Raw genomic sequence first — 57671 nt, 5'->3', positions numbered from 1 at the left:
GCCTGCCGCGTCAACGTCTCCGCCGGCTGCGGCGGCCGGGGCGCCGCCATCGCGGTCTGCCACCCGCCAAGCAGGATCCATGTGCAGGCGGCGTAGCGGACAAGGCGGCGAAGGGTCGGCATGGCGAACTCCAGCGGGGTCGGGCTTTCCAGCCAGTGTAGGAGTCGGTCGGAAGGGGCGATAGGCTGCGGCAAGTCATTCGACGGACAAATATCGATGCGAATTTCTTCCGCTATCTGATTCGTCCAGAGCATGACGGACGCACCGCCTGGTGTCTTGGAGCGTTCACGCCGCGAGCGTGCATGCCGCTCCGTACGCTCTAGAATGACGCGGCCGCGCACGCAGATGCGCTCCCCCTTGCCTCCCGACACGAACCGATCGCGCGCCTCCCCATGCATATCCGTTGGCTCGAAGACTTTGTATGCCTGGCCGAGGCCGGCAGCCTCGCCCGCGCCGCCGAACTGCGCAATGTCACCCCGCCGGCGTTCGGCCGCCGCATGCAGGCGGTGGAAGTGTGGGCCGGCGCGCCGCTGATCGATCGCAGCGTGTTCCCGGTCCGGCTGACCGCAGAGGGCCGCCAGTTTCTCGAGGCGGCGCAGTCCGCGCTGCATACCTTGGAGGAAACGCGGCTCGCGCTGCGCGCCGCCCATCGTGTCGACGCCAGCACCGTGGTGATCGCCACCGGCAAGACGCTGTCGCGCTCGCTGGTGCCGGCCTGGCTTGCCGGGCTGCGGCAGGCGCTGCGGCATGACCCGGTGGCCGCAGGCTTTCGTACCCGGCTGTCGACCTTCGCCATGCACGACGCGATGGCGATGTTCATCGAAGGCGATGCCGATTTCCTGCTGTGCTATAGCCCGCCCGACCTGCCCGTGCGGCTCGACGAGGCACGCTATCAGTTTCATCCGGTCGGGATCGAGCGGCTGGTCTGCGTCGCCGCTGCCGATGCCGCCGGGGGGCCGTGCTTCCGCCTGCCGGGGCGCGGCAAGAGCGCACCCGTGCCGGCCATCGCCTATGCCGAGACCCTGACGATGGGCCGCATGGTCAATCAGGAGATCGCGCGGCGCAAACTGGCCAGCCGCCTGGACGTGGTGGCCGTCTGCGACTTCGCGGAATCGGTGCACGAGATGGTGCGCCAGCGCATGGGCCTGGCCTGGCTGCCGGCACGGCTGATCGCGGACGATCTGCACGCGGGCCGGCTGGTGCGCGCCGATATCGGTGGCGCGGCGGACGGGGGGCCGGAGGGCGGCCAACACGGCGGCAATCGCGATCTGGTGCTGCAGATCCGGCTCTATCGTCCGCGCGCACCGATGCGTCCGCTGGCCGAAGCATTCTGGCGGGCCGCGACGGCGTGATGTGGCTGGCCGCGGGTACGATGCCGCGCCGCCGTGCGCCACCACCTCGCCGTCACCTCCCGCCAAGCCTTGCCAATCCGGCAATCGCCATTGCCAAACCCGCATGCGCGGACCCGGCGCCGCTCCCTAACATCGCGCCATACCACATCGATAACACATAGACACGGGAGCGTTGCCATGAAGATCTCGCTGCGGACTGCCACCGCCGCCACCTTGCTGTTCTCGGCCATCTCGGCCATGTCGCTGTTGCCTGCCGGCGCGGCGCGTGCCAGCGAATGGCCCGCCAAGCCGATCACGCTGGTAGTCGGCTACACGGCCGGCGGCAGCGTCGACCTGGTCGCCCGCACCATCGCGCCCGAGCTAGGCAAACGGCTGGGCCAGAGCGTGGTGATCGAGAACCTCGGCGGCGCCGGCGGCACCATCGGCGCGTCGCGGGTGGTCAAGGCCGAGGCCGATGGCTACACGCTGCTGATGGGATCGGGCAGCGAAGTGTCGATCGCGCGCCTGACCAACCCGGCGGTCCGCTACGACGGCGAGAAGGATCTGACGCCGATCACCTTTGTCGGCACGCAGCCGATGGTGCTGGTCGGCAAGCCGACGCTGTCGGCACGCAATGCCAGCGAGCTGATCGCGCTGGCCAAGGCGCAGCCGGACAAGCTGGCCTACGCCTCGTCCGGCGTCGGCACGCCGCTGAACCTGGCCGGCGAACTGATCAAGCAGCAGGGCAAGGTCGGCATCACGCACGTGCCGTACAAGGGCGCCTCCGCGATGGCGACCGACCTGCTGGGCGGCCAGATCGATCTGGCGGTGATGGTGCTGTCCTCCGCGCTGCCGCATATCCAGGCCGGACGGGTCAAGGCCTATGGCGTGACCGAGGCCAAACGCGCTGCGGTGGCGCCCGACGTGCCGGCGCTGGCCGAGACGCCGGCGCTGAAGGGCGTCGACATGGGCGTCTGGTTCGGACTGATGGCGCCGAAGGCCACGCCGCGCACGGTGGTGGATCGGCTCAACACCGAGATGCAGGCGGTGCTCGCGATGCCGGAGGTCCGCAAGAAGCTGGCCGAGGCAGGCGTCGAGGTCGCGCCCGCCAATCCGGCGCAGTTCGCCGCCTTCGTCAAGCGCGAGACCGCCAAGTACCGCACCATCGTGCAGGCGGCCGGCATCCAGCAATAACGAGGACCCCATGAACACCATGACCACGCTCGACGCCTATCCGGTCGAAGTCGCGTTTCCCGATATCCGGCCGTATGCCGACGGCAATACCGGCATCGGCTACGTGCACCACTTCGACAGCGGCGTGCCGGGTCCGCACGTGATGGTCAACGCGCTGACGCACGGCAACGAGGTCTGCGGCGCGATCGTCGTCAAGGAGCTGCTGGACCTCGGGCTCAAGCCGCGCCGCGGCCAGCTGACGCTGGCGTTCGCCAACGTCGACGCCTATCACCGCTTCGATCCCGCCAGGCCCGACGCTTCCCGCTTTGTCGACCAGGACTTCAACCGCGTCTGGACCGCCGCGGTGCTCGACGATGCGTCGCGCGACTCGTCGGAATTGCGGCGCGCGCGCGAGATGCGCCCGCTGATCGACCGCGTCGATCTGCTGCTGGACCTGCATTCGATGCACGAAAAAAGCCTGCCGCTGATCGTGTCGGGCCCGCTCGACAAGGGCGTGGCGCTGGCGCGCGCGCTGGGCGCCCCCGCGCACGTGATCGTCGACGAAGGGCATCCGGAAGGCCGGCGCATGCGCGATTACGCCGGCTTCGGCGATCCGGCCAGCCCGAAGAATGCGCTGCTGATCGAGTGCGGCCAGCATTGGGAGGCATCGTCGGTGGCGGTGGCGCGCGACAGCACGGCGCGCTTCCTGTTGACGGCCGGCATCGTCGACAGCAGCGACCTGCCGGCCGGCTGGCTGTCGGCAGAGGCCGCGCCGCAGCGTGTGGTGCGCGTGACGGAGCCTGTGGTGGCAACCAGCATGAACTTCCGCTTCGCCGGTCCCTATACCGGGCTGGAAACCTTCGCCGAAGCGGGCACCGTGATCGGCTGGAACGACGGCGTGCCAGTGGTGACGCCGTATCCGGATTGCGTGATGGTGATGCCGTCGCTGCGCCAGCTGCGCCCGGGCGTGACGGTGGTGCGGCTGGGACAGTTGATGGCTTGATCCTCCGCGGCAAAGGTGCCCACCAAGAGCATCGCCGCGGCCCTTATCGTTTGCGGAAAACCGCTTCGAGCGAATCGGCCGTCAGCAGCCTCCCGCTCCATCGATGGATATCCCCGGGGCGCGCCGCATTGAGCTTGGCGACAACGTCGGCGGGGAGAGGCCCGAACCGGCGTGCCAGCAGTTGCTGCAGGACTCTGGCCGCGCCTTCCTGCCGGCCTTTCGCAAGGCCCCGCTTCTCGCCCTTCTTCTCTCCCTTCTCCTCGTGTCGGGCCGCCCACTCGTCCATACGTTGTGCCAGTGACATTTCCAATTCCTCCAGATCGCGAACCCGTGGCAGCGCGAGCTTGCCTTTGCGCTGCCTCAACAATACGCCACGCATCCACATCGCCAAAGTCCGCTTGAGTTCCTTGCGTCCGTCGATCCAGCAACGGACCTCACGAATCACGCGAACCAGACTCCGCTCGTTCTTCAATCGGTTGAAACGCATCACTGCCGCCACCAGATTGCGCCGCCGAGCGAGCTGTGCTTCGGAGTACCGGCTCTCGTCGATCAGGTGATATCGGAAACGCGGAACCGGCAAGTCCGCATCGTGAGCGATCAGACTTTCGACATCCACCGGCGCCTTCCATTTCGTTTCGCCGTTGTACAGCACGATCGGCAACACGGGCGGCAGCAGACGGCCCGGTAAACACTCCTTGCGCCGGATCAGGTCCTGATACAGAAGCATCAGGTAGCTCAGCACGCGCACGGCCATGAAGGTGTCGACGGTACTCTGGAACTCGATCAGGATGTACAGGTACATCCACTGCTGTCCTGTTCGCACGCGCCAAACCACGTCATCGGCGCGCTGGCGGAAGTCGTCGGTCACGTAGCTGCACGGCATGCGTTCCAGGGTGGAGAAATCCACCTTGCGCCACCATTGCCGCGGCACAAAGCTCTTCAGCAGATCCCTGACGAATTCGGGGCAGGTATACAGAAACTTGTACGAGACGTCGTCGTGCTTGGCCATTGTGCCGATCATGCGGGAGGCGCATCGCGCCGAAACCGCCAGCATGCCGACTCGTCGGCTATGAAGCTTTCGTAATAGTTGCCGCGCTATGAGTTACTGATTTGTTGCGTCATGGGGATCGAACCGACTCAAGGCCTATGGAAATCGGTGAACACCCTCATCAAGCGCAGCGCGTCCTTAGCCGTAAACCTCTCCATGACGACGTGACGGAGATCATGCGTCCGCCGTGCGCCATGTGGTGCCGGCAACTTCCCTTTTGCAGGAAACGGACGTGCGCCCCCTTGCCCCCGCCCCCCTTGCTTCGTCGGCTGCCGGCCTTGCCGGCGCTCTGTCTCCTTCTCCCACCGAACCATCGTCCGTCGGCAAGCCGTCGCGCCGCTGGCGCCTTGGCGCCGCGCGGATCGGCACGCGGCTGGCGCTGATCGTGCTGGCCGTTCAGGTGCTGGTGTTCGGGCTGTTCGCGTGGGTGTTGTCGGACAGCAGCATGCGCCAGCTCGAGGCGCAACAGCGCGCGGCGATGAGCGCGCAGAACGAGACGCTGCGCGATCTGCTCGGCCAGTTCGACGACACCATGCTGCAGGAGGCCGACCGCTTCCTGCTGAGCTTTGCCGCGCTGGTGCCCGGCCCGTATGTGGTCGATCCCGAGCAGACCATCGAGGTCGCCGGCCAGCCGACACCGCAGTTCAGCAGCGGCGAGGTCGTGCTGAACAACAACTTCGCGGTGCCGGACCGCTTCTTCTCGACCACCGGCGGCACCATCGCCACGGTGTTCGCGCGCCGCGGCGATGACTTCGTGCGCGTGACCACCTCGCTGAAGAAACAGAACGGCGAGCGCGCGGTCGGTACGCTGCTCGATCGCGCCGGCGGCGCCTACGCCGCAGTGCAGGCCGGCCGCTCGTATCGCGCGCTGACGTGGCTGTTCGGCAAGCCTTACATGAGCAAGTACGAGCCGGTGCGCGATGCCGCCGGCAAGATCGTCGGCGCACTCTACGTCGGCGTCGATGTCAGCGCCGAGCTCGCTATGCTGAAAAACCGCATCCGCCGCAAATCGATCGGCGCGGACGGCCATTTCCTGGTGGTCGATGCCAAGCCGGGCCCCGACCAGGGCAAGCTGCTGGTCGGCCGCCGCCAGGAAGGCACCGTGCAGCTCGATGCGCGCGACGAGGACGGCAAGACGTGGCTGCGCGACATGATGACCGCGCGCCAGGGCAGCCTGACGCATCGGATCGCGTTCGACGGCGGTGCCCCTGCGTTGCGCCTGACGGCGTTCGAGACCTACCCCGAATGGCAATGGCTGATCGTCGGCTCCGTGCCGGTCGACAGTCTGCGCGCGGAACTGATCGCCAACCGCAACCGCTTCCTCGTTGCGGGCCTGGCGCTGGCGCTGCTGGTGTCGGCGGGATTCTGGTGGATGCTGCGCCGGATGGTGAGCGCACCGCTGGCCGATGCGGCTGCCGCGGCGAACAGTCTGGCCGCCGGCGACCTGACCGCGCGCCTCGACAGCGCGCGCCGCGACGAGATCGGCGAGCTGATGCGCGCAATCGACGGCGTCGGTCAGGGGCTGTCGGGCATCGTCGGCACCGTGCGCGCCAGCGCCGACGCGATCGTCGCCAGCACCGGCGAGATCGCCAGCGGCAACGCCGATCTGTCGGCCCGCACCGCGAGCCAGGCCAGCAGCCTGGAGCGCACGGTCGCCAGCATCGAGCAGTTGAGCGCGACGGTGCGGCAGAACGCCGATGCCGCCGTGGACGCCGACGCCACCGTGCGCAGCGCCGCCGATGCGGCCCGGCACGGCGGCAGCACGGTAGAACGCGTGGTCCAGACCATGGATGGCGTACACCGCAACGCGCAGCAGGTGGTCGACATCATCGGCATGATCGACGGCATCGCCTTCCAGACCAACATCCTGGCGCTGAATGCAGCGGTCGAAGCGGCACGGGCTGGCGAGCACGGCCGCGGTTTTGCGGTGGTGGCCGGCGAAGTGCGCAGCCTCGCGCAGCGCAGTGCCACCGCGGCGGGCGAGATCAAGGCGCTGATCGAGCGGACCGTCTCCGATCTGCGCGACGGCCACGCAGCGGTACAGCAGGCCGGCAGCGCGATGGAGGACATCGTGCGCCAGGTCGAAGGCATCGCCACGCGCATGGCCGAGATCAGCGCGGCCTCGCGCGAGCAGTCGCAGGGCATCGCACAGGTCAGCGGCGCGCTGGCCGAGATGGACGGCGTCACGCAACAGAACGCCGCGCTGGTCGAGGAGGCCGCGGCGGCCGCCGAGAGCCTCGATCAGCGCGCCCAGCAGCTGCGCGAGGCGGTGCAGGCGTTCAGGCTGGCGTAGCGGCGGCGCTGCCGCCCGTCCCGCCGTTCGGATCGGACAGCGGGGCGTTGCGATCGCGCGCCTCCGGATGCGGCAGGCGGCCCGGGAACAGCTGGTCGACCAGCTCGTCGATCTTCTGCTGCGGGTCGATCAGATGACTCAGATTGACGCCGCCCTGGCTGCGCCGCGCATCGTAGACCGCCTTGCCGACGCGTTCGCCGCGACGATAGACGGTGATGTCGGCCGTCGCCAGAAAGGTCCGCCAATACGACTGCGAGGTGGCGGCGTAGGTCGCCGTCAGCGTGCAAGCCGCGACCGACGATCCCGGCGGCAACAGTCGCGCCTCGAAACCGCGGCGCTGCAACGAATGCAGCAGGGTCGCCGCGAACGGCGCGCGGCCAGCGGGGCTGTCGATCACGCAGAACGGCGCCCCGAGATCGGGATCGATGCGGACCATCGCCGCGATCGGGTCGGCCGGCGGCGCCGACTCGGCGGGGCTGACCGACTGGTAGGTGGCACAACCCGCGGTCAGCGTCGTCAGCGCGGTCAGCGCAGACACCATCAGCAGGCCCGCACGGGCGGACGGAATCGGAAACGCGGCGCGGCCGCGGCGTGGCAGGGCGGAAGTCATGACGGTCCCTCGGGTCCGGTTGGTTCGATGGCGCGATAGCAGCTCTTCTCCCGCCGCATCGCAGCGCGCGCATGGCGGGGTCTCTGCCGGTTAACGGCAGACAGGCGCGGCATCTGTAGGGCCGAATGGGTCCGCGATCGATGCGGCATCGGTCCGCCACGGTCATCGATTTCGAGCCGCGATTCTGCACAGTGGAATTCCGGGGCGGGCGATTATCGCCAACGTCTTGCTGCACGCCCTTGTCGCGCGCGTCCCTCGCCATGTAGATTCTGCTTTGCAGAATCACATGCCGAAAGACAATGCGCCCCGTTTCCACGGCGGCGACATCCAGAGGGGACACTTGTGAAGAAGCTGTTGATCGCCAATCGCGGCGAGATCGCCCTGCGCGTGCAACGCGCGGCGCGCGATCTGGGCATCGCCACCGTCGCCGTCTACGCGCGCGACGACGCCAATAGCCGCCACCGCCTGCTGGCCGACGAGGCGGTCGCGCTCGACGGCGAAGGCCCCGCCGCCTATCTCGACATCCCCGCCATCCTTGCCGCCGCACGCCGCACCGGTTGCGACGCGATCCATCCCGGCTACGGCTTTCTCAGCGAACGCGCCGACTTCGCGCAGGCCTGCGCCGAGGCCGACCTGCTCTTCGTCGGTCCCGCGGTCGATCAGCTCGCGCTGTTCGGCGACAAGGGCCGGGCGCTGGCGCTGGCGCGCGACTGCGGCGTGCCGGTGATGCCGGCCACCGAGGGCGGCGCCACGCTGGAAGCGGTGACCGCCTTCTTCGACGCACAGCAAGGCGCGGGCATCGTGCTGAAGGCAGTCGGCGGCGGCGGCGGACGCGGCATGCGCGTGGTGCGCGAACGCGAGGCGCTGGCCGAAGCCTACGCGCGCTGCCGGTCGGAGGCGCGCTCGGCCTTCGGGATCGACGCCGTCTATGCAGAACGGCTGGTCGCCCGTGCCCGCCATATCGAGGTGCAGATCGCCGGCGATGGCCGCGACGTGATCGCGCTCGGCGAGCGCGACTGCACGCTGCAGCGGCGCTTTCAGAAGCTGGTCGAGATCGCGCCCAGCCCGGCGCTGGACCCGGCGCTGCGCGAGCGCATCGTCGAGGCCGCCGGCACGCTGGCACGCCGCGCCGGCTACCGCAGCCTGGGCACCTTCGAATTCCTGGTGGAGGAAGCCGAGCCCGGCACCGCGGCGGCCCGCGATGGCGCGCGCCAGTCCTTCGTCTTCATCGAAGCCAACCCGCGCCTGCAGGTCGAACACACCATCACCGAGCAGGTCACCGGCGTCGATCTGGTGGCGCTGCAACTCGGCTTGGCGCAAGACAGGACGCTGCGCGAACTGGGCCTCGATCCGCAGCAGCCGCCGGCAACACGGGGCTATGCGATCCAGGTCCGCATCAACGCCGAATCGATCGATGCGCAGGGGCTCGGCCGCCCGGCGCAGGGGCGGCTGGAGCGCTTCGATCCCCCCACGGGCCCGGATGTTCGCGTCGACACGCACGGCTATACCGGCTACGCACCCTCGCCGCATTACGACACGCTGCTGGCCAAGCTGATCGTCTCCTCCGGCAGCGCGCGCTTCGCCGACGCGGTGCGGCGGCTGCAGCGGGCGCTGGGCGAATTCACCATCCGCGGCATCGCCACCAATCTCGACCTGTTGCGCGCACTGGCCGAGCGCGAGGACTTCGCCACGCAGCAGATCCATACGCGGCATGTCGAGGCGGTGCTGCCCGAACTGCTGAGTCGCGCCGCGCAACTCGAAGCGCAGAGCCAGGCGCGGCAGGCGGTGCAGGACAACGCCGGCGGCATTGCAGTTGCCGCGGTCGCGGCAACGCCGATCGGCGCCAGCAGTTTCGACGAGCAGCTCGGCGAAGGCCTGCACGCCGTGCGCGCGCCGATGGCCGGCCGCCTCGTCGAGGTCAGCGTCGCGGTCGACCAGCTGGTGCAGGCGGGCCAGACCGTCGCGGTACTGGACGCGATGAAGATGGAACATGCGATCGTCGCCGAGCAGCCGGGCCGCGTGATCGACCTGCGCGCCGAGGCCGGCGAGCAGGCCGCCGAAGGCCAGGTGCTGCTGGTGCTCGAACCGGCCGACGCCGGCGCGCACACCGGCGGCGACGCCGAGCAGGCCGATCCGGATGCGATCCGCGCGGACCTGCAGCGCGTGATCGATCGCCATGCCTTTCTGTACGACGAGGCGCGCCCCGACGCGGTCGCCAAGCGCCGCGCGCGCGGTCAGCGCACCGCGCGCGAAAACGTGGCCGATCTGTGCGATGCCGGCACCTTCGTCGAATACGGCGCGCTCGCAGTGGCCGCGCAGGCCAGCCGGCGCAGCGAGGCCGACCTGATCGCCAATACGCCGGCCGACGGCCTGATCACCGGCATCGGCAGCGTCAACGGCGCGCTGTTCCCGACCGAGCGCTCGCGCTGCGCGGTGCTCGCCTACGACGCGACCGTGCTGGCCGGCACGCAGGGCAAGCGCAACCACATCAAGACCGATCGCATCCTGCAGGTCGCGCTGCAGAACCGGTTGCCGACGGTGATCTTTGCCGAGGGCGGAGGCGGACGGCCCGGCGACGTCGACTTCCCCACCGTGGCGGGTCTCTACCAGCCCTCGTTCGCGGCGTTCGCCGCGCTCAGCGGCGAAGTGCCGGTGATCGGCATCGCCTCGGGCCGCTGCTTCGCCGGCAACGCGGCGCTGCTCGGCTGCTGCGACCTGATCGTCGCCACGCGCAACGCGAATATCGGCATGGCCGGCCCCGCGATGATCGAAGGAGGCGGGCTTGGCGTGTTCCGTCCCGAGGACATCGGGCCGGCGTCGGTGCAGCACCACAACGGCGTGGTCGATCTGCTGGTCGACGACGAGGCCGCCGCGGTGGCCGCGGCCAGGCACTATCTGTCGATGTTCCAAGGTCCGGTCTCCGACTGGCAAGCACCGGATCCGCGCGAGCTGCGGCGCGTGGTGCCGGAGAACCGGCTGCGCGTCTACGACACGCGTGCGGCGATCGCCGGCATCGCCGACGTCGGCAGCGTGCTGGAATTGCGCAGCGGCTTCGGCACCGGCATCCATACCGCGCTGGCCCGCATCGAGGGCCGCCCGGTCGGCATCCTGGCCAACAACCCACGGCACCTGGGCGGCGCCATCGATGCCGACGCCGCCGACAAGGCCGCGCGTTTCATGCAGATCTGCAATGCGCACGGCCTCCCGATCGTCTCGCTGATCGACACGCCGGGCTTCATGGTCGGCCCCGAGGTCGAGGCGCGCGCGCAGGTGCGCCACGTGTCGCGCCTGTTCGTGATCGGCGCCAAGCTGCGCGTGCCCTTCCTCGCGGTAGTGCTGCGCAAGGGCTATGGCCTCGGCGCGATGGCGATGGCCGCGGGGGGCTTTCGCGCGCCCACCTTCACGCTGTCGTGGCCGACCGGCGAGTTCGGCGGCATGGGCCTTGAAGGCGCGGTGCGGCTGGGCTTTCGCAAGGAGCTCGAGGCGCTGCCCGAAGGCCCCGAGCGCGATGCGCTCTACCAGAAGCTGGTCGCGCAGATGTACGAGCGCGGCCATGCGATCAACGCCGCCGCGGCGCTGGAGCTCGATGCGGTGATCGATCCCGCCGAAACGCGGCAGTGGCTGGTGACGGGGCTCGATGCCGGCGCATCCAATCCGCATCGGCCGGTGCGGCAGTACGTCGACGCCTGGTAGCAGACACCGCGCCGGCGCATCGCCGAGCATGTCACCCCGTCCCTTCCATCGACCCGAACAAGAACGAACAGGAGACAGCAGATGGACCGCGAGCAGTCGAACCCAACGGCATCGCATGACGCAGCATCCGAGGCGCAGTTCTTCGCGGACCTGGAAGCGCGCCACCGCAGGATCTGGCCCGCCGGCCTGCCCACCGCGCCGGTGTATCCGCACGGCGAGGTCGCGCTGGGGGAATACCTGCGTGCCTGGGCACGCCTTCGCCCCACGCATCCGGCGCTGATCTACTACGGCACCGAAGTCAGCTATGCCGAACTCGACGACCTCAGCGAGCGCTGCGCCGCGCTGCTGGCCTCGCATGGCATCGGCGCCGGCGACCGCGTCGCGGTGATGATCGGCAATTGCCCGCAGTTCCACGTGGTGTTCTACGGCATTCTGAAGCTCGGTGCCGTCTACGTGCCCGTCAATCCGCTGTTCAAGGAAGAAGAGCTGCGCTACGAGTTGAACGACTCCGGCGCCACCGCGATCGTCGTGCTCGATCAGCTGGCCGGCATGCTGATGGCGGTCAAGAACCAGACGCGGATCCGCACCGTGTTCACTACCAGCCAGGGCGAGATGCTGCCTGCGCAGCCGACCGTGCCGTTGCCCGCAGGACTCGATGCACCGCCCCAGCGAATCGAAGGCGCCACCGACTTGATGCCCGCGATCCGCGCCACGGGGCCGATCGCGCTGCCGCCCGTCGACCTCGACGCGCTGGCCGCGCTGAACTACACCGGCGGCACCACCGGCATGCCCAAGGGCTGCATGCACACGCAGCGCGACATGGTCTACACCGCAGCTGCCTCATATGCGTTGACCGGCGGTGTCGACTCCGCCCGCATGGCCGAAGGCTCCAACGACGTGATGCTGAACTTCCTGCCGATGTTCTGGATTGCCGGCGAGAACCTCGGGCTGATCTATCCGATCTTCAGCGGCGCCACCGTCGTCGTGCTGGCGCGCTGGGACCCGGTCGCGGTGATGGCCGCGATCGACCGCTATCGCGTCAACCGCACCTTCGTCGTGGTCGACAACGCGGTCGAGCTGATGAACCACCCCGATCTGCCGCGCTACAACCTTCGCTCGTTGCGGCATACGCGCGCGGCCTCGTTCATCCGCAAGATCACGCCGGACATCCGGCGGCGCTGGTTCGAGCTGACCGGCAGCGTGCTGGCCGAGGGCGCCTGGGGCATGACCGAGACACACACCAGCGACACCTTCACCACCGGCATGCAGGACGACGACATGGACCTGCGCGGCCGGCCGGTGTTCGTCGGCCTGCCGGTGCCGGGCACGCGCATCAAGATCTGCGACTTCGACACCGGCGCGCTGCTGCCGATCGGCGCGGAGGGCGAGATCGTCGTCAGCACGCCGTCGCTGTTCAAGGGCTACTGGGGGCGGCCGGACGTCGACGCCGAGGTGTTTCGCGACGGCTGGTTCCGCACCGGCGATATCGGTGCCTACGACCAGGACGGGTATCTGCATTTCCTCGGCCGCCGCAAGGAAATGCTGAAGGTGCGCGGCATGAGCGTGTTCCCGTCGGAGCTGGAGGTGCTGCTGTCGCGCCATCCCGCGGTGCTGGGCTCGGCCGTGGTAGGCCGGCCCGACCGCGACAAGGGACAGATGCCGGTCGCCTTCATCCGGCTGCGGCCCGAACACGCCGCCACGGTGGACGCCGACGCGCTGCACGCCTGGTGCCGCGAACAGATGGCGGTCTACAAGGTGCCCGAGATCCGCATCGTCGACGAACTGCCGCTGACCGCGACCGGCAAGGTGCGCAAGGTCGAACTGCAGGCGCAGCTGGAGGCCGAGCAGGGGCAATGAAGGCGTAATGAGGACGTAGTGAAGGCAGTGAGCGCGACCGACACCGCTTCATGGCCTCGGTCGCACATCCATCGCAAGGGCGCCGCACGAGTGCCCCATGACATCAGGAGACAAACCATGAATCCGTCCCGCCGCAGACTGCTGCAGACGTCGGCCGCGCTCGCCGGCAGCCTCGCGCTGCCGCGCCTTGCCGGCGCGCAGGCGCCAGGCGCCGCCGCCATCGACGGCCCGATCCGCATCGTGCTGCCCTACCCGCCCGGCGGCTCCACCGATGCGATCACGCGCTTTATCGCCGACCGGCTCGGCGCGGCGGTCAAGCAGACCGTGATCGTCGAGAATCGCCCCGGCGCGGCCGGCATGATTGGCGCCGCACAGGTAGCCAAGTCGCCGGCCGACGGCCGCACGCTGCTGTTCACCAATACCGCGCTGATCCAGAGCCCGCTGATCCAGCCCAAGCCGCTCTACGACTCGATGACGGATTTCGACCCGCTGTCGCTGGTCGCCGACGCCGCGCAAGTCTTTGTCGCCAATGCCGATCTGCCGGTCAAGACGCTGCGCGACTACGCCGCCTACGCCAAGGCGAATCCGGGCTCGGCTTACGGCAGCCTCGGCGTCGGCTCGACCGGCCATCTGTATGGCGAGCTGTTCAAGCGGCGCGCCCAGGTCGAGATCGTGCACGCCGCCTACAAGGGCGATGCACCGGCGATCGCCGATCTGCTGGCCAAGCAGCTGCCGGCAGGCTTCGTCTCGACCGTGGTGGCGCGCACCTATGGGGAAGCGGGCCGCATCAAGGTGCTGGCGACGCTGGGAACCAGCCGCGTGCCGTCGATGCCGGATGTGCCGACCTTCGCGGAATCGGGGTACCAGGGCTTCGAGGCGATCGGCTGGATCGGCATGCTGGCGCCGCATGGCTGCGCCCGTCCCGTGATCGACCGGCTGTCGACTGAAATCGCACGCATCGTGCGCTCGCCCGATGGCTCGCGCATGCTGACGGAGGCCGGTATGCTGCCACGCGGCACCAGCGCCGACGAATTCGCGGCCCTGCTCAAGCGCGACCAGAAGGTGTGGCAGTCGCTGGTGCAGCAGACCGGCATCCGGGTCGGTTGAACCCACTCTGCCGGCGGGCCCGCCGGCAGCCAACAGGAGTCCATTCGCCATGCGCGACAGCTCGACCTCGAGCCGGCCTGAACCGAAGGAAGACCGGCATTTCATCACGGCGCTCGCGCGCGGGCTCGAAGTGCTGGCGTGCTTCCGTTCCAGCGACCGTGCGCTCGGCAACCAGGAGATTGCGCAGCGCTGCCGTCTGCCGAAGTCCACCGTGTCGCGCCTGACCGCGACGCTGACCAGGCTCGGCTACCTGACGCAATACGAAGGCACCAACAAGTACTCGCTCGGCACCGCCTGCCTCGGCCTGGGCAGCGCGATGCTGTCGCGGCTCGATATTCGCAAGGTGGCGCGGCCGCTGATGCAGGAACTGGCCGACTTCTCCGGCGGCACCGTGTCGCTCGGCGCGCGCGACCGCTTGTCGATGATCTATGTCGAGCATTGCCGCAGTTCGGCCGCGATCTCGCTGACGCTCGATATCGGCTCGCGCATTCCGGTCTCGACGTCGGCGATCGGACGAGCGTGGCTCGCCGTGGCGGCCGACGCCGAACGCGAGGCGCTGCTCGAGCAGATACGCGAACTCGACGACGTGGCGTGGCCGCGCATCCGCAAGGGCATCGAGCAAGGGCTGGAGGACCATCGCGCGCTCGGCGTGGCTTGCTCGTTCGGCGACTGGCAGAAGGACGTCAACGGCATCGCACGCGGCTTCGATCCAGGCAACGGCATGGCCGCGATGGCGCTGAACGTCGGCGGCCCCTCGTACAACCTGTCGCCCGAGTTCCTGCTCAACGAAGTCCGGCCGCGTCTGCTGGAGGTGGTGCAGCAACTGGAAACGACCTTCCCCAGGTAAGGCATACCCAGCGCAGGCGAAAAAAAGCCAGCCCGTAGGGCTGGCCAAGAACCAAGGAGACACACAAACGCGCATAAACGTCGCGCGCAAAACGGAACAAGCACTACAAGGTACTGCGGAACGCTCTGCTGACTTGCGTCGATGGCACCTGCGGTTTCGCAAACCGGATCGGCTCGGCGTCAACCGACGAAGGCCTGGCGGCAACGCAGCGCCATCACCTGCGCCTCGAAGGCGCGTGCCGCGAGTTCGGCAAGCTGGGCGGTGCGGCGGCACCGCGAAGGGGTGTCGGACTGGGCGGCCTTCGCGGCCTTCGTGTTCTTCGTGCTTTTCGTGGTCCTGCTGGTTTCCGCGTCTTCATGCAAGCGCCAGGCGGCGCGGGTCACGGACAGAATCCGGGCAAATGCCCGGGCATGCTCCACAGGCATGCTGACAAGGGCCGGGGCCATGATTGCTTACCTCTGAGTTGTTCGGTACGGAGTGACAAATCAATGTCAACCGTAACTGAACGATACACAGGGGCCCGGCGGGTCCTTATCAAGCGCGCGCCGAAAGCAATGTGGGCGTAGTCCTACAAAAAACGCTGACCGCGGACCGGCATGGAATCCGGCGCGGAATCAGCTCGTGCTCGGGCTCCAGAAGGCCTGCCGCACGACCGGCAACGCGGCCAGCCGCTGCACCAGGCGGTCCAGCGCATCGCCGTCGAAGGAGGTGCCCGCCAGCGTCGCCTCGATCTCGACCTCGTCCTGCCCGAACGGCCGAATGTCGAGGTCGTGCACCGGATAACCGCCGCGCTCCAGCGCCTCCTCGAGCTGCGCCATCACCGCCTTCTGCTGGCCGCGCTCCGCGATCACGTGCACGGTACCGGTGACCTCGACCGATTCGACATCGAGCGGCTTGCGGTTGATGGCATCGACAATGGGCCGCAGCAGCGTGTTGGCCGCCAGCACGAACACCGTCGCCAGCATCGCCTCGAGAATCAGATCGGCGCCGGCCGCCGCACCGACACCCGCGGAGCCCCACAGGGTCGCCGCGGTATTGAGCCCGCGCACATTGCCTTCCTCCCGCATGATCACGCCCGCGCCGAGAAACCCGACACCGGACACGACGTAGGCAATCACATGCACCGCGCCATCGTGGCCATGCAGGCGATTGGCGAGATCGACGAACACCGCCGCGCCGACGGCGACCAGCACATTGGTGCGCAGGCCCGCGGTCCGCTGCCGATACTGCCGCTCGACGCCGATCGCGCCGCCCAGCACAAAGGCGGCGGTCATGCTGACCAGGGAGTCGAGCAGGGAGGGAAGGTTGATGTTCTGCAAGGCTTCCATGCGGGTTCCTTGAGTTTCATCGCGACTTGCCTTGGGCGGCGGATCAGTACAGGGCGGCCTGCACTGTTAACCGACAGGAAATCGAAGTCTTACCGCAGGCAGAAAGGCGTTTCAGGCACATTTCAGCGCGGCCTTTGGTTCAACGAACCGCGCTACGCCTCGACATGAGCCAAAAAAAAACGCTACAAAAACAGGTACTTGGGAAACTTTGGCGCACCGTTGCCGTTCTCCCTTGGCTCAACTGTGTCAGATAGGCAAGCCTTTGCGCCAAGTCAGGGAAGGCGATAGCGCGTTGCGCTCCTTACTCCGTCCTGCCGAAGCCTGCCTTCGCGGACCAACTGTTCAAGACCGCGCCGCAACCGCGAGCGCGAGATCTCCAAGCCGATTCGCTGGTGAATTTCACTGATTTTGCTTCCGGGATAGCGCTCCAGATCCTCTACGACCAAAGCCAGCAACCGATGCGGTTCTATGCGTTTGAGCGTAGTCACCGCCGAGAAGTCCAGATTGCGTAGCAACTCCGGATCGACAAAGTAGCGGGTTGCCTGAGTTCTTCCCGCGCTTAGTACCAAGCGCCACTGTAGCGGGCGCTTTAGCCACGGTTGCAATGCATCAACCGACGAAAGCTCGAGGGCGTTCACCAACTCCCGGGCAGTGAGGGCGTCGTGCTGCGCCAGAAGGCTCAACGCAATACGCTCACGTTGCGTCAGTTGGTAGGTCTGATCCGCCTTGGCGATGAAGTCGATGACTTCCGGTTTGAGAATGCGGCGGCGTACCGTCACCTGAACGCGGTCATGCGTTTCAATCAAATCGGGCGCAGGCCGCCCTTGCGAAAGAAGGACCTCGAACATCTTGTCGAATCCGCTCCCCTCTCTCTCCATCAGCTTGAGGTCGTGAAACAGGCGGGCAAGATGTTCGTTGCGACGGACGGTGGTGTGCAGAACATTTCGCGGTGTGACGCCAAGCGGGAGCAGACCGGGATTGACCACTTCCAGCCGATCCGGATACAGCGACAGAAAAATGTCTCCGCGTTGCGTATAGGGCCGATGTACGAGTGCGTTGACAAGCAATTCGCGAATCACGACCTCGTCGAATGCAGGTACGTTCTGACGATACAAGCCATCTGGCAGCTCGTAGTGCTCGCGAAAATCGGGGACCTCCTGCCAGACTGCTTCGACCATTTCGGTCGGTCCAAGCGTGTGATCGTCCCACACAAGCTTGTTTACCTTCTGTCCTTGCTCGTCATACTTGATGAACTGAATGACCGGGGAAGTGGGTAACTGAGCGCGTTGGGACTGCTGCCCCACGAAAAGAATCCCCAAGTGCGTGAGGTAATCCCCGCGCGAAAGCTGATAGTGCTCCAACAGTTCGTCATCGCTCTTCTCCTTGACGGAGCTCTTGACACGATCGGATGCACGTAGCGCTTCAATCAGCTTGCGCAATTTCAGGGGATCGGCATCCGCTCGGGCGATATGAAGTCCCGTCTGCGTCTCCCATGGGAGAGCACTACGCTCGGTCGCCAAGCGCATTACCTCGTCCCCTGTTATCGGGCTGCATTTGTCGGCGATACGAATGAAGTAGCGTCCATCCGTGGTCGAAGCCACGGCCATGGAACGCGGAATCGCCAGTTCGATGTACTGACCACCATTAGCAGCGGTCACGATATCTGGCAAGACAGCAACATTGACGGTCAGCTCGGCCATCCTGCGCCTGATCCTGTCGGGGAGATCGTCAGCAACGCGCTGGTCCTCCGGAGGCTGCCCCGCGTCATCTTCGATGCCGATCAACAACCGGCCGCCCGTGGCATTGGCAAAGGCGACACAGTCTTTTGCGAGTTCGTTCCAATCGGCGGTCTTGCCGACTACCGAGCGCAATGACTTTTTGTCCAGCAGTTGTCCTTCCTGGCTCACGACCCGCTGACCTCTCTTTGGTGACCAATCCGACTACAGCGACAGACTCGACGACGACATGGCGGCGGCAATTGTATCGTTCGATATGGTGATGGTCGAACATGGCATCGCACCGAATGGGGCGGACATCTCGCGCATTGCGACATTCACGAGCACCGCAGTGCCAACGACGGAAGACGCGATATGGGGCGGCGCAAATGCGTGCACCGCGTGTACTAAGCGGAGCCGGCACGATCGGCCTCTCCGAGAATCCACTCGCGAAACGACGTGATCTTCGCGCGCGCATGGGTTTCCTCGGGGTAGACCAGGTAATACGCGAAGGCATCGAGCAGCGTGACATCGGCGAGCCGGACCAGCGAGCCGTCGGCCAGTTCGCGCGCCACCATTGCCGCCGGCAGCAGGCCAGCCCCCTGCCCCGCCATCACCGCCTTCCATAGCAGGCTCGAATCGTCGAACGAGGGTCCACGCGGGCGTTCGATCTCGTCGATGCCCTGCGCCTGGAACCACAGATGCCAGCCCTTGCGTTCGGTGTCGTGGACCTGCGGCCAGCGCAGCAGATCGCCAGGCGTCGTCGGCATGCCGAGCCGCTCGACCAGCGTCGGCGCGGCGACCGGCACGATCTCCACCGCGAGGATGCGCTCGCTGTGCAATCCGGGATATTGCCCGAGGCCATGCCGGATCGCGACGTGGACGCCGTCGCGCGTGAAGTCGGCCAGCGCGGTGGTGGTGATCACATGGAGGTCGATGTCCGGATGCGCCTGCTGAAACGACTGCAGGCGCGGTACCAGCCAGGCCGCCGCGAAGAAGGGCGTGACACTGACGTTCAGCAGGCCGGTGTCGGCCGGCGCGGCGATGCGGCCGGTTGCCTCCTTGATCTGCCGGAAGGCATTGCGCACCGGCGGCAGATAGGCCCGCCCCGCTTCGGTCAGATAGATGCCGCGGTTCACCCGCTGGAACAGCTTGACGCCCAGATGCGACTCCAGCGTCTTCACCAACTGGCTGACCGCGCCGGCCGTCACGCACAACTCCTCGGCGGCGTGCTTCACCGACAGATGCCTCGCAGCGGCCTCGAAGGCCCGCAAGGCATTGAGCGGCGGCAGCTTGTGGTTGGGCATTAGATTTTCTAAGGCGAAAGACGCACGAAATCTGGTTTGCGGGATTGCATACCGGACGGTAACTTTGGGATGTTGCTTGACCATCTCGGCGCAGCATCGGGTACGGTCCGGCGCGAGGCCGATTCAATTCTACTTAACCTTGGTGTTCCGCGAGAAAACGATGTCCGCCGACTGGCATTACCTTCCCATCACCGAGCTCGCCGTGCGAATCCGGCGGCGCGAGGTCTCGCCCACCACCGTGGTGCAGGTCCAACTGGATCGCATCGCCGCGCTCGACGGCGCGCTGCACAGCTACGCGCTGGTGCTGGCCGACGCGGCGATGGCGCAGGCGGAAACCGCCGAGGCCGACATCGCCGCGGACCGATATCGCGGCCCGCTGCACGGCGTGCCGATCGCCATCAAGGACCTGTGCTGGACGGATGGGGTGCCGACCGCGGCAGGCATGGCGATCCACCGGGACTTCCGTCCCGACCGGGATGCCACCGTGGTCCACCGGCTCAAGCATGCGGGCGCGGTGCTGCTCGGCAAGCTGCAACTGACCGAAGGCGCGTATTCCGACCACCACCCTTCCGTGACTGCGCCGGTGAACCCGTGGCATGCGGACTACTGGCCCGGGATCTCGTCCAGCGGTGCCGGTGTGGCGACGGCGGCCGGGCTCTGTCACGGGGCCATCGCCTCGGATACCGGCGGCTCGATCCGCTGGCCGGCGGCGGCCAATGGCGTGACTGGGCTGAAGCCGACGTGGGGGCGGGTCAGCCGGCATGGCGTGTTTGCGCTGGCACCATCGCTGGACCATGTCGGGACGATGGCGCGCAGCGCGGCGGATGCCGGTCTGCTGCTGCGGGCCATCGCCGGCGCGGACACCGAAGACCCGACTGCGCTGCACGATCCGGTGCCGGACGACCTTGGCGCGGTCGCGACGAACTTGAACGGCGTACGGATCGGCATCGACCCGGAATGGAACGGCGACGGCGTCGATCCCGATGTGCAGGCCGTCGTCTTCGCGGCCGGCGAGGTATTGCGAACGCTGGGCGCGACCTTCGTGGAGGTCCGCGTTCCCGATGCGCTGCGTGCGGGCAGCGGACTGACCGACGATTGGGCCGCCAACTGCGCGGTCGAGGCGGCGGTCGCGCATGCCGCCACCTATCCCGCGCGCCGGGACGAGTACGGCCCGGTGCTCGCCGCGGTCATCGAGTCGGGGCGCGCACTGTCCGGCATGGACTATCAACGGATCCTGCTGCGCCGCGCCGAATTGCGTGGCCGCATGGTCGCGCTGCTGCAAACCGTCGACCTGCTGCTGACGCCGGTGCATCCGTATGCGCCGCTGTCGCTGGCCGCGGTGCGCACGCTCGGCGAACAGCCCGCGCTGATCGCGGGGCTGCAACGGTACACTTGTCCCTTCAACCTGACCGGCCATCCGACCATCACGCTGCCAGGCGGTTTGTCGCAGCAAGGGCTGCCGATCGGCATTCAACTCGTCGCCCCGCATCTGGGCGAAGCGATGCTGGTGCGCGCGGGCACCGCCTTCCAGGGCGCCACCGACTGGCATCGCCAACATCCGGTGAACTGACATGACGACACTGGTGTTCAAGCAGCGCGTGTTCTACGGCTGGTGGGTCGTGGCCGCGGCCTTCGCGGTGACCTTCGTCGGCTTCGGCAGCGCCTATACCTTCAGCGCGTTCATCGAGCCGTTGCAGCGCGAGTTCGGCGCGTCGCGCGGCGCGGTGTCGCTGGTGTTCTCGCTGGCGGGCTTTCTGTATTTCGCGCTCGGCATCGTCAGCGGGCCGCTGGCGGACCGCTGGGGCGCGCGCCGACTCTGTATCGCCGGCATGCTGCTGGTCGGCGCGGGGCTCGCGCTGGCGAGCGTCGCGCGCAATATCGTCGAGGTCTACGCGGCCTACGGGCTCGGCGTGGGCCTGGGCGTCGGTTTGGCTTATGTGCCGGCGGTGGGCGCGGTGCAGCGCTGGTTCGTCAAGCGCCGCGGCCTCGCTTCGGGGCTCGCGGTCAGCGGCATCGGCGTCGGCACGCTGGCGATGCCGCCGCTGGCCGCGCTGCTGATCGACGGCGTGGGCTGGCGCGACGCCTACCTGACGCTGGGCGTACTGGCCGCGGTGCTGGGCGTCGGTGCATCGCTATTGCTGGAGAACGATCCCCGCGAGCGCGGCCTGGCGCCGGATGGCGAGCCGCTGCCGGCCCATGCCCACACCGCGCCGCCGGCGGCCGATGTGTCGATGCGCGACGCCATACGGACGCGCCAGTTCATCAGCCTCTATGCGGCCTGTCTGATCGCCTCGTTCGGTGTCTTCGTGCCCTTCGTCCATCTGGTGCCGCATGCGCAGGACCTCGGCATCGCGCAAGGCTCGGCGGTGCTGCTGCTTGGCGTGATCGGCATCGGCAGCACGGCAGGGCGCTTCTTCCTGGGCAGCCTGGCGGACCGGATGGGGCGGCAGCGCTTCCTGCTGGTGACCGTGATCGCGCTGGCCTTCAGTCTGCTGATCTGGGCGGCCGCGACCGGCTTCTGGATGCTGGCGCTGTTCGCCTTCCTGTTCGGCGCCTGCTACGGCGGCTGGGTCGCCGTGCTGCCCGCGGTGGTGATGGACCTGTTCGGCGGCCGCAATGTCGGCGGCATCATCGGCGTGCTGTACACCAGCGTGGCGTTCGGCACGCTGATTGGGCCGAGCGCGGCCGGTTTTGCGTTCGATGCGAGCCGCAGCTATACGTTGCCGATTCTGGCGGCGGTGGCGGCGAATCTGATCGCGGCGGGAATCTTGCTCGCGGCGGCGCGTGGAGCGAAGCGGGCCTCGACGCAGGGTTGACCGCAAACCGCCAACCTCGGCGTTCCAGCACGCTGGCCTACTTCCCGATGCAGAACCGCGTGAAGATCGTGCCGAGCAGATCGTCGCTGGTGAATTCGCCGGTAATGCTGTTCAGATGTTCCTGCGCCAGCCGCAATTCCTCGGCGAACAGGTCCAGCGCCTTGTCCTGCTGATCGGCGCGTTCGGCGGCGAGGTCCAGATGCGATTGGGCGCTGCGCAGCGCGTTCAGATGGCGCTCGCGTGCGAGGAAGGCGCCCTCGTTGCCGGCCTGCCAGCCGATCACGCGCAGCAGCTCATGGCGCAGCAGATCGATACCGGCGCCGGTGCGGGCGGAGATCCAGATCTCGGTCGGATTCGGGCCATTGGCCACCACCACATGCGGACGGTTGCCGCCGAACGTGATGGCGCCAACCGCGGGCGCCAGGTCGATCTTGTTGACCACGCGCAGGATCGGCGCGCCCGGCGGCAGATGGCCCGACAGGCGGTCGTCGATCGCGTCATCGACCTCCGACAGGCCATGCTGCAGATAATCGGAGGCGTCGATCAGATGCAGCACCATGTCCGCGCGGCCGATCGCCTCCCACGTGCGTTCGATGCCGATGCGTTCGACCTCGTCGACCGCGTCCTCGCGCAGGCCCGCGGTGTCGATGATATGCAGCGGGATCCCTTCGATCTGGATGGTCTCGCGCACGCGGTCGCGCGTCGTGCCGGCGATCGGCGTGACGATGGCGAGTTCCGCCCCGGCCAGCGCATTGAGCAGCGAGGACTTGCCGACGTTGGGCTGGCCGGCCAGCACCACCGACAGCCCTTCCCGCAACAGCGATCCCTGTCGCGCCTGTGCGAGCACGCCACCGAGCGCGGTACGGATGGTATCGAGCTGGCCGCGCGCATCGGAGGCCTCGAGGAAGTCGATCTCTTCCTCGGGGAAGTCCAGCGTGGCCTCGACCAGCATGCGCAGATGGATCACCTGTTCGACCAGCGCGTGAATCGCCTGCGAGAAGGCACCCTCCATCGAGCGCGCCGCCGAGCGCGCGGCGGCCTCGGTGCTGGCCTCGATCAGGTCGGCGACGGCTTCGGCCTGCGCCAGATCGAGCTTGTCGTTCAGGAAGGCGCGGCGCGTGAATTCGCCCGGTTCGGCCAGGCGCAGACCGACTTCGTGGCCGGCCTGCAGGCAACGCGTCAGCAGCATCTGCATCACCACCGGACCGCCGTGTCCCTGCAGCTCGAGCACGTCCTCGCCGGTGTACGAATGCGGGCCAGGGAAGAACAGAGCGATGCCGTGGTCGATGACCTCGCCCTTGCCGTCGAGGAAGGGCAGATAGGTGGCGCGGCGCGGCGTCAGGGACTGGCCGCAGATCGCGCGCGCGATGGTGCCGGCTTCGGGTCCGGACACGCGGACCACGCCGATGCCGCCCCGTCCGGGCGCAGTGGCGATGGCGGCGATCGTGTCGATGCTGGGCTGGGCGGTCATGGGCGGTATTGTCGCAGATCAACGCGGCGCCGGCGCCACAAGATGGCTCGTCACCGGCCGGGACGACGGTTGCGTCAGCGCCGTTTCGGCCATCTCGGCCGTCTTGAGCTGCTCGATTGGATTCTCGGCTTGCTGGCCGGACAGCAGCGCGGTCAGCAAGTCCCGGGCGCTGGCGGCATCGGTCTGCGCGCCCAGTCGTGCCTGCCGCGCAACCAGCTTGCGATGGACGCGACCGGTATAGCGCCCTGGCAGCACGGGGCCGACGGCCTCGATCGCATAGCGCAGCCGCTTGCCGGCGACGCGCAGCGCGTGCAACACCTCGGCGGCCGGCAGCTGCATGCTGTCGGCTTCCGCGCCGAGTTCGCGCCAACGCGCCTTCAGCGCCCGCACGCTGCGCCGGGCCTTGCGCACGCGCCGGCGCGCCAGCCGGGCCAACGGCGCATTGGCGGCCTTGCCCGGGATGCCGTCGACCGCGCGATGCCGCAACGCGGCCAGATCGTCGCTCAGCACCGGCAAGGTCTGGCTGCGCTGGGCATGCAGCACCGACAGCAGCGTGGCGCGCGCCGCCTCGCGCCTCGACTGGGCGTCGTCGAGCAGCGTCAGCAGCACCGGATCGCCCGATTGGCGCGACAGCGCGGGCTGCAATGTGTCGGCGATTAAGACGTCCCAGTCGCGCACCGGGCCGGTGGCCCGCATCAGATCGCGCAGCACGATCCGCCAGCGGGCCGCCACCGCCCCCGGCAGGGCAGGCGCGAAGACCCAGCGCACCGCGCGCAGATGGCGGATCGCCACACGCAAGGCATGCAGGTCGTCGGGCCGGTCGCGCCGGTCCAGCGCACGCAGCGCGTTGGCGATGCGCTCCAGATCGGCGGCGGCCAACGCGGCAAAGGCGTCGAGCGCGCGCATCCGGCGTTTCAGTGTGAGATTGCCCATGTCGCCATGTCGGGGTGGCGGCTCGCGCCGGCCCGCTGAGAACCATGCTGGCTACAGTGTAGGAAACGGGCTGGCTCGATGCGGCGCATGGTCGTCTTGGTCCGACGATCGCCCAAAGAAAAAAAGCCCGACGCGTTCGCGTCGGGCCTTCTCGTACTGCGCGGCGCCGAAAAGGCTCAGCCCTTGGCAGGCGCCGGGGTCTTGCCCTTGCCCAGCATCCGGTTGATCTGCCATTGCTGCGCGATCGACAGGATGTTGTTGACCACCCAGTACAGCACCAGGCCGGCCGGGAAGAAGAAGAACATCACCGAGAACACCAGCGGCATGATCATCATCACCTTGGCCTGGATCGGGTCCGGCGGCGTCGGGTTCAGCTTGGTCTGCACGAACATCGACACGGCCATCACGATCGGCAGGATGTAGAACGGGTCGGGCACCGACAGGTCCTTGATCCAGCCCAGCCACGGCGCGCCGCGCATCTCGACCGACGACAGGAGCACCCAGTACAGCGCGATGAACACCGGGATCTGGATCAGGATCGGCAGGCAGCCGCCGAGCGGATTGACCTTCTCGGTGCGATACAGGCCCATCATCTCCTGGTTCATCTTCTGCGGGTCGTTCTTGTAACGCTCGCGGATCGCCGTCATGCGCGGCTGCAGGTCCTTCATCTTGCCCATCGACTTGTAGCTCGCCGCGGACAGCGGGAAGAACACCAGCTTGATCAGCACGGTCAGCGCGATGATCGACCAGCCCCAGTTGCCCAGGATGCCGTGCAGCTTCTCCAGCAGCCAGAACAGCGGCTTGGCGAGGATGGTCAGCCAGCCATAGTCCTTGACCAGCTCCAGGCCCGGCGCGATCTGCTCGAGCATGTGCTCTTCCTGTGGACCGGCGAACAGGCGGGCGTCGGTCGACACCGTCGCGCCCGGCGCGATCTCGCCCAGCGGCTGCTGCACGCCGACGCGATACAGGTTCGGATCGATCTGCTCGACGTAGAAGGTGTGCTGCTTGCCGGTCTGCGGCAGCCAGGCCGAGGCGAAGTAATGCTGCACCATCGCGACCCAGCCGTTGTCCGAGGCGCCGGGCACGGTGGCCTTGCCCTTGGCGATGTCCTCGAAGCTGATCTTGTGGTACTTGTCCGCGTCGGTGTAGACGGCCGGGCCGGTGAACGTGCTGTAGAACTGCGACTGTTCGACATGGCTGCCGTCGCGCGCCAGTTCCATGTACAGCGTCGGCGATACCGGCTGGGCGCGGTTGTTGGTTACGTCAAAGCGCGTGCCGACCACGTAGCTGCCCTTCTGGAAGCGGTAGGTCTTGGCGAAACGCACGCCGTCCTTTTCCGCGGTCAGCACGACGTCGAGCGAACCGGCATTGCCCAGGTCGCGCGGACCCGGCGCGGCGGTGAACACCGTCGTGTGGTTCGGCAGGTCGCCGTTGATCAGGCCCGAGCGCGCCATATAGGTATGCGCGGCGCTGCGCTGGAACAGCACGACCGGATTGCCGGCCTCGTCCTTGTGGCGCAGCAGTTCGAGACGAGACAGGATGCCGCCCGCGGTATCGATCTCGGCACGGACCACGTCGGTCGTGATGACGATCTTCTCGCCGGCCGGTGCAGGCGCCTGCGGCGCGGCTGCCGGAGCGCCCGTCGGGGACGCGCCGCCCACCGCCTTCGGCACGTCGCTGCGCGCCTGCGGGGCGCTGGCCGGCGTGCCGGTCGCGGCGGGTTGCGAGGCGCTCGGGAAGAACATCGAGGCGTGGCCGTTGGCGCGCTGCCAATTGTCGTAGAGCAGCACGAGGGACATCGAGAAGATGACCCAGAGGATGGTGCGTTTGATATCCATGTCTCGCTGTATCTGGGAATTCAGGGTCTGGGCAGCCGGACGCTGACCGTCGGGCGGCCGGCGTCGCGCGAGGGCGGCACCGGATCATACCCGCCTTGCGCGAAGGGGTGGCAACGGCACAGCCGGCGGGCGGCCAGCCAGCTGCCGCGCGCGGCGCCATGACTGACGATGGCTTCGCGGGCGTAGTCCGAGCAGGTCGGCAGGAAGCGGCACTGCGAGCCCAGGTAGGGACTGAGCGCGATCTTGTAGAAGCGCAGCAGGGCAAGCAGGATAGGCTTCATGTCGGTGCCCTCGATCAGCCGCCGGAAGGCGAGGTGAGCGCAGGGGGCGGAGCGGACGGCAGGGGCCGGGCGGCGACTTCCATCAGCTCGGCCAGTTCGGCCTGGCAGGCCAGCCGGACTGCACGGCGGCTGGGGAATTCGGTGCGCGGAAACTTGGCCTGCAATCGCAGCAACACGTCGCGGCCGACCAATTGGTCCTGCCGCTGGCGGAACAGTTCCCGCACCATGCGCTTCACCAGATTACGCTCGGCGGCGCGCGGCGCAAACTTCTTGCCGACCACGATGCCGAGCCGAGCCTGCGGCTGGCCGTTGGCGCGGACATAAAGCACGAAATGGGCGCTGCGGCGCCGCGGGCGCAAAGCAAAAACGGATGAAAACTCATCCGTCTTTGTGAGCCTCGCGGCTTTGGGGAAGGCATGGGTCGGCACGCTGGTCAGACTGGGCTGGCACGCGTTGCCGGGCCGTCCTGAGAGCAAGGCAAGAGGGGACAACGGCAAGGGCGGCGGCCGGAACACGACCGCGCCGGGCGCCACCATCATGCGCCGGCGCTTGCCGGCTGCACCGATGCGGCCCGCCGTCCCGTCACCCAGCCCTTAGACTGCCAGGCGCTTGCGGCCCTTGGCGCGACGCGCGTTGATCACGGCGCGGCCGCCACGGGTCTTCATGCGCACGCGGAAGCCATGGGTACGCTTGCGGCGGGTAACGGAAGGTTGGTAGGTACGTTTCATGTTGCACTCTCTGGTTGATCTGGGCGCGCCCGGCCGCGTAGGGGCCGTGGCTGCCGCGTATGGTTCGCATGGGGGCCGCCGCGGATGCGGTACTGCCGACGCTTGTGATTGTCCTGAAGCTGACCTGACGCCGGCCTTGGGTGTCGCGATACAGGTCTCGCGACGCAGGCTGGGCGGGATGACCGCGCGGCTGGCGCGGGCGACCCGAGCTCAGGCCCGCCGCCGCTTATGAAGCGGGTCAGACCCGGCGATGCGCATACGTGATCCCCTGCCGCATCGCAGAACCCGCCATTTAACGGATTTTCGGCGCGCCTGTCAAGGCTGCTGTGTTGGGAGGCCGTTGCGGGCGTGCGCGTATCGGCCATTGGGCGGCTTTTCTTGTCCACAGTGGTGCGATGCACATTTTAGGGTGACCTAACCGACGCATTTTTCGCGTGATGCGAAGGACAATCCCCTTTCAAATCAAGCGATTGGCCTCTATAAGTGCCGACTGCGGCGCTGCCAGCTTGCAGGTTGTGCACAGTCATCCACCGAATTTTCACAAGTTGTCCACAGACTTATCCTTTGTGGATAACTTGGGGCGGGGGGTACAATCCCGGTCCAAACACAACACGGCCTGCGTGGCGCACGCACAACCCGAGGTGTGCAGGACATGACGGTTAGGCGGCTTGGCGGGCGGGGGACCCGACAGGCCGGCTGCGGTAGCCGCCATGCCGGCACTCGGGAGACAGCGGCGCCCTTTTTTATTGGGACTCGAAAGACTGCTGACGTGACGACAGGCAGCCGTGGCACTACCCAACAACAACCGATGCAAGATTTCTGGCAGGCGGCAGCCGCGCAGCTCGAGCGCGAACTGACGCCTCAACAGTTCAAAACCTGGATCAAGCCGCTCGCGCCGGTGGCGTTCGACGAGGACGCCCTGTCGCTGCGCATCGCCGCGCCCAACCGCTTCAAGCTCGACTGGGTCAAGAGCCAGTTCTCGGGGCGCATCACCGCGCTCGCCTGCGAGTACTGGGAAGCGCAGGTAAGCGTCCACTTCGTCCTTGACCCTACCGCGTCGGGACGTGCGGCGGCGAACGGCTATCACGCCGCCGGCAATCCGGCCGGCCAGTACGGCCCTGCCCAGGATCCGGCCGCCCCCGGCGGCGCGGGTCCGGCCGCCCATCTGGCGCCGGCTTACGGCGCCGGCCAGGCGATGGGCCAGCCGCCGGCGCACGGCGGCCAGGCGCCTGGTCCGGGCGCGCTGATGTATGGCGCGCCGGAGCAGCCCGGTGCCGGCGTGGCCGCGCCGGCCGCGTATGGCGGCATCCACGGCGGGCTGCACGGCGGTATCGGCGGCGGCATGGGCAATCCTTCGGCTGCGCCCTACTCCGGCGGCAGCCAGGCGATCGGCGCCGACGTCGTCGATGTCGATGTGCCGCAACTGGACCCGGCCGAAGCGGCGGCCCGCTCGTATCGGGTCGCGCAGCAGCCGATGCCCGGCCAGCAGCCGGCCGACACGGTGCATGAGCGCTCGCGGCTCAATCCGATCCTGACCTTCGACAATTTCGTCACCGGCAAGGCAAACCAGCTCGCGCGCGCGGCGGCGATCCAGGTGGCCAACAATCCCGGCAAGTCCTACAACCCGCTCTATCTGTATGGCGGCGTCGGCCTGGGCAAAACTCACCTGATCCACGCAATCGGCAACTTCATGCTGATGGAGAACCCGCGCGCCCGGATCCGCTATATCCATGCCGAGCAGTACGTCTCCGATGTGGTCAAGGCGTATCAGCGCAAGGCCTTCGACGAGTTCAAGCGCTACTACCACTCGCTCGACCTGTTGCTGATCGACGACATCCAGTTCTTCTCCGGCAAGAACCGGACGCAGGAAGAATTCTTCTATGCGTTCGAGGCGCTGATCGCCAATCGCGCCCAGGTCATCATCACCAGCGATACCTATCCGAAGGAAATCACCGGCATCGACGACCGGCTGATCTCGCGTTTCGATTCGGGGCTGACCGTCGCCATCGAGCCGCCCGAACTGGAAATGCGCGTCGCGATCCTGATGAAGAAGGCCGCGGCGGAAAATGTTTCGGTGCCCGAGGAAGTGGCTTTCTTCGTCGCCAAGCATCTGCGCTCGAACGTACGCGAGCTCGAAGGCGCGCTGCGCAAGATCCTCGCGTTCTCGAACTTCCACGGCAAGGACATCACGATCGAGGTCACGCGCGAAGCGCTGAAGGACCTGTTGACCGTACAAAACCGGCAGATTTCGGTAGAAAACATTCAGAAGACCTGCGCCGACTTCTACAACATCAAGGTCGCCGATATGTATTCCAAAAAGCGGCCTGCCAATATCGCGCGGCCGCGGCAGATCGCCATGTATCTGGCCAAGGAATTGACGCAGAAGAGCCTGCCCGAGATCGGCGAGCTGTTCGGGGGACGCGACCACACCACCGTGCTGCACGCGGTGCGCAAGATCGCCGACGAGCGCAGCAAGGACGCCCAGCTCAATCACGAACTGCACGTTCTGGAACAGACCCTGAAGGGTTGAAAACCCGGCGCCGGGGATTTTGCGGGACCGCTGCGGCGGGCTGGCATACTGTGGTCTGCGCGCCGCGCGCTGCCGCGGGACGCCAGAATGCCCGGCGGCAGCCCGCAAACCCGCGCGGGACAAGGCTTTGCGGGCGATCGGCAATGGTTGGGGGATCGTGGCTTTTGATGCACAATATGCGCACGAGCAAACACATCGTCCGGCTTTGCCGAGCCGCCCGATCCGAGGTAAAATGCGACATTAACTCCTTGATTCCTAAGTGATTTTGGAGTTGCGCAAGACACCCGGCGGACGCTGACTATAAACGACGAAGGACATATTCAATGCAATTGGTCAAAACCTCGCGAGACAATCTGCTGCGTCCGCTGCAAATCGTGAGCGGCATCGTGGAGCGCCGCCACACCCTCCCGATCCTGGCCAACCTGCTGATCCGCAAGTCCGGCGCCAACGTCTCCTTCCTGTCCACCGATATCGAAATCCAGATCACCACGCACGCCGAATGCGGCGTCGGCAACGACGACGTGGCCACCACCGTGGCCGCGCGCAAGCTGCTCGATATCCTGCGTGCGATGCCCGACGGCGATGTCGCGCTGTCGCTGTCGGACAAGCGGATGACGGTGCAATCGGGCAAGAGCCGCTTCGCGCTGCAGACGCTGGCCGCGGAGGAATTCCCGACGGTCGCGGAAGCCACCGAATTCAACGCCAGCGTCACGCTGCCGCAGAAGACCTTCAAGCATCTGCTGGCGATGGTGCATTTCGCGATGGCGCAGCAGGACATCCGCTACTACCTGAACGGCATGCTGCTGGTGGTCGACGGCAAGAAGCTCATGGCGGTCGCCACCGACGGTCACCGCCTCGCCTACTGCGCGGTCGAGCTCGAACAGGAAGCGGCGGGCGCCGGCGCACGGCAGGAAGTCATCATCCCGCGCAAGACCATCCTGGAACTGCAACGCCTGCTCGAGGACAACGACGATCCGGTGCAGGTGCAGCTGGCCGCGAACCAGATCAAGTTCACCTTCGCCAATGTCGAGCTGATCTCGAAGCTGGTCGAAGGCAAGTTCCCCGATTTCCAGCGCGTGATTCCGAAGGGCTACAAGAACGCCTTCGCGATCGATCGCATCAAGCTGCAGCAGGCGCTGCAACGCACCGCGATCCTGACCACCGACAAGTTCAAGGGCGTGCGCTGCATTCTCGATACGCACACCCTGAAAATCAGCTCGACCAACGCCGATCAGGAAGAGGCGCAGGAAGAGCTCGAACTCGATTATTCGGGCGATGCGCTCGATATCGGTTTCAACGTGACCTATCTGCTCGACGTGCTGGGCAACCTCAAGAGCGAGCAGGTCCAGGTCAGCCTCGGCGACTCGAATTCGAGCGCGCTGATCACCGTGCCGGAAGACGACAACTTCAAGTACGTCGTCATGCCGATGCGCATCTGATGTTCCGGTAAAGGATCGCAAGATACGCAGAATCCGGAGCATCGAACGGCAGGCTACGGCTCTCGCAGCGGGCAAACAGCCCCTGCGACCGACCCGCAGTAGCAGGGGCAGGATCATGGCGATCCGCCCCTTTGCCGTTTTTATGTAACCGCCATGCGGAGGGCCGATGGCCGCGTCGTGACCCGGCGCGCCGCGCTCCCCGTATTTGCCGTGAGTAGGAAAACATGACCCAAGAGCAGAACCCGCAACAGGAAAACAGCTACGGCGCCTCCTCGATCCAGATCCTGGAAGGCCTGGAGGCGGTACGCAAGCGGCCGGGCATGTATATCGGCGACACCTCGGACGGCACCGGCCTGCATCACCTCGTGTTCGAGGTGCTGGACAACTCCATCGACGAAGCGCTGGCCGGCTACTGCACGGAAATCCAGGTCACGATCCACACCGACAACTCGATCTCGATCATCGACAACGGCCGCGGCATTCCGTCCGGCATCAAGTTCGACGACAAGCACGAACCCAAGCGCAGCGCCGCGGAAATCGCGATGACCGAGCTGCACGCGGGCGGCAAGTTCAACCAGAACAGCTACAAGGTCTCCGGTGGCCTGCACGGCGTCGGCGTGTCCTGCGTCAACGCGCTGTCCAAGTGGCTGCGCCTGACGGTGCGCCGCGACGGCCAGGCGCATTACATCGAGTTCGCCCAGGGCGCGGTGCAGAACCGCATCGTCGAGACCGTCACCGGTCCGGACGGCCAGCCGGTCGAAGTCTCGCCGATGAAGGTCCTCGGCCCGACCGACAAGCGCGGCACCGAGGTGCACTTCCTCGCCGACGAGGCCATCTTCACCAACGTCGAGTTCCACTACGAGGTGCTGTCCAAGCGCATCCGCGAACTGTCGTTCCTCAATAACGGCGTGCATATTCGCCTGACCGACCAGCGCAACGGCAAGGAAGAGGATTTCGCCTTTTCCGGGGGCGTGAAGGGTTTCGTCGAATACATCAATCGCGCCAAGTCGGTGCTGCATCCGAACATCTTCTACGCCAATGCCGAGAAGGAAGGCATCGTCGTCGAAGTGGCGATGCAGTGGAACGACGGCTTCAACGAGCAGGTGCTCTGCTTCACCAACAATATTCCGCAGCGCGATGGCGGCACCCACCTGACCGGCCTGCGCGCGGCGATGACGCGCGTCATCAACAAGTACATCGAAGAGAACGAGATCGCCAAGAAGGCCAAGGTCGAAACCACCGGCGACGACATGCGCGAAGGCCTGTCCTGCGTGCTGTCGGTCAAGGTGCCCGAGCCCAAGTTCAGCTCGCAGACCAAGGACAAGCTGGTGTCGTCGGAAGTGCGGCTGCCGGTGGAGGAACTGGTATCGAAGGCACTGTCCGACTTCCTGCTGGAGACGCCGAACGACGCCAAGATCATCTGCGGCAAGATCGTCGACGCCGCACGCGCGCGTGAAGCCGCGCGCAAGGCCCGCGAAATGACCCGCCGCAAGGGCGCGTTCGACGGCATGGGCCTGCCCGGCAAGCTCGCCGACTGCCAGGAGCGCGATCCGGCGCTGTCCGAACTATTCCTGGTCGAGGGCGACTCCGCAGGCGGCTCGGCCAAACAGGGCCGCGACCGCAAGTTCCAGGCGATCCTGCCGCTGAAGGGCAAGATCCTGAACGTCGAGCGCGCGCGCTTCGACAAGATGCTGTCGAGCCAGGAAGTGCTGACGCTGATCACCGCGCTGGGCACCGGCATCGGCAAGGACGACTACAACCTCGACAAGCTGCGCTATCACCGCATCATCATCATGACCGATGCGGACGTCGACGGCTCGCACATCCGCACGCTGCTGCTGACCTTCTTCTACCGGCAGATGCCCGACATCATCGAGCGCGGCTACGTCTATATCGCGCAGCCGCCGCTGTACAAGGTCAAGCACGGCAAGGACGAGCGCTATATCAAGGACGACAACGAGCTGAACGCGTACATGCTGCGCCTGGCGATGGAAAAGGCCAGCCTGCTGCGCCCGGACGGCAGCGAAATCGCCGGCGAAGCGCTGACCGAACTGGCGCGCCAGTACCAGCTCGCCGAAGCGGTGATCGGCCGCCTGTCGCGCGTGGTCGACAGCGACGCGCTGCGCGCGATCGCCGACGGCGTCGAACTGAACCTCGACTCGGCCGAAGCCGCCGAAGCCTCGGCCCGCGCGCTGAAGGCCAAGCTGTCGGAGATGCACGCCAAGCGCCTGAACGGCGCCGCGGTCAATGACGACGGCACCGCCGACGTCTACGCGCAGTTCGACGAGAAGAACGAGAAGCACCGCCTGATGGTGGCCCGCCGTCACCACGGCAACGTGCGCCTGTCGCACATCGATTCCGACTTCGTCCATGGCGCCGACTACGCCGCGCTGGCGCTCGCCGCCAAGACCTTCCAGGGCCTGATCCCGGTCGGCACCAAGGTCCGCCGCGGCGAAGGCGAGAAGCTGCGCGAGCAGACCGTCAACGACTTCCACGGCGCGATGCAGTGGTTGCTGTCGGAAGCCGAGCGCGGCGTTTCGCGTCAGCGCTACAAGGGCCTGGGCGAGATGAACCCCGAGCAGCTGTTCGAAACGACGCTGGACGTCACGCAGCGCCGCCTGCTGAAGGTACAGATCGAGGATGCGATTGCAGCCGATCAGATCTTCACGACGCTGATGGGCGACGAGGTGGAGCCGCGACGCAACTTCATCGAGTCGAATGCGTTGGTGGCGCGGAATATCGATGTTTGATTCGATGTCAGATTGAGCGCCGCCGCAGCAAGGCGGCGTCTTCCAAAGACGCGAGACGCCCGACCGTTCACCGGTCGGGCTTTTTTTTATGGCCCGCTCAGGCCATCGAAGACACCACGCGATAAGTCGACTGCACCAGCCCGGAAGGAAAACTGCGGCTCGATACCAGTGCGAGATCGATGTCGTGCGGCAGCGCCCCGAACAACGGCCTTCCCGACCCGATCAGAACGGGAACGGTGGTGATCACCATGTCCGCGATCAGGCCATCGCGCAGGAACGACTGCACCAGCTGCCCGCCGTCGACATAAACCCGACGTACGTTCTCGCGCGCCAATTCCTCCATCGCGTCCTTCGGCGTCCGATTGGAGAAGCGGACCTTTCCCTCCAGCGCCGCGGGCACCGGTGTGCCCGCCAACCGTGCGGACAGCACGAGGACAGGCCGGTCATACGGCCATGCGTCGAACGTCAGCACCTTTTCATAGCTGCCGCGCCCCATCACGATCAGATCCTTGTCCGCAATGAAATCCGTGTAGCCATGGTCTTCGTCGGGATCGTCTCGCTGCAGGAGCCAGCCGATATCGCCATCGGGGCGTGCGATGAAGCCGTCCAGGCTGGTGGCGATGAAAACGTGAGCGGTAGTCATGAGATTGCCTTGATTGGTACGCCGCGTATTCTTGTCGCCAATGGGACCGGCGCAAGCGCCGACCATCACGGGCGATATCGCTCCACGGCGTCGAGGCTGCTGTTGCTGGAACCGCCAACCATCAGAACGCTACCGTCCAGAAGCAACGTCGCGGCGCCCGCACTGCGTGCCACCGACATGGATGCCGCCACGGTCCACACATTGGCGTCGGGGTTGTAGATTTCGGCGCTGGCCAGCCGGACGGAGTTGCCTCCACCGGCGACCAACACCCTGCCGTCCGCCAACCGCGTCATCGTGGCCAGTGCACGCGCTGCATTCATGGCACTGGAGGTCCATGTCGAGGTGACGGGGTCGTAGAGCCATGCCGTGCTTCCCATGCCAGTGACGAGCACCTTGCCGTTGCTCAACAGCTCCGACGACGCGATGACGCTCGCCCCGCCCGGGAATGGCACGGGCGCACTCGTGCCGGTATCGTTCACGGGAAACAGCTCGGCTGCGGGCAGCGATCCGATCGGTCCGATGCCGCCGACGACCAGCATCGTGGTGCCTCCCGGCAGCAGCGTCGCCGCGTGCTGGCCGCGGGGATAGGCCAGACTGGTTGTGAACTGCGTCCAGGTATTGGTCGCGGGATCGTACCGTTCGGCGGTCGAAACCACGCCGGTCCCGCCTGTGGTGCCACCGATGACCAGCACCTTGCCATCCGGCAGCAGCGTCGCCGTATGCCTGGTGCGCCCCTGCGCGAGGCTCGCGGCCGCCTGCCACGTGCCGGTGGCGGGATCGTAGATTTCCGCCGAGGGGCTATCCGAGCCGCCGACCACCAGCACTCTGCCGTCTTTGAGCCGGGTAGCCGTCGCTTCATAGCGGGCATTGGCCATGTTGGCCGTGGCGGCCCAGAGATTCGTAGCGGGGTCATACAGGAATGCCGCTCCGGTCGGTCCCGATGTCCCGTGGCCGCTGGCCACCAATACCTTGCCATTGAGGAGGGTCGTCGCCGTCAGGTAATGGAGGGCTGTCGGCATGGAGCTCGCCGCCACCCAGCTTCCGCGCCCGGTCACGGCGATTCGCACTTGCGCATCCGTGCTGCCTGCCCGATTGGAGGCGGTAATGGTGTAGACCGCTTCCGACTGGATCGTCGTTGGGGTTCCGGCGATCACGCCGCTTTGCGCATTCAGGCTCAGGCCCGTCGGCAACGCCGGACTGACCGTAAAGCTCGCGGCCGCACCGCCTGCGACGATCGGCGCGTTGGGGACGATGGCCTCGCCGGCGACGTACAGCACGGCCGGTGAGCTGTATGCCAGGCTGGAAGGCGCCACGATGGCCGCTTCCACGGCAATGCGCAACGTCACGGTCGTCTGGCCGCCCGCATTGCGGCCGGTGACGGTATAGCTCGCCTCGGCGGCCGCGGCGGTCGGCGTTCCGTTGATGACGCCGGTCCGGGTATCGAACAGCAGCCCCGCCGGCAGCGCCGGAGTAATGGCGTAGGCATCGATCGGCCCGCCACCGTTGCTGGGTCCGTTCGCGACAATGGGCTCGCCCACCGTGTAGACGACGGCGGGCTCCCGGTAAGCCAGCTGGCTTGGCGCCACCGCAGTCTTGCGCACTTCGATCTGTACTCTGGCCGTCGCGCTTCCGGCGCCGTTCTCGGCCGTGACGACATGGACGGTCGAGGGAGCGACTGCCGTGGGCGTGCCCGAAATGACCCCGGTGACCGCATCGAGCACCAGGCCGGCGGGCAACGCCGGTGCGATGCTGTAGCGCTCGACCGCACCGCCGCTCGCACTGGGACGATTTGGCACGATGGGCTTGTCGACTTCGTAGACGACCGAAGACATGCCGTAGCTGATGCCGGCGGGCGCCTGCTGGGTCGGGATTGGGGTCGTCGCCTGCTTATCGTCGTCATCGTCGCCGCCGCACGCGGACAGCAGTGACAGAAAGCACAGGGACAGCAACAGCAGCCATTGGCCCGGCCGCGGCAGTTGTCGCCGCGGGGGGATCGCGGCATGGCCCAAGAGATTTGTCATTTTTTCCGGATCCAAATGCGTTGATTTACGGCGCGTTCCCGAATGACAACGGTATTGCCTTGCAAGCCGACACGCAGCCGTTGCGGCAATCGCATTCGATATGGGCGGAATTGCTAATCAACCCAGCAAATTGGCGATGGTCCGGGAATCGGCGCAATATACACCAGTTAATGCAGGGGTCGATTTGCGCCAATACCATTGAATTGGCCATGGTTTGACCAAGGCATCGTTTTTTCCGGCCGTGTTGGATGACGTAATGGAATATTTGGGAATGCGGAGCGTCGACGCTATCAGGGCAGTGGCTCGTCCAGCAGGAAATCGCCAAACGCCAGCGACGTCGCCCCCGGCTTCGGCAACCAGTCCGTTGCATGCCCGCCCAATGGCCCCCACCAGTGCGCCGCATCGGCAAGCACCGAACGGAAGTCCACTGCATCAGACTCCACCACGCCGCACCGCGGGTTCGACAGGACCCACCGCATCCCGGCCACCAGGCTCGACGCCACCTGCAGGCTGGTCGCCGAGTTGTATGGCGCGAGCGAGCGCGCTCGCTGGATACCCAGTTGCGAGCCGTACCAGATGCCGCCATATCGCCCGCTGAGCAGCAGCACGCCGAGCTCGTCCTCGCCGCCGACGATCTCGTCGCGCAGGATGCGAACCCTGCGCACGCGTGGGGCGGCGCGGGCGTCCAGCCATTGCATCGAGGCCAGCGTGGCGTCGGTGGGGCGGTAGGCGTAGTAGACGGTGGGCCGGTAGAGCGGCTGGCCGGCCGCATCGTCGGTCAGGTACGCGGCGATCGAGATCGATTCGTTGTGCGTGATCAGGTAGGCGTCGAAGGCGCCGTGCAATGGCGACCACGAACGCACCCGTGTCCGATGTCCGGGCCGGTCGATTCCGATCGCCGCGCCGCAGCCGAAGTTGTGGCGATAGCCGCCGGATGGCAGCGCGGGTTCGTGCGTGCCCCATCCCAGTTCGGCATCCTGCAGACATTCGGTGATGAAGCCCTCCGCCGACCAGGTACTGGCGAATTCGCCGTCGCGCGGAAAGCCGGGGACTTGCTGGCTATCGTATTCGCTGATCTGGATCACACGGACATCGAGACTGCGCGCGAGCGCCGCCCAACCCGCGCGATCCTGGAACGCGGCTTGTTTCAGCCCGGCGCGGCCGGCCAGCTCCATCAACGCAGCCTTGGCCAACACCGACACCATGCCTGGATTGGCACCATGGGCCACCAGCGCCGTCGGCTGCGTCTGGCGGCCCCGGGCGAACGCCAGCATTGCTTCGCGCAACGCGTAATTGCTCAGCTGCGAGGCGTGCGCGTCGTCGGCATAGTCCCAGGGTTCGACCCCGGCATCGACATAGAAGGCGCCGCGAGACTGCGCCAGCGCGATCAAATCGCGGCTGCAGACAGCGGGCGCGACGCTCAGCAAAAAAGCGCCAGGGCGCAGCAACGGGGCGAGCACCGTCTGGAAATTGTCCGCGGTAATGCGGGCCTGCACCGCGCGCAGCCCGTGCGCCACGACCAGCTCGCGACGGCGATCGTCCAGCAGCCGATCGACCACGGTAATGGCAGCCCGTGGCCATGCGCGCTCCAGCAGCGGCAACACGGCCTGCCCGATACAGCCAAAGCCGACGATGACGATTTGGTCGATCACGCGAAAATCTTCAGCCCCGCAACGGCGGTCTCTCGTTCCCTCCGTTCAGATTAGCCAAATTGGCGAAAGACGTGATATTGACGTGCGCGGGGCGCCTGCGTAGTAACGGGGGAAGGCAAGCCGTATTCGATTTCCCTCGTCGGACGCCGTGTGAGCATGCCAAGCCGTTGCGCACGGGAGAACTTCGTCGGCTGCTCGATGGCATCACCGAGAAAATGCTGACCCAGCAATTGCGCGAGATGGAGGCGGACGGCATCGTGCGCCGCGAGGTGTTTCACGAGGTACCGCCGCGTGTGGAATACTCGCTGACGCCGGCCGGTCGGGAATTGAATCGGGCGCTGGGGCCGGTCGCCGAATGGGGACAAAAATATGCGTCATCCCGACGATCCACGTGAATGGCAAAACGCCGAATTGGTGGCGCAGTTGCGCACGCTCGGCGTACCTGCCGGCGCCGTGCTGCTGGTTCACGCTTCGTTCCGCCAGGTCAGGCCCGTGGACGGCGGCCCGCAAGGATTGGTCGACGCGCTGCGCGCCGCAATCGGCCCCACCGGCACGCTCGTGATGCCGTCCTGGGGCGACGATGACGATGCCCCGTTCGATCCCGCCTCCACACCAGCTTCCGCGGACCTCGGCATCGTCGCCGACACCTTCTGGCGCGGGCCCGGTGTCATCCGCAGCGACCATCCATTTGCCTTCGCCGCGGCGGGGCCGCAGACACATCGCATCACCGCGGATCCCTTGCCGCTGCCGCCCCATATCGCGGCCAGCCCCGTGGGCCGTGTGCACGAGCTCGATGGGCTGGTGCTGCTGCTCGGCGTGGGCCACGACGCGAATACCACGATTCACCTGGCAGAACTGATGGCCGGCGTGCCTTACGGCGTGCCGCATCACTGCACGGTGCTGCGCAACGGCAGGCCGGCTCGCATCGACTATCTGGAAAACGACCACTGTTGCGAGCGCTTTGCCCTGGCAGACGATTGGCTAAAAGAAAAGGGCCTTCAACGTGAAGGCCCTGTCGGCCACGCCAGCGGGCGCCTGTTTCGCGCACGCGATATCGTCGATGTCGTGCTACGGCAATTGGCGCGCGATCTGCTGATCTTCCTGCATCCGCCGGAGGCGGGCTGCGAGGAATGCGACGCCGCGCGCCGGTCGATCAGGCCCGCGTAGCGGCCCGTTCAACCACCGCTCAACCGCCGATACCCAGCAGTTCCACCTCGAAGTTCAGCGTCGCATTCGGCGGAATCGTGCCCGGTACGCCGCGCGAGCCATAGGCAGTGTTGCCGGGGCATACCAGTTTGGCCTTGCCGCCGACCTGCATCTTCTGCACGCCCTCCGTCCAGCACGGGATCACCCTGTTGAGCGGGAACGAGATCGGCTGTCCGCGCTTGTACGAGCTGTCGAACTCGGTGCCGTCGGTCAGCGTGCCGCGGTAGTGCACCTTGACGGTATCGGTGGCCTTTGGCGATGCGCCATTGCCCTTGGTCAGGTGCTGGATCGAGACGCCGGAGGGCAGCGTCTGGGCCGGGTCGGCGGCCTGCGCGGCAAACGACAGCGCGCCGAGCGAAATGAGCGAAGCAAGCAGGGAGAGACGGGTCATCGCGAATATCCGTTGAGTCAGCGAAGGCACAAGGATAAACCGATTGCGCCCCGACTCTACCCGCTCCATCAAACCGACTCGCGCAGCCGCTCGCGCAACTGGTACTTCATCACCTTGCCCGTCGGCGTGCGTGGCATCGCCTCGACGACGCGCACCTGCCGCGGCACCTTGTACTTCGCCAGCCGTTCCGAACAGTAGGCCTGGATGTCGTCGATATCCACGCTGCTGTCGGCCTTCGGCACCACCACCGCCGCCACGCTCTCGCCCCACTCCGGATGCGGCATGCCGACCACCGCCACCTCCGAGATCGCCGGATGGCCCGCCAGCACGTCCTCGACCTCCTTGGAATAGACGTTCTCGCCGCCGGTGACGATCATGTCCTTGACCCGGTCGACGATGAACAGATAACCGTCCTCGTCGATCCGTACCAGGTCGCCGGTGCGATACCAGCCGTCGTGGAACGCCGCGGCGGTGGCGGCGGGATCGCGGTAATAGCCCTGCATCATCGACTGGCAGCGCATCCAGATTTCGCCGACTTCGCCGGGACCGGCTTCCTGTTGTTCGTCGCGCATGACCTGGATGGTGCAGCCGCTGACGGCGTGCCGGCCGATCGAGCCCGCCTTGACGACCTGCTCGTCGGGCAACAGCGCGGTACCGGTGGGGCCGGTCTCGGTCATGCCGAAGACCTGATAGAAGCGCTCGGAGCGGTAGCGGTCGGCGAGCATGCGCGCCGTGCCGGCGTCGATCGGGCCGCCGCCATACAGCCACGCGCGCACGCTCGACAGATCGTAGTTGGCAAAGTCCGGTGCCATCTTCAGCGCCATCAGGTAGGCGATCGGCGCGCCGAAGAACAAGGTGCATCGTTCCTGCTGCACCGTCTCCAGAAACCGCACCGGGTGATATTCGGGCAGGAGCACCACGGTGGCGCCGACGAACAGGCTGCCGACCAGCAGATTGTTCAGCGGAAAGCTGTGCCAGATCGGCATCGCCAGCAGTACGCGGTCGGCGGGGCCGAGGCCATAGACGAGGCTCGAGCCGGTGCCGGCGAGAATCACGTTGGCATGCGAATGCATGCAGCCCTTCGGCCGTCCGGTGGTGCCGGAGGTGTACAGCAGCTCGGCAAGATCGTCGTCGTCGACGTCGACCGGTCTATAGGCGTGCTGCTCGCTTTCCGGCGCAATGACAGCTAGCCCCGCTTCATTGCCGGCAGCGGACAAGGCGAACGCCGGCGGCGCACCGTCCAGCTGGCGATGCAGATCGGCATCGACCAGCCACAGCCGGCTTTCGCTGTGCTCGAGGATATAGGCGGTCTCAGGCGCGGCGAGCTTGTGGTTCACCGGTACGGCAACGGCGCCGATATCGAGGATCGCGTAGTAGGCGATCACCCAGGCGGCCGAATTGCGACCCTGCAGCGCAATCTTGTCGCCCTTGCCGATGCCCTGCGCCTGCAGCCACGCAGCGGTGTGTTTGACGCGTCGTCGCAGCTCGTCGTAGCGAATTCGCTGCGCGCCATCGACGATGGCGATATCCGCCTTGCGCTGGCGGGCGACGCTGTCGAGCGCCTCATTGATCGTCCACATGCTGTCTCCTCCTTGGGCCTTGAGGCCGGTTCTTCGTCCGGCCGTTTGCCGTTTGTCTACGGCGTTGGTCTACTGGCTGTCTTGCAACATCCTCCCCGGTGATTCGATCCGGCACGACGCCATCATGCGTTCGGCCGCGCGGTTCCCATCGCCAGCGCATCGACGGCGGCGGCGATATCGGTGCCAGTGGTGGCCGGCACCAGTCCGTCCGCGCAAAACAGTTCGGCCGCGGCCAGCCCTGCCGCATCGCGCTTGACCCGCAGGCGCCATTCGGCGGCCTCGGCCAGCAGCGCGGCCTGATACGTGCGTGCCATGCCCCATGCCAGGCGGCGGCCCTGCGCTTCGTCCGGCGCGTTGATCATCGGGATCAGCGTGTCGAGCGCGCTCTCGATGCGCTGGCGCAGCCCCCGCGTCGCATCGAGCGACAGTCCACGCAGCCGGCGCACGACGTCCTCGATCCACGCTTCCCCGTGTTCCGGCGAGCGCAATGCGCGCAGCACGTCGTGGGCCAGCACGGAGGTCGTGCCCTCCCAGATGCAGTGCACATGCAGATTGCGGAACAGCCGCGGCAGGCCGGTGTCCTCGATATAGCCCGCGCCGCCGAAGCTCTCGAGCAGCTCGCTGCCGGCCCAGACTGCCTGGCGTGCGCAGGCGAGCTTGGTCAGCGGCGCCATCAAGCGCGACAGCGTGCCATCGGCGCCGTGCTCGGCCGCGCCGATCAGCGCCGCGGTCTGGAAGTTGAGTGCGAGCATCGCCTCGTATTCCGCGGCGATGCGCGCCAGCCAGGCGCGATGCATCGGCTGCTGCCCCAGCGGCTTGCCAAAGACCTCGCGCTTGCCTGCGTAGTCGCGCGCCAGATCGAGCAGATGCCCGACTCCGGCCGGACCGCCCCACGAGGCCCACAAGCGCGCGATGTTGAGCAGGCCCGCCATCTTGCCGACGCCCTGTCCGATTTCGCCGACGGGCACCGCAATGGCGTCCTTCAAGTCCAGTTCGGCGGTCGGCAGCGCGCGCGTGCCCAGCTTGTCCTTCAGGCGCCGGACTTCGATGCCGTTCCAGCTGCCATCCGGTCGGCGCAGCTCGATCAGGAACAGCGACAGGCCACGGCTTCCCGCTTGCGCGCCCTCGGGCCGCGCGAGCGCCAGGGCCATCTGCCCGGTGGTGGCGGAGGTGAACCACTTGGTGCCGGTCAGCGCCCAGGTGCCGTCGCCCAGCCGGCGCGCGATGGTCGAACTGCGACCCACGTCCGAGCCGCCCTCCTTCTCGGTCATCCATTGGCCCGAGGTCCACGCATCGTGCCGGGCGGTCAGCTTCGGCACATAGCGCTGCGCCAGCTGCGGATCGTGCTGCAGCAGCAGGCGCGCGGCGCCGTCGGTCATCACCAGCGGACAGTCGGCCACCGCGCAGGCAGGGTCGTACAGATTGACCAGCCCGGCCTGTACGACGCGCGAATGCTCGCCGTAGGGCGTTTCGTAAGGCAGGGCGACTAGCCCTTCCTCCTGGCCAATCTGCACCAGCCGCAGCCAGGCAGGATCGACGCGCAGTTCGTCGACGCGCCGGCCCCATGGGTCGTAGGGCACATGCTGCGGCGGATTGCGTTCGGCCTGATCGGCCAGCGGCTGCAGTTCGGTGATGGCACGCTCGCCCAGGCGATCGAGCGACGGGCTTGCCTCGGCAAACACCTCCGCGGGAAGCAGCCGCTCCAGCGTCAGCCGCAGCGTCGGATCGGTACGAAAGCGATTGCTGGATTTCGGTGCGGCTTGATGGAAGTCACTCATGCCGTCTCCTCCTCGACGGGTTGGCAGCTGCGGGCTGCGGTCCAAGGGATTGCACGCAGAAGGCGACAAGGCTGGCGACCAGATCGGCGTCCTCCTCGTCTGGATGCGGCGCGCTGAGCGGCCCCACCAGCGTTTCCGCGATGGCGCCGACGATGGCGGTGCCGACGATATGCGGATGCTGCGGCGCGATCTCGCCGGCTTCGATGCCTTGTCGCACCAAGGTGGCAAAGATCGCGCGATACGGCTCGCGAAACTGCATCCGCGCCGCATCGATCGGCGGATCGACGGGCTCGGCCAGCAGCGCCCAGGCCAGTTGCCGGCCGCGCAAGGCACGTCGCGCAAAGGTCTCGACGACACGGGCCAGCCGCTCGCGCACGCTGCCCTCGGTCTCCAGGGCGGCGGCGCAGGCGTCGATCTCGGTCTGCGCGGCGCGCTTGAACACCTCGTTGAACAGGTCGGCCTTGGTGGCGAAGTAGCGGTAGATCAGGCCGGCCGAGATATCGACCTCCGCGGCGATGGCCGGAATGTTGGCGGCGGTGTAGCCGCCACGCGCGACCAGCTTGAGCGCGGCCTTGACGATGCGCTCGCGGGTTTCCGCCAGACGAGCTTCAACTTTGGGGGTTCGACGGTAGGGCATGAAAGAAGTATCTATGCTTTCATTTCTTCGTGCAAGGTTGAGTTTCTGGTTGTAGACTCGGACAAAATTCGACGGAAAGGAGACGCGCAATGGACAGGCTGCCACTTCGCCCCTATGCGTACGGTTGGTTCCAGGTCGAGTACGGCGATGCGCTCAAGCGCGGCGATGTGCGCCCGGTGCGGGCCTTCGGGCAGGAGTTCGTGCTGTGGCGAGATCAAGATGGCGCAGCCCATCTGATGGATGCCTACTGCCGCCACCTGGGCGCGCATCTGGGCCATGGCGGCCGCGTCGTCGGCAACGAAATCCAATGTCCTTTCCACGGCTGGCGCTATGACGGGCGCGGCGAATGCACGCGCATTCCGTACAGCCCGGACGCCTCGCTGCAATCGCGCGGCATGCGGCGCTGGCCCACGGTCGAATGCAATGGCCTGATCCTGGCCTGGTGGCATCCGCACGACCGGCCGCCGACCTACGAATTTCCGCGGCTGCCGGAATACGGCCACGGCGAATGGTCGCGCTATCACCGCCATGCGTGGCAGGTGCGGACGGTCTGGCAGGAGATCCAGGAGAACATCGTCGACAGCACGCATTTCCACTACCTGCATGGCGTGGAAAGCCTGGCGGTGGTCGATCGCTTCGAGCCACGCGGCCCGATCCTCGACGTCAATATCGTCCACCAGTTCAAGACGCCGCGCGGCGTGCAGCGCGGCTACATCCAAACCACGCTATATGGGCCCTATCTGGCGACGGTGCGCTTTCGGATCGGCGATCTGGCGGAGATCCTGTTCGTCGACGCCATCACGCCGCGCGAAGCGAACGAGGTGGAATTGCGCTTCAGCCTGATGGCGCGGCTGTCGGGGATCGAGGCACCGGACATGAGCCTGGAGCTGGTCAACGAGGCGATCCGGCAGGTCAGCCAGGACGTGCCGATCTGGAACCACAAGGCGCACCGCCCTCGCCCGAGCCTGGCGCGCGGCGATGGGCCGGTGATGAAGTTCCGCGAGTGGGCACGGCAGTTCGCGGTCGAAACCGTACCGATTAGGGAGGTGGCCTGTGGACTCGCAGACTAGGCCAAGCGTATTCGCCTACGTCGGCAACAGCATCCTGCCGTCGACGCTCGCGCGCGGGCCGTGGAGTCCGGATGCGCAGCACGGCGGCGCGCCGGCCGGTCTGCTGGCCGCGATAGCCGAACGTGCGATGGCGGACGAAGCCGGATGGTCGATGGTGCGGCTGACGCTGGAATTGCTGCGTCCGGTACCGATCGCGCCGCTGCAGGTCACGCACGAGATCCAGCCGGGCGGCTCGGTACGGCGCGTGGCCTTGAGCCTGATGCATGACGACAAGCCGGTCGTGCGCGGCGTCGCGGTGTTCATGCGCGAGCGTGCGGTGGACCTGATCCCCGCGGCGGCTGCATGCCCGCTGCCGCTGCCGGACCAATGCAGCGAACCGATCCGCATCCCCGGCATGGTCGAGCAGACTTCGTTTCACTACACGGCAATGGAAAGCCGCGTGGCGGCGGGCAGCGTCGCCGAGCCCGGCCCCGCCGCTGCATGGTTCCGCTTCGCGGTACCGCTGATCGACGGCTGGCCCACGCCAGCCAGCGCCCGCGCGGCGGCCGCCGCCGACTTCGGCAACGGCATCAGCTGGGCGCTGCCGCTCGATCGCTTCGTCTTCGCGAATGCGGACCTGACCGTCTCGCTGCACCGGCAGCCGCAGGGGGAATGGGTCGGTGTGGATTCGCTCACCATCGCTCAGGCCAGCGGTATCGGACTGACGACCTCGACGCTTTACGACGAAGCTGGCGCGATCGGCATGGCGCAGCAGAGTCTGGTGATCAAGGCGCGATAGGCGCCAACGGATGAACGGAGCGGTCTGCCTTCAGCCCATCCGCTCCGGCATGCCGACGCCAAACTTCTGCAACCACGGTTCCAGCTGCGGCACGATGCCGGGATTCAGCGCGACGCCCTCTTCGAGCTGCTTCGCCTTTCTCTCGAGCGCGGCCCAGCCCGGCAGCCTGACCTGATCGACGCCAGGGCGTGGCGGGTTTTCCGCGCAGGCATCGGCGATCCATCCCATCTGGTGTTCGAATGCGTCTTCGCCGGCGAAGGCCTTCGGGTCGAGAATCTGCAGGAACACGGTATTGCCCCAGCGCTGACCCGGGTCGTCGCGTCCGTGTCCGGCCAGACCGGCGGTCAGCGCCTCGACCATCAGCGACAGCGCATAGCCCTTGTGGCCAACGTCGAGCCCGCCGAGCGGCAGGATCGAGCCCTTGTGCGGCGCCTGCAGGACGGCCGGATCGTCGCTGGGCTCGCCGTTCTCGTCGATCAGCCACGGGTGCGGCAGGCGCTTGCCCTCGCGATAGAGGCGCGTGGTCAGGCCTACCGTGGTGATCGACGTGGAGACGTCGATCAGCGCGGGACCGCGCGATGTCGGGAAACCCGCCGCCATCGGGCTCGGCGAGAACAGCGGGCGTGTGCCGCCGAACGGCGCGACCATCATCGCCGCCGGCGCCGACGAGTACAGCAGCATCATCAGGCCCTGCGAGGTCGCGCGCTCGAGATAGGCGGCCAGCGCGGCGATATGGTGGCTGCGACGAATGGTGACGGTACCGGTGCCGTACGCCTTCGCCTTTTCAATCGCGACATCGAGCGCGCGCAGCGTCAGCCACGGCCCCGGCAAGCGCTTGCCGTCCCAGGTGGCAACGGCCGCGCGGTCGGAGATCACGGCGTAGTCTTCGGCGACCTGCATGCTGCCGCTCTCGATCTCCGTCAGATAGACCGGCAGCAATTGCAGGCCGTGCGTGTCGTGCCCCATCAGATCGCCTTCGATCAGGATGTCGGCCACATCGTCGGCGCGATCGGCCGGCATGCCCGCGCGGGTCAGCACGGCGTCGGCCATGTCCCGCAGTGCAGCGGCGTGATAGCGCGGGCGAGAGGAAGAAGATGCGTTCGTCATTGGGTTCCCTCGTATCGGTCGTCGATCCCTCGTTGTCCGCGCCGGGCTACGGCAGCCGCATCGCGGGCGTGATCTGGCGCGGGTCGGTACGCAGCTCGAGCACCGCCGGCCGGCCAGCGGCCAGCGCGCGCTCGAAGGCGGCGGCAAACGCTGCGCTACTGTCGATCCGCTCGGCCCATGCGCCGCATGCCTGCGCCATCGCGACAAAGTCCGGATTGGCGATGGCGGTGCCGCTGACGCGCCCCGGATAGCGCTTCTCCTGATGCATCCGGATCGTGCCATACATGCCATTGTTGACCAGCACGACGATCACGTTGGCGCCGGCCGCGGCGGCGGTGGCCAGTTCCTGCGGATACATCAGGAAGCAGCCGTCGCCGGCGAAACAGATCACGGTACGCTCTGGCGCTCGCAGCTTGGCAGCAATCGCGGCCGGCAGGCCGTAGCCCATCGCGCCGCAGGTCGGCGCCAGTTGCGTGCGCGGGCGGCGATACGCGAAGAACCGATGCAGCCAGACCGTGTAGTTGCCGGCGCCGTTGCTGAGGACCGCATCGTCGGGCAACACGCGATCCAGATGGGCCATCACGGCGCCCATGTCGACGCCTTCGGCTTGCGGATGCGGGGCCGGCGGCGTGGCGAAGGCCACGTGTTCCGCACGCGCGGCAGCGGTCCAGTCGGACCACCGTGGCGACGCCGGCGCGGGCATGGCGGCCAGCATCGCCGCGCCCTGGTCGATGCCGGACAGCACCGCGAGGTCCGGCTGATAGACGCGGCCGATTTCCGCGCTGTCGGCATGCAGATGGATCAGCCGCTGCCGGGGCCGCGGCGGCTCGAGCAGTGTATAGCCGTCGGTGACGATGTCGCCGAGCCGGGTGCCGAAGGCGAGGATCAGGTCGGCCTCGCGCACACGCGTCGCCAGTGCGGGGCTGACACCCAGGCTCAAGTGGCCGATGTAGCGCGGGTCGCGATTGTCCAGCACATCCTGGCGGCGGAAGGCACAGGCAACCGGTAGGTCCCACGCATCGACGAAAGCGGCGAAGTCCGCCACCGCCGCCTCGCTCCAGTTGCTGCCCCCGGCGATCACCAGCGGGCGCTGCGCCTGGGACAGCAGTTCGGCGACGGCCTGCGCGTCGCCGGGACGCGGCGACGCCGATACGGGGCGATAGCGCGACGCGTCGCCGCATTGGCACTGGCCGTCCAGCACGTCCTCCGGCAGCGACAGCACCACGGGGCCGGGACGCCCCGAAGTCGCGATCTGGAACGCGCGCGCCACCAGCTCGGGGATCCGCGCGGGATCGTCGATCTCGGCCACCCATTTGGCGATGCCGCCGAACATCGCGCCGTAGTCCACTTCCTGGAAAGCTTCGCGCCCCTTGTGGCCGCGCGCGATCTGGCCGACGAACAGGATCATCGGCGTCGAGTCCTGCGCGGCGATATGCACGCCGATGCTGGCGTGGGTCGCGCCCGGCCCGCGCGTGACAAAACAGATGCCGGGCCGGCCGGTCAGCTTGCCGTCCGCCTCGGCCATATTGGCCGCCGCACCCTCGTGCTTGCAAACCACCAGGTCGATGGCCGGCTGGTCATGCAGGGCATCAAGTACGTCGAGAAAGCTCTCGCCGGGCACGCAGAAGACGCGCTCGACGCCGTGGATCCGCAGGGCGTCGACCAGCACGCGGCCGCCCGAGCGGACAGCCAGCGCTGCGGCGGCGGCGGGTGCGGCAGCCGCTGCGGTCACCGCCGGTTCGGTCAAGGCGGCGAGGGAAAGGGGGAATTGGTCACTCATGGTCCGTTCGATGGATGGCGCGACAAGAGATAGGGCGGAAAACGTAGACGCATGTTGCGACGGCGACGCCACGTTGCCCCGGCAGGGCATGCATTTCTGTTATGCATCTGATGCAAACCTTGCGACGCGGCCTGCATGTAGATTGCATGCCAGGCCACCGCTGTCTCGTCGGGTTCATGGTCCGCGGCAGTCGGATGGCGCCCCCATAACGACGACAGGAGACAACCCCATGCCGAACCTCTACCCGCCTTCACGGCAGTCCCGGCAGTTACCGCAGCGCCCCCCGCTGCGGCCGCGGATCGCGCCCTGGGTCGATCGCCTGCCCGCCATGCGGCGGTTCCTCGCCGCGCTGTGCGTGCCCGCATCCCTAGCGGCTGGGCCTGCCGCCGCGCAGGGTCCCGCCGACAACTGGCCGAGCAAACCGATCACCTATGTGGTGCCGTTCGCCGCGGGCGGCACGACCGATGTGCTGGGCCGGCTGATCGGCCAGCGGCTGTCGTCGACGCTTGGGCAATCGGTGGTAGTCGAGAACCGCGCCGGCGCGGGCGGCAATATCGGCAGCGACTATGTCGCCAAGGCGGCGCCGGATGGCTACACGCTGCTCGGGGGCACCATCAGCTCGCACGCGATCAACGTCAGCCTGTACCCGAAGATGCCGTACGACCCGGTCAAGCATTTCCAGCCGGTGACGCTGATCGGCACGTTGCCCAACGTGCTGGTCGTCAACGCCGACAGCCCGTGGAAGAGCGTCGCCGACGTGATCGCCGCGGCCAAGGCGAAGCCGGGCAGCGTCAGCTTCGGCTCGTCCGGCAACGGCACCTCGCAGCATCTGGCGGGCGAGTTGTTCGCCTCGATGTCCGGCATCAAGCTGCTGCATGTTCCTTACAAGGGCAGCAGCCCTGCGGTGCAGGCGCTGCTCGGCAAGCAAGTCGATCTGGTGTTCGAGAACAGCGTGGCGGCGATGCCGCTGATCCAGTCGGGCAAGTTCCGTCCGCTGGCGACCACCGGTCCGCGCCGTGCCGCCGAACTGCCCGAGGTGCCGACGATGGCCGAGAGCGGGCTGAAGGGCTACGAGATCGTCTCGTGGCAGGCGATCTTCGCGCCGGCCGGCACGCCGATGCCGATCGTCAACCGGCTGGCCGCCGAGATCGGCAAGATCATCCAGGAGCCGGAGATGCGCTCGCGGCTGATGGGGATGGGAATCGAGCCGTCGGGCGCCGGTCCGGCCGAGCTGGGTGCGTTCCAGAAGTCGGAGGTGGCCAAATGGGCGAACCTGGTCAAGACGGCCAACATCAAGCTGGAATGAGCGTGCCGTCTCGTTCCGTACCATCGCCGTACCAACCGCGTACCACCTTCCGAATCCATGACCGAACATCACATCGCCCCCGACGCCCTGCATCGATGGATCGTCGACCTGTGGCGCGCCGCCGGCTCGGATGAGCGCGAGGCGCGGCTGACCGCCGACCATCTGGTGATGGCGAACCTGACCGGCCACGATTCGCACGGCGTCGGCATGGTGCCGAAGTACGTGCAGTCGTGGCTCGGCGATCAGCTGCAGCTGAACCAGCGCATCGGCGTGCTGCAGGATAGCGGCAGCGTGCTGAGCCTGGACGGCAATCGCGGCATGGGGCCCGCGGTGGCCGAGGAGGCGATGGCGCTCGCCATCGGGCGAGCCCGGCAGCACGGCGTGGCGGTGATGGGGCTGCGGCAGTCGCATCATCTGGGACGCGTCGGCCATTGGGCCGAGCAGGCCTGCGCGGCCGGCATGATATCGATCCACTTCGTCAACGTGCTGTCCAAGCCGATCGTCGCGCCGCACGGCGGCTATCAGGCGCGCTATGGCACCAACCCCTTCACCATCGGCGTGCCCGTCACCGGCAAGCCGCCCCTGGTGCTGGACTTCGCCACCAGCGCGATCGCGCTTGGCAAGGTTCGCGTCGCCCACAACAAGGGCGTGACCGTACCCGCCGGCTGCCTGCTCGATGCCGATGGCGCGCCGACCGAGCGGGCATCGGCGATGTATCCGCAGAACGGCGAACCGCAAGGCGCGCTGCGGCCCTTCGCCGAGCACAAGGGCTATGCGCTGGCGGTGATGTGCGAGCTGCTGGGCGCCGCGGTGACCGGCGGCCATACGGTACGGCCCGAGACCCTGACGCATCCGCATGCGATCTGGAACAACATGCTGACGATCGTGTTCGACCCGGAGCGGCTTGCCGGCAGCACCAGCTTCGGCGTCGAGCTGGATGCCTTCGTCGCTGGCTGAAGTCTTCGCATTTGCAGCCGGGGCACGACGCCATCCGCATGCCGGGCGACCCGGAACGCGAACGCTGCCGCGCGCGTGCCGACGCGATACCGGTCGACGGCGGCACGTTGGCTCAGCTCGACGATGCCGCGGCGCAGGTCCAGGCCCGGCGCGGCGAATCGCCGGGGCCGCTGTCGCGGCTGACGACGGATCCGGCTTGAGCCTTGAGTCTTTGGCCTGGCCGCCGGCCATGGCGGCGCGGCAACGCCGACAGAGCGTATGCTGGCGCTGGTGCCGGCCGCGCCAGCCACGATGCTGGGCGGGCCGGCGATTCCCGATCGATCGATGAGGCAGACAGATGAGCAATATCGGATTCATCGGCCTGGGCGTGATGGGCGCCCCGATGGCCCAGCATCTACTCGAAGGCGGACATACGCTGTACGTCCATAGCCGCAGCGGCGCACCGCAGGCGCTGCTCGATGCCGGTGCGCGCGCCTGCGCGAACGCCGCCGAGGTCGCGCGCCAGGCGGACATCATCATCCTGATGCTGCCCGACACGCCCGATGTCGAGCGCGTGCTGTTCGGCGACAACGGCGTCGCGGCAGGGCTGTCCGGCGGCAAGGTGGTGGTCGACATGAGCTCGATCTCGCCGATCGAGACGCGCGAATTCGCCGGATGCATCGAGGCCCTCGGCTGCGACTATGTCGATGCGCCGGTCTCCGGCGGCGAGGTCGGCGCCAAGGCCGGCACGCTGTCGATCATGGCGGGCGGCAAGCAGGACGTGTTCGACCGCGTGTTGCCGCTGCTGCAGCTGATGGGCAAGAACATCACGCTGGTCGGCGGCGTCGGCGATGGACAGATCGCCAAGGTCGCGAACCAGGTCATCGTCGCGCTGACGATCGAGGCGGTCGGCGAGGCGCTGGTGCTCGCCGCAAAGGCCGGCGCCGATCCGGCGCGCGTGCGGCAGGCGCTGATGGGCGGCTTTGCCAGCTCGCGCATTCTCGAAGTGCATGGCGAACGGATGATCCGCCGCACCTTCGACCCCGGCTTCCGGATTGCGCTGCATCAGAAGGACCTGAATCTGGCGTTGTCGACCGCCCGCAAGCTGGGACTGAGCCTGCCCGGCACCGCGTCGTGCCAGCAGCTGTTCAATGTCTGCGAGGCGCTCGGCGGCGAGGCCTGGGACCATTCGGGGCTGGTCCGCGCGCTCGAACACATGGCCGATTTCGCGATCGGCGATACGCCGGCTTCCGCGAGCGCCGACAGCGCCGGGCGCGGCGCATGAGGGGCGCATGAGCGGCAACAACGCACCGACGCCGAACTCCGACGACCTCGCCTGCTTCGTCTGCGTGGCAAACACGCAGAGCATCTCGCGCGCCGCGCTGGAGCTGGGCGCGGACCAGTCCACCGTCAGCCGGCAGATCGCACGGCTCGAAGCGGCGCTCGACACGCGGCTGTTTCACCGCAGCGGGCGCGGCGTGGTGTTGACCGAGGCGGGCCATACGTTGCTCGGCTACGCGCGCCAGGTCGCCTCGACGCTGGCCGAGGCCCGCGAGGCGATCCGCGCGTCGACGGCGCAGGGACCGGCGCAATTGGTGATCGCCGCGCAGCCGACCATCGCCAATACCGCGTTCGCCAGCATCGGCACCGCGCTGAAGCAACGCTTCCCGGCCACCAGGCTGCGCTTCGTCGAGGGGCTGGCCAGTCCGCTGCTCGGCTGGCTCGCCGCCGGCGAAGTCGATGTCGCGCTGCTCTATCTGCCGGAGCAGCACGGCGCGCTGAAGGTCGACGTGCTGCTCGAGGAAGACCTGACGCTGGTCACGCCGACCTCGTGGACGCATATCGGTCCCACCTTCCCGGTGCGCAGGCTCGGCGAAGTGCCGCTGATCCTGCCGAGCACCGAGCACGGCCTGCGCGTGCTGGCCGAGGGGCTGGCGGCGCGCGCCGGCACCTCGCTGACGCTGGCGCTCGAATGCGATGCATCGAACACCGTGTCGATGCGGCTGGTCGAGGAAGGCTGCGGCGCGACGCTGCTGCCATTCGCCGCGGTCGCCGACCGCGTCGCGCAGGGACGGCTGTTGTCGACGCGACTCGCCGATCCCGTCGTCACGCGGCAGATCGCGCTGACGGTCGCGCGCAATCGGCCGACTGTCCCTGGTCTGTGGGACGTGATGCAGTCGGTGCGCCAGTCGGTGCGAACCATCGTGATGTCCGGCGCCTGGCCCGGAGCGCGGCTGGTGTGATCGCACGGCGCCGGCCGTGCGTCAAGTAACCCGCGGCCCCTGACGGGGCCCGACATCGCCCGACTTCGCCCGACAACGCACCGCCAATGCCCGATGCAATCGGGCCAAACCTGCATGCCCTGCATCGCACCAGCGCGGTGAATTCGCCGGGAATTACCCTCGTTTTCGTTCAAATACATCATGTCATGATGTATCGTTCGTAGCCATCTTCTTCGCCGGCAGCGTCGCCACGCTGATTCTCGCCGCGTTCGCCACGCCGCTGTCGGAGCTGGCGTTCAAGTTCGGGCCGGCCGAGTATTTCTCGCTGATGGTGCTGGGGCTGATCGGCGCCGTGGTGCTCGCATCGGGCTCGCTGATCAAGGCGGTCGCGATGATCGTGCTGGGCCTGCTGATCGGTCTGATCGGCACCGACGTCAACTCGGGCGTGGCACGCTTCTCGTTCGATGTCCCCGAGCTGACCGACGGCATCAATCTCACCGGACTGGCGATGGGCCTGTTCGGCTTCGCCGAGATCCTCGTCAATCTCGAACAGCGCGAGGCGCGCGAGACCTTCACCGATCGGGTGACCAACCTGTTCCCGACCAGGGAAGACTTCAAGCGCATGATCCCCGCCGTGTTGCGCGGCACCGCGCTCGGCTCGGCGCTCGGTGTGCTGCCGGGCGGCGGCGCGTCGCTGTCGTCGTTCGCTGCGTATTCGCTGGAGAAGAAGACCTCGAGGCATCCACACGAATTCGGCAAGGGCGCGATCGAAGGCGTGGCCGGACCGGAATCGGCCAACAACGCGGCCGCGCAGACGTCCTTCATTCCGCTGCTGACGCTGGGCATTCCGTCGAACGCCGTGATGGCGCTGATGGTCGGCGCGATGACGATCCACAATATCCAGCCCGGCCCGCAGGTGATGACCAGCAACCCGTCGCTGTTCTGGGGCCTGATTGCTTCGATGTGGATCGGCAACCTGACGCTGGTGATCCTGAACCTGCCGCTGATCGGCATCTGGCTCAAGCTGCTGAAGGTACCGTATCGCTTCCTGTATCCGGCGATCCTGACCTTCTGCTGCATCGGCGTCTACTCGGTCAACAACACGGTGTTCGACGTGTTCGTCGCGGCGGCCTGCGGGATGATCGGCTATGTCTTCATGAAGCTGCGCTGCGAGCCCGCGCCGCTGCTGCTTGGCTTCGTGCTCGGACCGATGATGGAAGAGAACTTCCGCCGCACGCTGCTGCTCTCGCGCGGCGACTTCCATGTGTTTGTCGAGCGGCCGCTGTCGCTGGGCCTGCTGGTCGCTGCCGCGGCGCTCGTCGCGGTAGTGGCGTTGCCCTCGGTCAAGGCCAAGCGCGAGGAAGCGTTCCAGGAGGAATAGCGAGGCGGCGGTGTTCCCTCACCCCATCCCTCTCCCGAAAGCGGGAGAGGGAGCCGCCTGCCGCAATGCCGGCGCCTACGCGCCCGTCGACACGCGAGCGAGAAAGTCCCGGATCAGCGGGCATACCTGTGCGAAATGCGTCTCCAGCAGCCAATGGCCGCCGTCGGTCATATGCAGTTCGGCGCGCGGCAGATCGCGTAGATAGGCACGGCCGGCCGCCTCGGGCATATAGCCGTCGTGCGGTCCCCACAGGATCAGCGTCGGCGGCTGATGTTCGCGCAGATAGGCCTGATAGCGCGGAAACCAGTCGAGATTTGCCTTGAGCCCTTCCATCAGCCGCACGGCCAGCTCGCGCCGGATCGGCGTATCCATCAGGCGCCAGTGCAGCGTCCATAGATCCGGCGACATGCGCGGCACGTGTTCGGGCTTGATTTCGCCGATGAATTCGTCCCGGAAGCCGTGCTCGCTGGCGGCCGCTTCCAGCGGCGCGCGATTGGCCGGCGTCGGGTCGGCCCAATAGCGCCGGATCGTCTCGTACTTGGGCCCGAGCGCGTCCTCGTAGATGTCGCCGTTCTGCACGATCAGCGCGGTAATCCGCTCCGGCGCCCGGATGGCAAGGCGCAGGCCGATCTGCGAACCGTAGTCGTGCAGATAGAGCGCATACCGCCGCAGCTCCAGCGCGTCGGCGAAGCGTTCGAGAAAGGCCGCGTAGGCGTCGAAGTCGTAGCCGAACCGGCCGAAGTCCGGCGTATCGCTGTAGCCGAATCCCGGAAAATCCGGCGCCACGGCATGCCAGCGGTCGGCGAGTGCCGGCAGCAGACGGCGGTATTGATAGGACGAGCAAGGGTAGCCGTGCGGCAGCAGCAGCGTGGGGGCGTCTTTCGGTCCGGCTTCGCGATAGAAGATGCGGATGCCGTCGAGGTCCAGCGTCCGGTGCGCCACGGCGTCCTGGCGCTCGCGCATTTCCGCCGCCCCCGACGTGGCGGAGACTGCGGACATATCGTGCGGATCGTTCATGTCGGTCCTCCGAAGATCGATTCGCACGGGGATGCAAATTGCATTCCGAGACGGGCTGTCGCCTGCTCGCCGCCCGCTGGCCCTGCCCCCGCTCTGCCCGTGCCGCGATGCCATCGCGATTGTGCAAAGCGCGCAGATTTTTCCTGGCGCGTGGGCTCTCAAGCGCCACAAGAACCGAATGCGAAAGCCGCAGGCGGTTCTCGAAAACGCTGGAGCGCCGCGCTCGTAACATGCCCGGCGTTGTTCACCACACGGGCAGCTTGCGCGGACCCGGCCACCACCATCGCAATGTCGCGCCCCGGCACCGGGGGTGGTGGCCGGTTTTTTTGGAAATGCTGGGCTCCACCCGCCCAGCCATGTACAGGCACGAAATGAATTCGAGTACGACTGCACGACTGGGCGGCTTTATACTGCCCCGCATGAGCGACGCAAGTCTCCCCTCCCAGCCGGAATTCAGGAGCGCCGAACAAGAAGCGGATTACGACCGCTGGTTCCGTGCTGAAGTCGAGGCCGCCGTTCGGGCGGCCGATTCCCCCGACGCCGCATTCATTCCGCATCAGGAAGCGATGGCGCGCATCCGTGCCCGCTTGCTCAAGATGGGTGCCACCGGCTCCGACAAGCCACAGTAACGCCCTGCCCCACCTGCCGCGATCGCCCAGTACAAACCTGGCAAATGCCTCGGGTCAATTGGCTCGACTCCGCGCTTGCGGACCTGGAGCACATCTTGTCCCATATCGCCGAGCACGATGCCCAGGCGGCGTATTCGCTATACCAGAACATTGATCGAATGACGGCTGCCTTGCCGGATCGTCCGTTTCTGTATCGCCGCGGCCGTGTACGTGGCACCCGCGAGTTGGTCATCCATCCGAACTACTACGTGGTTTACCGGCGCGTCAGCGCAGAGATACAGATACTGCGTGTCATGCACTCTCGTCAGCAGTATCCCAAGCGAGTGAAACGTTGCAGCTGATCGCGTTATCGTGTGAGGCCACGCCGGCTCACACCCACCCCGCCCGATGCAACTTGCGCCAGAGCGCCGTGCAGGCCAGCGCGGTACCGGCGATCACGGCCGGATAGGCGAGCGGGAATTTCAACTCCGGCATGTATTCGAAGTTCATGCCGTACAGGCTGAACACCACGGTAGGGATGGCCAGGATGGCACCCCAGCCGGCAAGCCGCTTGACCACCTCGTTCTGGCCGACGGTGACCAGCGCCAGATTGACCTGCACCGCGGTGGTCAGCATCTCCCGCACGACGTCGAGCGTTCGCAGCAGCCGGTTGGCGTGGTCCTCGACGTCGCGGAAATAGGCCCGCAGATCCTTGGGCACCAGGTCCTCGTGCAGGCGGATCAACTGGCCGCACATCTCCTCGATCGGATAGACGGCATTGCGCAGCCGCAGCACCTGCCGCTTGATGTGGTACAGCCGTTCGATGGCGGTGCGGTCGAACTGGTCGCGGAACAGGCCCTGTTCGAGCTGCTCGAAGGTGTCCTCCAGCCGGTTGACGATCGGCATGTAGTGATCGACGACGAAATCCATCAGCGCGTAGAGCACGTAGCCGGGGCCGTTGGCCAGCGCGTGCGGCTCGTGTTCGCAGCGATCGCGCACGGGCGCGTAGGCGCTGCTGGCCCCATGGCGGACCGATACCACGTAGTTGGGGCCTACGAACAGATGCGTCTCGCCGATCTGGACGCTGTCGTCGGCCAGCTGCGCGGTATTGAGCACGATGAAGACGCTGTCGCCATAGGACTCCAGCTTGGGTCGCTGGTGGGCGTTCAAGGCGTCCTCGACCGCCAGATCGTGCAGGCCGAATTCGAGCTGCGCCTGGCGCAGCAGCGCAAGATCCGGTTCGTACAGGCCCAGCCAGACAAATGTGCCCGGCGTCTTCAGTACCTCGCTGATGTCCTCCAACGGGACCTCGCCCAGCCGCTTGCCGCCGCGGTAGGCCACGCAATTGACGATCGCACCCATGAACGCTCCTCGGTCAGGATGCGCAATCGTAACAAGCGGCAGTGCGCTGGAGAACGAAGGTCGACCTGAGGGCGAGCGCGACGATCCTCGTTCCCGAC

Annotated in this window: 46 protein-coding genes and 2 pseudogenes (1 of these 48 only partly in view); 24 read left to right on the top strand and 24 right to left on the bottom strand. The window is 67.0% G+C overall.

The features are described 5' to 3' along the window. On the bottom strand, window positions 1-122 hold the start of the coding sequence (locus tag J5T34_RS15885) for a tetratricopeptide repeat protein (RefSeq protein ID WP_208580599.1). The gene continues 580 nt to the left of window position 1, outside the view; 122 of the gene's 702 nt are visible here — the first part of the coding sequence; the start codon lies at window positions 120-122; its stop codon lies beyond the left edge, outside the window. 270 nt (window positions 123-392) lie between these two features. Here J5T34_RS15885 and J5T34_RS15880 point away from each other — a divergent pair, with 270 nt between their 5' ends. The 3 genes from J5T34_RS15880 to J5T34_RS15870 all read left to right on the top strand — a co-directional run bounded on the left by J5T34_RS15880 (window position 393) and on the right by J5T34_RS15870 (window position 3507). After that, window positions 393-1352 carry a LysR family transcriptional regulator gene (locus J5T34_RS15880; protein ID WP_208580597.1) on the top strand — a complete coding sequence of 320 codons (960 nt, stop codon included), beginning with the start codon at window positions 393-395 and terminating at the stop codon, window positions 1350-1352. 177 nt (window positions 1353-1529) lie between these two features. After that, window positions 1530-2525 (top strand): Bug family tripartite tricarboxylate transporter substrate binding protein, encoded by a 996-nt coding sequence (locus J5T34_RS15875; protein WP_208580594.1) that lies wholly within the window; start codon window positions 1530-1532, stop codon window positions 2523-2525. A gap of 10 nt (window positions 2526-2535) precedes the next feature. Continuing rightward, entirely contained in the window at window positions 2536-3507 is a 972-nt protein-coding gene (locus J5T34_RS15870; RefSeq protein WP_208580592.1) for a M14 family metallopeptidase, read from the top strand. 43 nt (window positions 3508-3550) lie between these two features. On the opposite strand, the gene J5T34_RS15865 is transcribed toward J5T34_RS15870, so the two are convergent. Then, entirely contained in the window at window positions 3551-4561 is a 1011-nt protein-coding gene (locus J5T34_RS15865) for an Rpn family recombination-promoting nuclease/putative transposase (protein WP_208580590.1), read from the bottom strand. Window positions 4562-4787: 226 nt separating this feature from the next. Here J5T34_RS15865 and J5T34_RS15860 point away from each other — a divergent pair, with 226 nt between their 5' ends. Further along, window positions 4788-6848 carry a methyl-accepting chemotaxis protein gene (locus tag J5T34_RS15860; protein ID WP_347880659.1) on the top strand — a complete coding sequence of 687 codons (2061 nt, stop codon included), beginning with the start codon at window positions 4788-4790 and terminating at the stop codon, window positions 6846-6848. Here J5T34_RS15860 and J5T34_RS15855 read toward each other — a convergent pair. Next, window positions 6835-7458 (bottom strand): Sbal_3080 family lipoprotein, encoded by a 624-nt coding sequence (locus tag J5T34_RS15855; protein ID WP_244258957.1) that lies wholly within the window; start codon window positions 7456-7458, stop codon window positions 6835-6837. The two genes, J5T34_RS15860 and J5T34_RS15855, sit on opposite strands and share 14 nt — an antisense overlap. A gap of 342 nt (window positions 7459-7800) precedes the next feature. Between J5T34_RS15855 and J5T34_RS15850 the strand changes: the two genes are divergently transcribed. The 4 genes from J5T34_RS15850 to J5T34_RS15835 all read left to right on the top strand — a co-directional run bounded on the left by J5T34_RS15850 (window position 7801) and on the right by J5T34_RS15835 (window position 14962). After that, window positions 7801-11151: an acetyl-CoA carboxylase family protein gene (locus tag J5T34_RS15850; protein ID WP_208580587.1), complete on the top strand. Its 3351-nt coding sequence runs from the start codon at window positions 7801-7803 to the stop codon at window positions 11149-11151. A gap of 81 nt (window positions 11152-11232) precedes the next feature. Next, window positions 11233-13008: an AMP-binding protein gene (locus J5T34_RS15845; protein ID WP_208580585.1), complete on the top strand. Its 1776-nt coding sequence runs from the start codon at window positions 11233-11235 to the stop codon at window positions 13006-13008. Window positions 13009-13125: 117 nt separating this feature from the next. Beyond that, window positions 13126-14115, top strand: a complete 990-nt coding sequence (locus tag J5T34_RS15840) for a Bug family tripartite tricarboxylate transporter substrate binding protein (protein WP_208580583.1) — start codon at window positions 13126-13128, stop codon at window positions 14113-14115. Between the two features lie 49 nt (window positions 14116-14164). Continuing rightward, entirely contained in the window at window positions 14165-14962 is a 798-nt protein-coding gene (locus J5T34_RS15835) for an IclR family transcriptional regulator (RefSeq protein ID WP_208580581.1), read from the top strand. Window positions 14963-15141: 179 nt separating this feature from the next. Here the strand turns inward: J5T34_RS15835 and J5T34_RS15830 are convergent, their stop codons facing one another. From J5T34_RS15830 to gcvA, 4 genes are all read right to left on the bottom strand, one after another. After that, window positions 15142-15408, bottom strand: coding sequence for a hypothetical protein (locus J5T34_RS15830; RefSeq protein ID WP_208580579.1), 267 nt, complete (start codon window positions 15406-15408; stop codon window positions 15142-15144). A 168-nt stretch (window positions 15409-15576) separates the two neighbouring features. Continuing rightward, window positions 15577-16290 carry an MgtC/SapB family protein gene (locus J5T34_RS15825; RefSeq protein ID WP_208580577.1) on the bottom strand — a complete coding sequence of 238 codons (714 nt, stop codon included), beginning with the start codon at window positions 16288-16290 and terminating at the stop codon, window positions 15577-15579. Window positions 16291-16562: 272 nt separating this feature from the next. Next, window positions 16563-18197, bottom strand: a complete 1635-nt coding sequence (locus J5T34_RS15820; RefSeq protein ID WP_208580575.1) for an ATP-binding protein — start codon at window positions 18195-18197, stop codon at window positions 16563-16565. Window positions 18198-18412: 215 nt separating this feature from the next. Continuing rightward, the gene (gene gcvA / locus J5T34_RS15815; protein ID WP_208580573.1) at window positions 18413-19312 is read right to left on the bottom strand and encodes a transcriptional regulator GcvA; all 900 of its coding nucleotides are present in this window, start codon (window positions 19310-19312) and stop codon (window positions 18413-18415) included. 160 nt (window positions 19313-19472) lie between these two features. Here gcvA and J5T34_RS15810 point away from each other — a divergent pair, with 160 nt between their 5' ends. After that, window positions 19473-20882 carry an amidase gene (locus J5T34_RS15810; protein ID WP_208580572.1) on the top strand — a complete coding sequence of 470 codons (1410 nt, stop codon included), beginning with the start codon at window positions 19473-19475 and terminating at the stop codon, window positions 20880-20882. Between the two features lies 1 nt (window position 20883). Beyond that, window positions 20884-22128, top strand: a complete 1245-nt coding sequence (locus J5T34_RS15805; protein WP_208580570.1) for an MFS transporter — start codon at window positions 20884-20886, stop codon at window positions 22126-22128. 37 nt (window positions 22129-22165) lie between these two features. Here the strand turns inward: J5T34_RS15805 and mnmE are convergent, their stop codons facing one another. The 6 genes from mnmE to rpmH form a co-directional block, all read right to left on the bottom strand. Further along, window positions 22166-23599: a tRNA uridine-5-carboxymethylaminomethyl(34) synthesis GTPase MnmE gene (gene mnmE / locus J5T34_RS15800; protein WP_208580568.1), complete on the bottom strand. Its 1434-nt coding sequence runs from the start codon at window positions 23597-23599 to the stop codon at window positions 22166-22168. Between the two features lie 18 nt (window positions 23600-23617). Next, window positions 23618-24532, bottom strand: a complete 915-nt coding sequence (locus tag J5T34_RS15795; protein WP_208580566.1) for a CHAD domain-containing protein — start codon at window positions 24530-24532, stop codon at window positions 23618-23620. A 176-nt stretch (window positions 24533-24708) separates the two neighbouring features. Further along, window positions 24709-26370, bottom strand: coding sequence for a membrane protein insertase YidC (yidC, locus tag J5T34_RS15790; RefSeq protein WP_208580564.1), 1662 nt, complete (start codon window positions 26368-26370; stop codon window positions 24709-24711). Between the two features lie 20 nt (window positions 26371-26390). Next, window positions 26391-26651 (bottom strand): membrane protein insertion efficiency factor YidD, encoded by a 261-nt coding sequence (gene yidD / locus J5T34_RS15785; protein WP_208580562.1) that lies wholly within the window; start codon window positions 26649-26651, stop codon window positions 26391-26393. 14 nt (window positions 26652-26665) lie between these two features. Continuing rightward, complete coding sequence (gene rnpA / locus J5T34_RS15780; protein ID WP_208580674.1) at window positions 26666-27079, bottom strand: ribonuclease P protein component; 414 nt, start codon at window positions 27077-27079, stop codon at window positions 26666-26668. Window positions 27080-27244: 165 nt separating this feature from the next. Beyond that, window positions 27245-27379 (bottom strand): 50S ribosomal protein L34, encoded by a 135-nt coding sequence (rpmH, locus tag J5T34_RS15775; RefSeq protein WP_006578231.1) that lies wholly within the window; start codon window positions 27377-27379, stop codon window positions 27245-27247. An 808-nt stretch (window positions 27380-28187) separates the two neighbouring features. Here rpmH and dnaA point away from each other — a divergent pair. The 3 genes from dnaA (at window position 28188) to gyrB (ending at window position 34098) form a co-directional block, all read left to right on the top strand. Further along, window positions 28188-29909, top strand: coding sequence for a chromosomal replication initiator protein DnaA (dnaA, locus tag J5T34_RS15770; protein WP_208580560.1), 1722 nt, complete (start codon window positions 28188-28190; stop codon window positions 29907-29909). Window positions 29910-30232: 323 nt separating this feature from the next. Then, window positions 30233-31348, top strand: a complete 1116-nt coding sequence (dnaN, locus tag J5T34_RS15765) for a DNA polymerase III subunit beta (protein ID WP_208580558.1) — start codon at window positions 30233-30235, stop codon at window positions 31346-31348. Window positions 31349-31572: 224 nt separating this feature from the next. Next, complete coding sequence (gyrB, locus tag J5T34_RS15760; RefSeq protein ID WP_208580556.1) at window positions 31573-34098, top strand: DNA topoisomerase (ATP-hydrolyzing) subunit B; 2526 nt, start codon at window positions 31573-31575, stop codon at window positions 34096-34098. A gap of 97 nt (window positions 34099-34195) precedes the next feature. Here the strand turns inward: gyrB and J5T34_RS15755 are convergent, their stop codons facing one another. The 3 genes from J5T34_RS15755 to J5T34_RS15745 form a co-directional block, all read right to left on the bottom strand. Next, entirely contained in the window at window positions 34196-34741 is a 546-nt protein-coding gene (locus tag J5T34_RS15755) for a dihydrofolate reductase family protein (protein ID WP_208580672.1), read from the bottom strand. A 65-nt stretch (window positions 34742-34806) separates the two neighbouring features. Further along, window positions 34807-36762, bottom strand: a complete 1956-nt coding sequence (locus J5T34_RS15750; RefSeq protein ID WP_208580554.1) for a kelch repeat-containing protein — start codon at window positions 36760-36762, stop codon at window positions 34807-34809. A 290-nt stretch (window positions 36763-37052) separates the two neighbouring features. After that, complete coding sequence (locus tag J5T34_RS15745) at window positions 37053-38414, bottom strand: saccharopine dehydrogenase NADP-binding domain-containing protein (RefSeq protein ID WP_208580552.1); 1362 nt, start codon at window positions 38412-38414, stop codon at window positions 37053-37055. Window positions 38415-38485: 71 nt separating this feature from the next. On the opposite strand from J5T34_RS15745, the gene J5T34_RS15740 reads away from it, so the two are divergent. Both J5T34_RS15740 and aac(3)-IV read left to right on the top strand, forming a co-directional pair. Beyond that, the gene (locus J5T34_RS15740) at window positions 38486-38809 is read left to right on the top strand and encodes a winged helix-turn-helix transcriptional regulator (protein ID WP_347880660.1); all 324 of its coding nucleotides are present in this window, start codon (window positions 38486-38488) and stop codon (window positions 38807-38809) included. A 19-nt stretch (window positions 38810-38828) separates the two neighbouring features. Next, complete coding sequence (gene aac(3)-IV, locus J5T34_RS15735) at window positions 38829-39581, top strand: AAC(3)-IV family aminoglycoside N-acetyltransferase (protein ID WP_347880658.1); 753 nt, start codon at window positions 38829-38831, stop codon at window positions 39579-39581. Window positions 39582-39600: 19 nt separating this feature from the next. On the opposite strand, the gene J5T34_RS15730 is transcribed toward aac(3)-IV, so the two are convergent. From J5T34_RS15730 to J5T34_RS15715, 4 genes are all read right to left on the bottom strand, one after another. Continuing rightward, window positions 39601-40011: an FKBP-type peptidyl-prolyl cis-trans isomerase gene (locus tag J5T34_RS15730; protein ID WP_208580547.1), complete on the bottom strand. Its 411-nt coding sequence runs from the start codon at window positions 40009-40011 to the stop codon at window positions 39601-39603. Window positions 40012-40079: 68 nt separating this feature from the next. After that, window positions 40080-41591, bottom strand: coding sequence for a class I adenylate-forming enzyme family protein (locus J5T34_RS15725; protein WP_208580545.1), 1512 nt, complete (start codon window positions 41589-41591; stop codon window positions 40080-40082). Between the two features lie 122 nt (window positions 41592-41713). Continuing rightward, window positions 41714-43369 carry an acyl-CoA dehydrogenase family protein gene (locus J5T34_RS15720; RefSeq protein WP_208580543.1) on the bottom strand — a complete coding sequence of 552 codons (1656 nt, stop codon included), beginning with the start codon at window positions 43367-43369 and terminating at the stop codon, window positions 41714-41716. Further along, window positions 43362-44096 (bottom strand): TetR/AcrR family transcriptional regulator, encoded by a 735-nt coding sequence (locus tag J5T34_RS15715; RefSeq protein ID WP_244258955.1) that lies wholly within the window; start codon window positions 44094-44096, stop codon window positions 43362-43364. The genes J5T34_RS15720 and J5T34_RS15715 overlap by 8 nt, the downstream gene beginning before the upstream one ends. Here J5T34_RS15715 and J5T34_RS15710 point away from each other — a divergent pair. Next, window positions 44096-45076 carry a Rieske 2Fe-2S domain-containing protein gene (locus J5T34_RS15710; protein ID WP_208580541.1) on the top strand — a complete coding sequence of 327 codons (981 nt, stop codon included), beginning with the start codon at window positions 44096-44098 and terminating at the stop codon, window positions 45074-45076. The genes J5T34_RS15715 and J5T34_RS15710 overlap by 1 nt on opposite strands. Continuing rightward, window positions 45060-45854, top strand: a complete 795-nt coding sequence (locus tag J5T34_RS15705; protein WP_208580539.1) for a thioesterase family protein — start codon at window positions 45060-45062, stop codon at window positions 45852-45854. Before J5T34_RS15710 ends, J5T34_RS15705 begins: the two co-directional genes overlap by 17 nt. A gap of 30 nt (window positions 45855-45884) precedes the next feature. On the opposite strand, the gene J5T34_RS15700 is transcribed toward J5T34_RS15705, so the two are convergent. Next, the gene (locus J5T34_RS15700; protein ID WP_208580537.1) at window positions 45885-46961 is read right to left on the bottom strand and encodes an Ldh family oxidoreductase; all 1077 of its coding nucleotides are present in this window, start codon (window positions 46959-46961) and stop codon (window positions 45885-45887) included. Between the two features lie 46 nt (window positions 46962-47007). Continuing rightward, a complete protein-coding gene (locus J5T34_RS15695; protein WP_208580535.1) occupies window positions 47008-48741 on the bottom strand; it encodes a thiamine pyrophosphate-binding protein in 1734 nt (577 codons plus the stop codon). A gap of 328 nt (window positions 48742-49069) precedes the next feature. Between J5T34_RS15695 and J5T34_RS15690 the strand changes: the two genes are divergently transcribed. The 5 genes and pseudogenes from J5T34_RS15690 to J5T34_RS15670 form a co-directional block, all read left to right on the top strand. After that, a complete protein-coding gene (locus tag J5T34_RS15690) occupies window positions 49070-50047 on the top strand; it encodes a Bug family tripartite tricarboxylate transporter substrate binding protein (RefSeq protein ID WP_208580668.1) in 978 nt (325 codons plus the stop codon). 57 nt (window positions 50048-50104) lie between these two features. After that, window positions 50105-51204: pseudogene (locus tag J5T34_RS15685) on the top strand (malate/lactate/ureidoglycolate dehydrogenase). Window positions 51205-51341: 137 nt separating this feature from the next. Then, complete coding sequence (locus tag J5T34_RS15680; protein WP_208580533.1) at window positions 51342-52268, top strand: 2-hydroxy-3-oxopropionate reductase; 927 nt, start codon at window positions 51342-51344, stop codon at window positions 52266-52268. Between the two features lie 7 nt (window positions 52269-52275). Next, the gene (locus J5T34_RS15675; protein WP_208580531.1) at window positions 52276-53226 is read left to right on the top strand and encodes a LysR family transcriptional regulator; all 951 of its coding nucleotides are present in this window, start codon (window positions 52276-52278) and stop codon (window positions 53224-53226) included. A 199-nt stretch (window positions 53227-53425) separates the two neighbouring features. Continuing rightward, window positions 53426-54586, top strand: a pseudogene (locus tag J5T34_RS15670) (tripartite tricarboxylate transporter permease); the annotation flags it as partial. Between the two features lie 75 nt (window positions 54587-54661). Here J5T34_RS15670 and J5T34_RS15665 read toward each other — a convergent pair. Beyond that, a complete protein-coding gene (locus tag J5T34_RS15665; protein ID WP_244258954.1) occupies window positions 54662-55603 on the bottom strand; it encodes an alpha/beta fold hydrolase in 942 nt (313 codons plus the stop codon). Window positions 55604-56022: 419 nt separating this feature from the next. Here J5T34_RS15665 and J5T34_RS15660 point away from each other — a divergent pair, with 419 nt between their 5' ends. Together J5T34_RS15660 and J5T34_RS15655 are read left to right on the top strand one after the other, a co-directional pair. Next, on the top strand, window positions 56023-56232 hold the full coding sequence (locus tag J5T34_RS15660) for a stability determinant (protein ID WP_208580529.1): 210 nt from the start codon (window positions 56023-56025) through the stop codon (window positions 56230-56232). Window positions 56233-56276: 44 nt separating this feature from the next. Next, window positions 56277-56573 carry a type II toxin-antitoxin system RelE/ParE family toxin gene (locus J5T34_RS15655; protein WP_208580528.1) on the top strand — a complete coding sequence of 99 codons (297 nt, stop codon included), beginning with the start codon at window positions 56277-56279 and terminating at the stop codon, window positions 56571-56573. A 28-nt stretch (window positions 56574-56601) separates the two neighbouring features. On the opposite strand, the gene J5T34_RS15650 is transcribed toward J5T34_RS15655, so the two are convergent. Next, window positions 56602-57573, bottom strand: a complete 972-nt coding sequence (locus J5T34_RS15650) for a magnesium and cobalt transport protein CorA (protein ID WP_208580527.1) — start codon at window positions 57571-57573, stop codon at window positions 56602-56604. Between the last annotated feature and the right edge of the window lie 98 nt (window positions 57574-57671).

The organism is Cupriavidus gilardii (genome assembly GCF_017598945.1).
In the GTDB taxonomy this organism is placed as follows: domain Bacteria; phylum Pseudomonadota; class Gammaproteobacteria; order Burkholderiales; family Burkholderiaceae; genus Cupriavidus; species Cupriavidus gilardii_E.
This window is presented reverse-complemented; position numbering and strand designations above follow the sequence as displayed.

Coding starts and splice junctions, on each gene's coding strand:
- J5T34_RS15650 (WP_208580527.1), bottom strand. CDS start 57,573: ATGGGTGCGATCGTCAATTGCGTGGCCTACCGCGGCGGCAAGCGGCTG.
- J5T34_RS15660 (WP_208580529.1), top strand. CDS start 56,023: ATGAGCGACGCAAGTCTCCCCTCCCAGCCGGAATTCAGGAGCGCCGAA.
- J5T34_RS15750 (WP_208580554.1), bottom strand. CDS start 36,762: ATGACAAATCTCTTGGGCCATGCCGCGATCCCCCCGCGGCGACAACTG.
- J5T34_RS15865 (WP_208580590.1), bottom strand. CDS start 4,561: ATGCTGGCGGTTTCGGCGCGATGCGCCTCCCGCATGATCGGCACAATG.
- dnaN (WP_208580558.1), top strand. CDS start 30,233: ATGCAATTGGTCAAAACCTCGCGAGACAATCTGCTGCGTCCGCTGCAA.
- dnaA (WP_208580560.1), top strand. CDS start 28,188: ATGCAAGATTTCTGGCAGGCGGCAGCCGCGCAGCTCGAGCGCGAACTG.
- J5T34_RS15675 (WP_208580531.1), top strand. CDS start 52,276: ATGAGCGGCAACAACGCACCGACGCCGAACTCCGACGACCTCGCCTGC.
- yidD (WP_208580562.1), bottom strand. CDS start 26,651: ATGAAGCCTATCCTGCTTGCCCTGCTGCGCTTCTACAAGATCGCGCTC.
- J5T34_RS15805 (WP_208580570.1), top strand. CDS start 20,884: ATGACGACACTGGTGTTCAAGCAGCGCGTGTTCTACGGCTGGTGGGTC.
- rpmH (WP_006578231.1), bottom strand. CDS start 27,379: ATGAAACGTACCTACCAACCTTCCGTTACCCGCCGCAAGCGTACCCAT.
- J5T34_RS15720 (WP_208580543.1), bottom strand. CDS start 43,369: ATGAGTGACTTCCATCAAGCCGCACCGAAATCCAGCAATCGCTTTCGT.
- J5T34_RS15835 (WP_208580581.1), top strand. CDS start 14,165: ATGCGCGACAGCTCGACCTCGAGCCGGCCTGAACCGAAGGAAGACCGG.
- gcvA (WP_208580573.1), bottom strand. CDS start 19,312: ATGCCCAACCACAAGCTGCCGCCGCTCAATGCCTTGCGGGCCTTCGAG.
- J5T34_RS15665 (WP_244258954.1), bottom strand. CDS start 55,603: ATGAACGATCCGCACGATATGTCCGCAGTCTCCGCCACGTCGGGGGCG.
- J5T34_RS15875 (WP_208580594.1), top strand. CDS start 1,530: ATGAAGATCTCGCTGCGGACTGCCACCGCCGCCACCTTGCTGTTCTCG.
- J5T34_RS15840 (WP_208580583.1), top strand. CDS start 13,126: ATGAATCCGTCCCGCCGCAGACTGCTGCAGACGTCGGCCGCGCTCGCC.
- gyrB (WP_208580556.1), top strand. CDS start 31,573: ATGACCCAAGAGCAGAACCCGCAACAGGAAAACAGCTACGGCGCCTCC.
- J5T34_RS15795 (WP_208580566.1), bottom strand. CDS start 24,532: ATGGGCAATCTCACACTGAAACGCCGGATGCGCGCGCTCGACGCCTTT.
- J5T34_RS15755 (WP_208580672.1), bottom strand. CDS start 34,741: ATGACTACCGCTCACGTTTTCATCGCCACCAGCCTGGACGGCTTCATC.
- J5T34_RS15695 (WP_208580535.1), bottom strand. CDS start 48,741: ATGAGTGACCAATTCCCCCTTTCCCTCGCCGCCTTGACCGAACCGGCG.
- J5T34_RS15855 (WP_244258957.1), bottom strand. CDS start 7,458: ATGACTTCCGCCCTGCCACGCCGCGGCCGCGCCGCGTTTCCGATTCCG.
- yidC (WP_208580564.1), bottom strand. CDS start 26,370: ATGGATATCAAACGCACCATCCTCTGGGTCATCTTCTCGATGTCCCTC.
- J5T34_RS15700 (WP_208580537.1), bottom strand. CDS start 46,961: ATGACGAACGCATCTTCTTCCTCTCGCCCGCGCTATCACGCCGCTGCA.
- J5T34_RS15710 (WP_208580541.1), top strand. CDS start 44,096: ATGGACAGGCTGCCACTTCGCCCCTATGCGTACGGTTGGTTCCAGGTC.
- J5T34_RS15845 (WP_208580585.1), top strand. CDS start 11,233: ATGGACCGCGAGCAGTCGAACCCAACGGCATCGCATGACGCAGCATCC.
- mnmE (WP_208580568.1), bottom strand. CDS start 23,599: ATGACCGCCCAGCCCAGCATCGACACGATCGCCGCCATCGCCACTGCG.
- J5T34_RS15880 (WP_208580597.1), top strand. CDS start 393: ATGCATATCCGTTGGCTCGAAGACTTTGTATGCCTGGCCGAGGCCGGC.
- J5T34_RS15825 (WP_208580577.1), bottom strand. CDS start 16,290: ATGGAAGCCTTGCAGAACATCAACCTTCCCTCCCTGCTCGACTCCCTG.
- J5T34_RS15690 (WP_208580668.1), top strand. CDS start 49,070: ATGCGGCGGTTCCTCGCCGCGCTGTGCGTGCCCGCATCCCTAGCGGCT.
- J5T34_RS15810 (WP_208580572.1), top strand. CDS start 19,473: ATGTCCGCCGACTGGCATTACCTTCCCATCACCGAGCTCGCCGTGCGA.
- J5T34_RS15870 (WP_208580592.1), top strand. CDS start 2,536: ATGAACACCATGACCACGCTCGACGCCTATCCGGTCGAAGTCGCGTTT.
- J5T34_RS15830 (WP_208580579.1), bottom strand. CDS start 15,408: ATGGCCCCGGCCCTTGTCAGCATGCCTGTGGAGCATGCCCGGGCATTT.
- J5T34_RS15730 (WP_208580547.1), bottom strand. CDS start 40,011: ATGACCCGTCTCTCCCTGCTTGCTTCGCTCATTTCGCTCGGCGCGCTG.
- J5T34_RS15655 (WP_208580528.1), top strand. CDS start 56,277: ATGCCTCGGGTCAATTGGCTCGACTCCGCGCTTGCGGACCTGGAGCAC.
- J5T34_RS15680 (WP_208580533.1), top strand. CDS start 51,342: ATGAGCAATATCGGATTCATCGGCCTGGGCGTGATGGGCGCCCCGATG.
- J5T34_RS15725 (WP_208580545.1), bottom strand. CDS start 41,591: ATGTGGACGATCAATGAGGCGCTCGACAGCGTCGCCCGCCAGCGCAAG.